The organism is Pseudarthrobacter xylosi, assembly GCF_055412765.1.
The window spans coordinates 112,650-170,320 of sequence record NZ_JBVAYT010000001.1 but is presented as its reverse complement, the minus strand read 5'-3'; the positions used below and the strand labels follow the sequence as shown (position 1 = coordinate 170,320).

At 61.3% G+C, this 57,671-nt stretch carries 49 protein-coding genes and 2 pseudogenes (2 of these 51 cut by a window edge); 28 read left to right on the top strand and 23 right to left on the bottom strand.

Annotated features, from left to right (window positions below):
- Positions 1–198 carry the 3' end of a phosphoenolpyruvate synthase gene (ppsA, locus tag ACZY1F_RS00805; RefSeq protein ID WP_463939772.1) on the top strand. Its footprint begins 2,196 nt before the window's first position, so the window shows 198 of its 2,394 coding nt (coding positions 2,197–2,394); its start codon lies beyond the left edge, outside the window; it ends in the stop codon at positions 196–198.
- Between the two features lie 120 nt (positions 199–318).
- Here the strand turns inward: ppsA and ACZY1F_RS00800 are convergent, their stop codons facing one another.
- From ACZY1F_RS00800 to ACZY1F_RS00790, 3 genes are all read right to left on the bottom strand, one after another.
- Positions 319–1,293, bottom strand: a complete 975-nt coding sequence (locus ACZY1F_RS00800) for a hypothetical protein (protein ID WP_463939771.1) — start codon at positions 1,291–1,293, stop codon at positions 319–321.
- A 165-nt stretch (positions 1,294–1,458) separates the two neighbouring features.
- Positions 1,459–1,860, bottom strand: a complete 402-nt coding sequence (locus ACZY1F_RS00795; protein ID WP_463939770.1) for a VOC family protein — start codon at positions 1,858–1,860, stop codon at positions 1,459–1,461.
- Between the two features lie 22 nt (positions 1,861–1,882).
- Positions 1,883–2,308 carry a helix-turn-helix transcriptional regulator gene (locus ACZY1F_RS00790; RefSeq protein WP_463939769.1) on the bottom strand — a complete coding sequence of 142 codons (426 nt, stop codon included), beginning with the start codon at positions 2,306–2,308 and terminating at the stop codon, positions 1,883–1,885.
- 182 nt (positions 2,309–2,490) lie between these two features.
- Here ACZY1F_RS00790 and ACZY1F_RS00785 point away from each other — a divergent pair, with 182 nt between their 5' ends.
- The 6 genes from ACZY1F_RS00785 (at position 2,491) to ACZY1F_RS00760 (ending at position 8,151) form a co-directional block, all read left to right on the top strand.
- Positions 2,491–2,694, top strand: a complete 204-nt coding sequence (locus ACZY1F_RS00785; RefSeq protein WP_463939767.1) for a helix-turn-helix transcriptional regulator — start codon at positions 2,491–2,493, stop codon at positions 2,692–2,694.
- Positions 2,687–3,877, top strand: coding sequence for a type II toxin-antitoxin system HipA family toxin (locus tag ACZY1F_RS00780; protein WP_463939766.1), 1,191 nt, complete (start codon positions 2,687–2,689; stop codon positions 3,875–3,877). The genes ACZY1F_RS00785 and ACZY1F_RS00780 overlap by 8 nt, the downstream gene beginning before the upstream one ends.
- A gap of 119 nt (positions 3,878–3,996) precedes the next feature.
- On the top strand, positions 3,997–4,443 hold the full coding sequence (locus ACZY1F_RS00775) for a helix-turn-helix domain-containing protein (RefSeq protein WP_463939765.1): 447 nt from the start codon (positions 3,997–3,999) through the stop codon (positions 4,441–4,443).
- Positions 4,440–4,880 (top strand): HepT-like ribonuclease domain-containing protein, encoded by a 441-nt coding sequence (locus ACZY1F_RS00770; RefSeq protein ID WP_463939764.1) that lies wholly within the window; start codon positions 4,440–4,442, stop codon positions 4,878–4,880. The genes ACZY1F_RS00775 and ACZY1F_RS00770 overlap by 4 nt, the downstream gene beginning before the upstream one ends.
- Positions 4,881–5,040: 160 nt before the next feature.
- Complete coding sequence (locus ACZY1F_RS00765; RefSeq protein WP_463939763.1) at positions 5,041–7,578, top strand: AMP-binding protein; 2,538 nt, start codon at positions 5,041–5,043, stop codon at positions 7,576–7,578.
- A 9-nt stretch (positions 7,579–7,587) separates the two neighbouring features.
- Entirely contained in the window at positions 7,588–8,151 is a 564-nt protein-coding gene (locus tag ACZY1F_RS00760) for a chloramphenicol phosphotransferase CPT family protein (protein ID WP_463939762.1), read from the top strand.
- 29 nt (positions 8,152–8,180) lie between these two features.
- Here the strand turns inward: ACZY1F_RS00760 and ACZY1F_RS00755 are convergent.
- Positions 8,181–8,385, bottom strand: a pseudogene (locus tag ACZY1F_RS00755) (recombinase family protein); the annotation flags it as partial.
- Between ACZY1F_RS00755 and ACZY1F_RS00750 the strand changes: the two are divergent.
- The 3 genes and pseudogenes from ACZY1F_RS00750 to ACZY1F_RS00740 all read left to right on the top strand — a co-directional run.
- Positions 8,385–8,485 (top strand): annotated as a pseudogene (locus ACZY1F_RS00750) (recombinase family protein); the annotation flags it as partial. The pseudogenes ACZY1F_RS00755 and ACZY1F_RS00750 sit on opposite strands and share 1 nt — an antisense overlap.
- A 163-nt stretch (positions 8,486–8,648) precedes the next feature.
- A complete protein-coding gene (locus ACZY1F_RS00745; RefSeq protein ID WP_463939761.1) occupies positions 8,649–9,467 on the top strand; it encodes a DUF1206 domain-containing protein in 819 nt (272 codons plus the stop codon).
- Positions 9,468–9,520: 53 nt separating this feature from the next.
- Positions 9,521–9,787 (top strand): mycothiol transferase, encoded by a 267-nt coding sequence (locus ACZY1F_RS00740; protein ID WP_463939760.1) that lies wholly within the window; start codon positions 9,521–9,523, stop codon positions 9,785–9,787.
- Positions 9,788–10,106: 319 nt separating this feature from the next.
- Here ACZY1F_RS00740 and ACZY1F_RS00735 read toward each other — a convergent pair whose 3' ends face one another.
- Complete coding sequence (locus ACZY1F_RS00735; protein ID WP_463939758.1) at positions 10,107–11,336, bottom strand: choice-of-anchor P family protein; 1,230 nt, start codon at positions 11,334–11,336, stop codon at positions 10,107–10,109.
- A 530-nt stretch (positions 11,337–11,866) separates the two neighbouring features.
- Between ACZY1F_RS00735 and ACZY1F_RS00730 the strand changes: the two genes are divergently transcribed.
- Entirely contained in the window at positions 11,867–12,268 is a 402-nt protein-coding gene (locus ACZY1F_RS00730; protein WP_463939757.1) for a YunG family protein, read from the top strand.
- Positions 12,269–12,535: 267 nt separating this feature from the next.
- Here ACZY1F_RS00730 and ACZY1F_RS00725 read toward each other — a convergent pair whose 3' ends face one another.
- The 3 genes from ACZY1F_RS00725 to ACZY1F_RS00715 all read right to left on the bottom strand — a co-directional run bounded on the left by ACZY1F_RS00725 (position 12,536) and on the right by ACZY1F_RS00715 (position 14,080).
- Positions 12,536–12,832 (bottom strand): hypothetical protein, encoded by a 297-nt coding sequence (locus tag ACZY1F_RS00725; protein WP_463939756.1) that lies wholly within the window; start codon positions 12,830–12,832, stop codon positions 12,536–12,538.
- A gap of 176 nt (positions 12,833–13,008) precedes the next feature.
- Complete coding sequence (locus ACZY1F_RS00720; protein ID WP_463939755.1) at positions 13,009–13,446, bottom strand: DUF1003 domain-containing protein; 438 nt, start codon at positions 13,444–13,446, stop codon at positions 13,009–13,011.
- 148 nt (positions 13,447–13,594) lie between these two features.
- The gene (locus ACZY1F_RS00715; RefSeq protein ID WP_463939754.1) at positions 13,595–14,080 is read right to left on the bottom strand and encodes a DUF2127 domain-containing protein; all 486 of its coding nucleotides are present in this window, start codon (positions 14,078–14,080) and stop codon (positions 13,595–13,597) included.
- 226 nt (positions 14,081–14,306) lie between these two features.
- Here ACZY1F_RS00715 and paaA point away from each other — a divergent pair, with 226 nt between their 5' ends.
- From paaA to galU, 7 genes are read left to right on the top strand one after another with little or no spacing between them, the layout of a single operon-like run.
- A complete protein-coding gene (gene paaA / locus ACZY1F_RS00710; protein WP_463939753.1) occupies positions 14,307–15,314 on the top strand; it encodes a 1,2-phenylacetyl-CoA epoxidase subunit PaaA in 1,008 nt (335 codons plus the stop codon).
- On the top strand, positions 15,311–15,694 hold the full coding sequence (gene paaB / locus ACZY1F_RS00705) for a 1,2-phenylacetyl-CoA epoxidase subunit PaaB (RefSeq protein ID WP_463939752.1): 384 nt from the start codon (positions 15,311–15,313) through the stop codon (positions 15,692–15,694). The genes paaA and paaB overlap by 4 nt, the downstream gene beginning before the upstream one ends.
- Complete coding sequence (gene paaC, locus ACZY1F_RS00700; RefSeq protein ID WP_463939751.1) at positions 15,691–16,533, top strand: 1,2-phenylacetyl-CoA epoxidase subunit PaaC; 843 nt, start codon at positions 15,691–15,693, stop codon at positions 16,531–16,533. Before paaB ends, paaC begins: the two co-directional genes overlap by 4 nt.
- Positions 16,530–17,066 carry a 1,2-phenylacetyl-CoA epoxidase subunit PaaD gene (gene paaD / locus ACZY1F_RS00695; protein WP_463939750.1) on the top strand — a complete coding sequence of 179 codons (537 nt, stop codon included), beginning with the start codon at positions 16,530–16,532 and terminating at the stop codon, positions 17,064–17,066. Before paaC ends, paaD begins: the two co-directional genes overlap by 4 nt.
- A 9-nt stretch (positions 17,067–17,075) precedes the next feature.
- Entirely contained in the window at positions 17,076–18,317 is a 1,242-nt protein-coding gene (paaE, locus tag ACZY1F_RS00690) for a 1,2-phenylacetyl-CoA epoxidase subunit PaaE (RefSeq protein ID WP_463939749.1), read from the top strand.
- Between the two features lie 7 nt (positions 18,318–18,324).
- Entirely contained in the window at positions 18,325–19,113 is a 789-nt protein-coding gene (locus ACZY1F_RS00685; protein ID WP_463939748.1) for an enoyl-CoA hydratase/isomerase family protein, read from the top strand.
- A gap of 51 nt (positions 19,114–19,164) precedes the next feature.
- Positions 19,165–20,055, top strand: a complete 891-nt coding sequence (gene galU / locus ACZY1F_RS00680) for a UTP--glucose-1-phosphate uridylyltransferase GalU (protein WP_463939746.1) — start codon at positions 19,165–19,167, stop codon at positions 20,053–20,055.
- A gap of 22 nt (positions 20,056–20,077) precedes the next feature.
- Here galU and ACZY1F_RS00675 read toward each other — a convergent pair whose 3' ends face one another.
- From ACZY1F_RS00675 to ACZY1F_RS00655, 5 genes are all read right to left on the bottom strand, one after another.
- On the bottom strand, positions 20,078–20,524 hold the full coding sequence (locus tag ACZY1F_RS00675) for a VanZ family protein (RefSeq protein ID WP_463939745.1): 447 nt from the start codon (positions 20,522–20,524) through the stop codon (positions 20,078–20,080).
- A gap of 338 nt (positions 20,525–20,862) precedes the next feature.
- On the bottom strand, positions 20,863–21,486 hold the full coding sequence (locus tag ACZY1F_RS00670; RefSeq protein WP_463939744.1) for an LPXTG cell wall anchor domain-containing protein: 624 nt from the start codon (positions 21,484–21,486) through the stop codon (positions 20,863–20,865).
- 177 nt (positions 21,487–21,663) lie between these two features.
- A complete protein-coding gene (locus ACZY1F_RS00665; protein ID WP_463939743.1) occupies positions 21,664–23,532 on the bottom strand; it encodes a DUF4012 domain-containing protein in 1,869 nt (622 codons plus the stop codon).
- Between the two features lie 3 nt (positions 23,533–23,535).
- Complete coding sequence (locus ACZY1F_RS00660) at positions 23,536–24,849, bottom strand: UDP-glucose dehydrogenase family protein (protein ID WP_463939741.1); 1,314 nt, start codon at positions 24,847–24,849, stop codon at positions 23,536–23,538.
- Positions 24,850–24,894: 45 nt separating this feature from the next.
- The gene (locus ACZY1F_RS00655; protein ID WP_463939740.1) at positions 24,895–26,331 is read right to left on the bottom strand and encodes a sugar transferase; all 1,437 of its coding nucleotides are present in this window, start codon (positions 26,329–26,331) and stop codon (positions 24,895–24,897) included.
- A gap of 355 nt (positions 26,332–26,686) precedes the next feature.
- Here ACZY1F_RS00655 and ACZY1F_RS00650 point away from each other — a divergent pair, with 355 nt between their 5' ends.
- Positions 26,687–27,736, top strand: coding sequence for a glycosyltransferase (locus tag ACZY1F_RS00650; protein ID WP_463939739.1), 1,050 nt, complete (start codon positions 26,687–26,689; stop codon positions 27,734–27,736).
- Between the two features lie 108 nt (positions 27,737–27,844).
- Here the strand turns inward: ACZY1F_RS00650 and ACZY1F_RS00645 are convergent, their stop codons facing one another.
- From ACZY1F_RS00645 to ACZY1F_RS00610, 8 genes are all read right to left on the bottom strand, one after another.
- On the bottom strand, positions 27,845–28,840 hold the full coding sequence (locus tag ACZY1F_RS00645; protein WP_463939738.1) for an O-antigen ligase family protein: 996 nt from the start codon (positions 28,838–28,840) through the stop codon (positions 27,845–27,847).
- A 398-nt stretch (positions 28,841–29,238) separates the two neighbouring features.
- A complete protein-coding gene (locus tag ACZY1F_RS00640) occupies positions 29,239–30,711 on the bottom strand; it encodes a lipopolysaccharide biosynthesis protein (RefSeq protein ID WP_463939737.1) in 1,473 nt (490 codons plus the stop codon).
- A gap of 58 nt (positions 30,712–30,769) precedes the next feature.
- Positions 30,770–31,909, bottom strand: coding sequence for a hypothetical protein (locus ACZY1F_RS00635; RefSeq protein WP_463939736.1), 1,140 nt, complete (start codon positions 31,907–31,909; stop codon positions 30,770–30,772).
- Positions 31,894–32,778: a glycosyltransferase family 2 protein gene (locus tag ACZY1F_RS00630; protein ID WP_463939735.1), complete on the bottom strand. Its 885-nt coding sequence runs from the start codon at positions 32,776–32,778 to the stop codon at positions 31,894–31,896. Before ACZY1F_RS00630 ends, ACZY1F_RS00635 begins: the two co-directional genes overlap by 16 nt.
- Positions 32,775–33,836 carry a polysaccharide pyruvyl transferase family protein gene (locus ACZY1F_RS00625; RefSeq protein WP_463939734.1) on the bottom strand — a complete coding sequence of 354 codons (1,062 nt, stop codon included), beginning with the start codon at positions 33,834–33,836 and terminating at the stop codon, positions 32,775–32,777. The genes ACZY1F_RS00630 and ACZY1F_RS00625 overlap by 4 nt, the downstream gene beginning before the upstream one ends.
- Entirely contained in the window at positions 33,833–34,861 is a 1,029-nt protein-coding gene (locus ACZY1F_RS00620; protein WP_463939733.1) for a glycosyltransferase family 4 protein, read from the bottom strand. Before ACZY1F_RS00620 ends, ACZY1F_RS00625 begins: the two co-directional genes overlap by 4 nt.
- A 246-nt stretch (positions 34,862–35,107) precedes the next feature.
- Positions 35,108–36,598 carry a tyrosine-protein kinase domain-containing protein gene (locus ACZY1F_RS00615; RefSeq protein WP_463939732.1) on the bottom strand — a complete coding sequence of 497 codons (1,491 nt, stop codon included), beginning with the start codon at positions 36,596–36,598 and terminating at the stop codon, positions 35,108–35,110.
- 1,183 nt (positions 36,599–37,781) lie between these two features.
- The gene (locus ACZY1F_RS00610; protein ID WP_463939731.1) at positions 37,782–38,219 is read right to left on the bottom strand and encodes a hypothetical protein; all 438 of its coding nucleotides are present in this window, start codon (positions 38,217–38,219) and stop codon (positions 37,782–37,784) included.
- 2,855 nt (positions 38,220–41,074) lie between these two features.
- Between ACZY1F_RS00610 and ACZY1F_RS00605 the strand changes: the two genes are divergently transcribed.
- A complete protein-coding gene (locus ACZY1F_RS00605; protein WP_463939730.1) occupies positions 41,075–42,298 on the top strand; it encodes an acyltransferase family protein in 1,224 nt (407 codons plus the stop codon).
- A gap of 210 nt (positions 42,299–42,508) precedes the next feature.
- Here the strand turns inward: ACZY1F_RS00605 and ACZY1F_RS00600 are convergent, their stop codons facing one another.
- Positions 42,509–42,973 (bottom strand): Lrp/AsnC family transcriptional regulator, encoded by a 465-nt coding sequence (locus ACZY1F_RS00600; protein ID WP_463939729.1) that lies wholly within the window; start codon positions 42,971–42,973, stop codon positions 42,509–42,511.
- A 159-nt stretch (positions 42,974–43,132) separates the two neighbouring features.
- On the opposite strand from ACZY1F_RS00600, the gene ACZY1F_RS00595 reads away from it, so the two are divergent.
- From ACZY1F_RS00595 to ACZY1F_RS00585, 3 genes are read left to right on the top strand one after another with little or no spacing between them, the layout of a single operon-like run.
- Complete coding sequence (locus ACZY1F_RS00595; protein ID WP_463939728.1) at positions 43,133–44,350, top strand: thiamine pyrophosphate-dependent dehydrogenase E1 component subunit alpha; 1,218 nt, start codon at positions 43,133–43,135, stop codon at positions 44,348–44,350.
- Positions 44,347–45,459: an alpha-ketoacid dehydrogenase subunit beta gene (locus ACZY1F_RS00590; protein ID WP_463939727.1), complete on the top strand. Its 1,113-nt coding sequence runs from the start codon at positions 44,347–44,349 to the stop codon at positions 45,457–45,459. The genes ACZY1F_RS00595 and ACZY1F_RS00590 overlap by 4 nt, the downstream gene beginning before the upstream one ends.
- 2 nt (positions 45,460–45,461) lie before the next feature.
- Positions 45,462–46,934 (top strand): dihydrolipoamide acetyltransferase family protein, encoded by a 1,473-nt coding sequence (locus ACZY1F_RS00585; protein ID WP_463939726.1) that lies wholly within the window; start codon positions 45,462–45,464, stop codon positions 46,932–46,934.
- Positions 46,935–47,336: 402 nt separating this feature from the next.
- Here ACZY1F_RS00585 and ACZY1F_RS00580 read toward each other — a convergent pair whose 3' ends face one another.
- Complete coding sequence (locus ACZY1F_RS00580; RefSeq protein WP_463939725.1) at positions 47,337–48,266, bottom strand: hypothetical protein; 930 nt, start codon at positions 48,264–48,266, stop codon at positions 47,337–47,339.
- A 204-nt stretch (positions 48,267–48,470) separates the two neighbouring features.
- Between ACZY1F_RS00580 and ACZY1F_RS00575 the strand changes: the two genes are divergently transcribed.
- From ACZY1F_RS00575 to ACZY1F_RS00555, 5 genes are all read left to right on the top strand, one after another.
- Positions 48,471–49,322, top strand: coding sequence for an SGNH/GDSL hydrolase family protein (locus ACZY1F_RS00575; protein WP_463939724.1), 852 nt, complete (start codon positions 48,471–48,473; stop codon positions 49,320–49,322).
- Positions 49,323–49,477: 155 nt separating this feature from the next.
- On the top strand, positions 49,478–50,293 hold the full coding sequence (locus ACZY1F_RS00570) for an MBL fold metallo-hydrolase (protein WP_463939723.1): 816 nt from the start codon (positions 49,478–49,480) through the stop codon (positions 50,291–50,293).
- A 114-nt stretch (positions 50,294–50,407) separates the two neighbouring features.
- Entirely contained in the window at positions 50,408–50,872 is a 465-nt protein-coding gene (locus ACZY1F_RS00565; RefSeq protein ID WP_463939722.1) for a type II toxin-antitoxin system Phd/YefM family antitoxin, read from the top strand.
- Positions 50,869–51,207 carry a hypothetical protein gene (locus ACZY1F_RS00560; protein WP_463939721.1) on the top strand — a complete coding sequence of 113 codons (339 nt, stop codon included), beginning with the start codon at positions 50,869–50,871 and terminating at the stop codon, positions 51,205–51,207. Before ACZY1F_RS00565 ends, ACZY1F_RS00560 begins: the two co-directional genes overlap by 4 nt.
- 366 nt (positions 51,208–51,573) lie before the next feature.
- Positions 51,574–57,671, top strand: the 5' portion of a protein-coding gene (locus ACZY1F_RS00555; RefSeq protein WP_463939720.1) for a carboxypeptidase regulatory-like domain-containing protein. It continues 385 nt past the right edge of the window; only the first 6,098 of its 6,483 coding nucleotides appear in the window; its start codon is at positions 51,574–51,576; the stop codon falls past the right edge of the window.

Genomic DNA, 57,671 nt, shown 5'->3' with positions numbered 1-57,671 from the left:
CTCCTGAGCATGGCCATCAAGGCCTGCAAGGAGCGCGGCAAATATGTGGGCATCTGCGGCCAGGGTCCCAGCGACCACGCGGACTTCGCCGAATGGCTGGTCGGGGAAGGCATCGATTCCGTCTCCCTGAACCCCGACACCGTGGTGGACACCTGGCTCCGGCTCGCCGGCGCCACGGCCGTCCCCGCCGCGAGCTGAACGGACGACGTCGGCACCCGGGTTGGGTGCCGACGTCGTCCTGGCGCTACGCAGATTTCTTTACGCTGCGCAGATTCCTTGTCGAGGGCTAAATATCGGTAGGGCCAGGGAATCTGCGGGTCACAGCCGGGTTTGCGCGTCGAAAACCGCAGAACGCGCACGACGGCGGGGCACGCCGGCCGCTGCCAGCTTGCGTTCCAGCTTTCCGGGCTCCATCAGCTCGGCCCAATCCCACCTCACCACGTCTAACCCGGTGGACCGGATTCGGTTCTCGCGCTTCTTTTCCTCCATCACCGCCTGCGACGCGGTCCGGCCCTTGAGGTACTCGGGTTTGAGGTACTTCTCCTCGCCATCGAATTCGCCCACAACCTTGGCCTGCTTCCAATAGAAGTCGGTGTAGCCCACCAAGCCGTCCCTGTCGTGGATGGCTTGCTGCAGGACCGGGGCGTCGAAACCGGCCACGTGCATAAGGGCGCGGCTGTAGGACTCCCCTGCGGAAGCGGACAACGGGTCCGCGAAAGCAACAGCGTTCACTATCCTCCGCCCGGCGGCCGCCGAGTAGTTCGTGCCGAGGGCCGCCAATAACTCGTTCTTGGTCAGGGCGCTCAGTCGCAGGGAGCGGTCCGGTTTCAGCACGTGGTCCAGCGGCGCTACCGCCTCCGTGAACGGCGCAAACGCTGCCAGGTCCAGGACCGTGCGGATGCGGCCGGTGACGAGCAGGCCCTCCCGTTGGACCACCATCAGACCCGCCGGCGTAGCAAAGTGGCGGCGGACTCCGGCACGTGACCGGCCGCCGTCGTTCTTCATGGTGAGCGCCTGGACCGGGTGGTGCAGGCCGATGGTGGGAATTCCCCACACGCTGGCGGCGGAGTGCCGGGCGAAGACCGTGGGTTTCTCGAACGTTTCCGCAGCTGCCTGGACGCGGAGGCGATATTGTTCCCACGCCTTCAGCCCCTTCCACACCTGGCCGTCCGTGTAGACGCCGTGCCGGACGCGGACCAGGGAACCGGCCTTTACGTGCTTGGCGAGGTCATTCGGGGTCAGCCCGTGAAAGGCGCGGTCGCGGGCCAAAAGAAGCGATGGAAAGTCGGTCATGTAGCGAAGATGCCAGCTGCGCGCCCTCGGTGGGAGGGGTAAGTGCCGCTATGTGGAGAAGTCCTGGCGACGCGCTTGTTCGTTTCCGACGCGCACCTTCCCGGGCGCACCCGGAATATGGACTGCGGAACGGAATGTCCGCCTCGAAAACGAACTTGCGCGTCGTTAGCCCTGGTTGATGCGGATCATGTTGCCGGACGGGTCACGGAAGGCGCAGTCGCGCGGGCCCCAGGGCTGGACGATGGGCTCCTGGAGGACCTCCGCGCCGGAGGCCCGGGCGGCTTCGAAGGCGGCGTCGAGATCGTCCGTGTTGAACACGAGCATGGGCATAACGCCCTTGGTGAGCAGCTCCTGGATGGCGTCCCCGTCGGCCTGGGAGCGGCCGGCGTGCGGGGGCGACAGGACAATCTCAAGGTCGGGCTGGGCGGCACTGCCCAGGGTGACCCAGCGCTGTCCGTCCGAGCCGACGTCGTTCCTTACTTCCAGGCCGAGGGCGTCGCGGTAGAACGCGAGGGACTCATCGAGATCGTTGACGGTGACGTGTGCGTACTTCAATGAAATGTTCATGTCTCCCACGCTAGGGGAGCGGCTAGGAAGAAGCTTCTTCAATCCTGCTCGGTTTGCGCGCGGGCCGGGTGTGCTGCCGGGCGATGCAGGTGGGCATGGCTTTCACGGCGTGGTGTTCGCGGGCCCGGTAGGCGCTTGGCGTTATGCCCACGATCTCGGTGAACCGCGAGCTGAACGAACCCAGGGACGTGGAGCCCACCTCCATGCAGGCGTCGGTCACGCTGGCGCCGGCGCGGAGCAGCGCCATGGCGCGTTCGATCCGCCGCGTCATGAGGTAGTTGTAAGGCGTCTCACCGTAGGCGGCCTTGAACTGGCGGGAGAAGTGCGCCGCGGACATGAGCGCGCCGGTGGCCATGGTGGGGACGTCCAGCGGCCGGGCGTACTCGCGGTCGATCAGGTCGCGGGCACGGCGCAAATGTGCCAAGTTAGCCAGCTCCTGCGGTGTCATGTCGCCATTCTAGTAGCCGCGGGACAATGGATCATCGGAAATATTCTTCTGATTCGAGCTTTCGTCCGCCATCATCAGTGGCCACAGCGCATTTTCAGAAATATGTTGCAGATTTTTAGTCCGTAGGGAAAGGTGGGTAGTGAAACCGGCGGAATCAGCAATATATTTCAGAAGGAGCAACAGTGGAGGACGTCGCAGCCATCGGGGCCAGCATTCGGCGCGCCCGAAAGGAAGCTGGTATCACCCAGGGCACGCTGGCCGACCTGATCGGTACGTCCTCCCGGACCGTTCACGCCATCGAAACCGGGACCGGCAATCCATCCCTGGTCACGGTAGCCGCCGCGGCCAACGCTGTGGGGCTGCGCCTCAAGGCTACCGATGAGTGAGGACCTGGGGCGACTGAAATTCGTCCGCAGCGCGGATGTGTACAAAGCAGGTGTCCTGGCGGCACATTTGAACCGGACCAGCCGCGGCAGCGTCGTCTTGTCCTACACGCCGAGCTATCTCAGCTCAGCCGGCCGCCCCGTCGCGACCACCTTGCCTGTTGTCGCGGAGCCGCTGGAAACGCCCAGTGGCGCGCTGCCGTCCTTCTTCTCCGGCCTCTTGCCCGAGGGCCACCGCCTCACCGTACTGAAGGACGCCGTGAAGACCAGCCTGGGCGATGAGCTCAGCCTTCTGTTGGCCGTGGGGGCCGACGTTCCCGGTGACGTGCAGATCGTCCCCGCCGGAGACGTGCCTGCGGAGCCACTGCCGCTGGCGGACACGTCGCGCCCGGAGAACCTGGATTTTGCTGCCCTCGCCGACGCGGTGGACCGGCACGGGCTACCGGGAGTCCAGGCTAAGGCCAGCGCGTCGATGCTGACCACCCCGGTTGCCCTGGCCAACCGCCGGTACCTGCTCAAACTGGATCCGCCCCGGCACCCTCATCTGGTGCTGAATGAAGCAGCACACCTCACCGGGGCTAAGGCCCTGAAAATCCCGGTGGCCAGGCACAGTGTGGTCGTGAACCGGAACGGCCTGCCCGGACTCCTCGTGGAGCGGTTCGACCGTACGCAGGACCACGGGCTGCTGCGCCTGGCCCTGGAGGATGCCGCACAGGTCCTGAACCTTCCCCCGGCATCAAAATATGCCGTGAGCTCCGAGGAAGTGGTCGAGGCGCTGGCTGGGCTGTGCAAAGCCAAAGCTGTTGCCGTCAGGAACCTCTACCTGCAGTTTGTGTTCGCGTGGCTGACCGGAAACGGTGACCTGCATGCCAAGAACGCGTCGGTCCTGGAGGGCCGGCACGGCGCCTGGGTAGTGGCACCGGTCTACGACATCCCCTGCACGCTGCTCTACGGCGATGACACCATGGCGCTGACCATCTCCGGCCGCGTGAAGAACCTCAAAGCCCGGCATTGGCAGGAGTTTGCGGCCAGCATCGGGCTGCCCGCACGTGCGGCCACCGCTGCCAACAAGATCGCGCTGGCAGCAGCCACGGCAAGCGATCTGGAAAACCTTCCCTTTACCGGGCCACCTCTGAACGGGGCGCTGCGGGAACTCCGCTTCCGCCGCGCCGAGCTCAGGGGCTGATCTGGAATGTCCACGGAGAATTTTGACGCCCGCCCTCCGCCGCCAGGGCACATCCCGATCGTCGGCTCCCGGGCCGATTTCCCCGCCCCGATTGTATATCGCCCCGATATACTTGAGCTATGACCAGTGGGATAGCGGAGAAGAGGCTTCGTGCCGGGCTGAGCCAGAAGCGGCTCGCGGAGCTTGCGAACGTCAGCCAGCCGAATCTCTCCGCTTATGAATCTGGGAAGCGCATCCCCCGGCCCGAAACCCTTGACCGGATTATGCATGTGTTGAGGCGCCGGCCATCAGAGATCCTCGCTGAACACCGCGGCGAGACACTTGCGATCGCCCACAGATACAAAGCACACAACGTCCGTGTTTTCGGATCGTTGGCACGAGGCGAGGACACACCGGCATCCGACGTCGATCTCCTGGTTGACCTCGAACCCGGTGCAACGCTCTTCGACCTGTCCGGCTTCCGCCTGGACATGATTGACCTGCTCGGGGTGGAAGTGGATATCGTCCCATCGGGTTCAGGGGGCCCAATAATGGAGCGCATCCTCAGCGAAGCAGTTCCCCTGTGAGCGGGCACCCCGAAGAGAATCCCGCGGGCGGCCAGTTCGCGCCACGAGAGCAAAACGATCTGACTCTCTCCCTCGCGACGGCCCCGAAGGAGCGGGTCCTCCAGCTGATCGGCGACATGGAGGAACGGCTGGGCTGGGCACAGCAGATCGTAGACGAGGGTGAGCCTGCCTTCAGCGATCCTGACAATTGGCGGTCACGCGAGGCCATGAAATCCATCCTCATTGACCTGAACACTGCCGCGGACCGGATCCCGGATATCGTGCGGGTGCAGTACCCGGCGATACCCTGGCGTCAGATGCGCGGACTCCGGAATGTGCTCTCTCATGACTACGGGGCCATTCGTAACGACACGGTGTGGCAAACGGCAGCGCGGAGTCTGCCGGAGCTCAGGACCCAGCTTGCCAGCATGCGTGCCGACGTCGAACGCTGGTCCTAGAGGGCCCGCTACCTCAGCCACATCCGGACGGACGCAAGGCATTACACCACCCGCTGGAGAAATAAGGCATATATTGGTTTCTTAATTTGCAAATGGCCGCTGTACTCTTCGAAGGATAGCCTCCCCTAAATTCGTCGAAGACACCTACGGACCGCACGCCATGAGCACCCAACTTGACCTTCAGCGCCTGTCGTTTGCCGCCAACCTCGCGAGCAACGGCGACAGGACTGCCGTTGCCACCAGCACTGGCGTCCTGACGTATCGGGAATTGGCTGAGCGTGTTGAGGATCTGGGCCGGCGCCTCGGTACCGAACGTCGGCTGGTGGCCCTGACGGCCGGTAACGATATTGACTCGTTGGTGGGGTATTTGGCGGCTATGGCCGCCGGTCATCCGCTGATCCTCCTGCCCGCGGACAAGCCTGCCGCCCTGGAATCCCTCGTCGCGGCCTATGATCCGGACGTGATCCTTAGTTCCGCGAACGGCCGGACAGTGATGGAAGAACGACGGCCCGGCACCGGACACACTCTGCACCCCGACCTGGCGCTTCTGTTGAGCACTTCAGGTTCCACCGGTTCACCCAAGCTCGTGCGGCTGTCCTACGAAAACCTCGAAGCGAACGCAGAGTCCATCGCGGAGTACCTCGGCATCACCGAAAATGACCGGGCAATGACCACGCTGCCCATGTCCTACTGCTATGGACTGTCAGTGATCAACAGCCACCTGCTGCGTGGGGCCAGCGTGGTCCTAACGGATCTGTCCGTGGTGGACCCCTGCTTCTGGGATCTGTTCCGCCGCGAGGGGGCAACGTCCTTCGCAGCCGTTCCCTACACCTTCGAGTTGCTCGAACGGGTGGGGTTCGCCGCGATGAATCTGCCCACCCTCAGATATGTGACACAGGCTGGCGGCAGGCTCGGCCCTGACCTGGTCCGGCGTTACTCCGAACTGGGCACACGGAGCAGCTGGGATCTCTTTGTGATGTACGGGCAGACGGAGGCCACCGCACGGATGGCCTACCTCCCTCCCCGGCTGGCAGGGACGTCGCCAGGCGCCATCGGAATCCCTATCCCCGGCGGCGCCTTCCGGATAGACCCGCTCCCCGGACTGGAGCACGGGGAACTGGTCTATTCCGGGCCCAACGTGATGCTGGGTTATGCCCAGACGCCGGAGGACCTCGGCCTCGGGCGGACGGTGGATGAACTCCGCACCGGAGACCTGGCACGCCAGAACCCGGATGGCCAGTACGAGGTAGTGGGAAGGCGCAGCCGGTTCGTCAAGATCGTCGGTCTCCGGGTCGACCTTGGGCAAGTTGAACGGCTCCTTGCAGATCTTGGTATTCAGGCGGCCAGTGCCGGCACGGACCAAAGGCTCGCGGTCGCCGTCGAGGGTGAACACGACCCAGCGCTGCTGGGCAAGCTCCTCGCCCAGGGGATAGGCCTGCCGCGCGCTGCCCTGGAAGTCCGCGCGGTGCCGGAGCTCCCGCGTCTGGCGTCCGGCAAGCTGGACTACCCGGCCGTCCTGGCCCTCGCCAAACAGCCCAAACAGGGCGATCCCATAATTCAGGACGCGGCTTCCAGCGCGAAGCCCGGAGCTAACCCACCGGACAGTGTGGTCCGGATTTTTGAAGACACGCTGGAGCTGACAGACATTTCCGACGACGACACGTTCGTTTCGCTCGGAGGGGACTCGCTTTCGTATGTGGCAGCGTCCGTGCGACTTGAGCAGGCATTGGGACATTTGCCCCCGGACTGGCACATCACCCCGGTGGGAGTGCTTGGGGCCCGCCTTGAACAGCCGCGGCTGCGCAAGCGCCGCCTGTTCGCCCGGCTTGAAACCAGCATCGTGCTGCGAGCGGTCTCCATTTTCCTGATTGTGAGCACCCATATCGGATTCCTGCACTGGCAGGGTGCCGCCCACGTGCTTCTGGCCGTGGCTGGTTTCAACTTTGCCCGGTTCCAACTGTCCGGGGAACGTCTGCCGCGGCTGCGGAAACAAGCAGCCAGCCTGGCCAGGGTGATCATCCCCAGCATGGCCTTCATCGGGTTCGCCTACCTGATCACCGACAGATACAGCTTGGCGAATATCGTTCTCCTCAACGCCATTATCGGACCCGAAGAGGTGACCGCACGGTCGCATTTCTGGTTCATTGAGGTGCTGGTCTACCTGCTGGTCAGCATGACGGCACTGCTCGCCCTGCCCTGGGTCAGCCGGGCCGAAAAGCGCTTCCCGTTCCTTTTTCCGCTGGCGTTGCTCGGCGCCGGGCTGCTCACCCGGTATGAGCTTTTTGAGCCGGGAATTCCGCACACGACGCCGGCGCTCTGGCTCTTCGCGCTGGGATGGGCAGTTGCCCGGGCCACTCACATCCTTCAGCGGTACACCCTGAGCCTCGTGGCCGCTTTGACCATCCCGGGGTTCTTCGAGAATCCCTACCGCGAACTGACGGTCGTTGCCGGGATCCTCCTGCTCCTGTGGCTCCCCAGCCTCCCCGTCCCGGCCGGGCTGCGGCGCCTCAGTGTCCTGCTGGCGAGCGCGTCCCTGCATATTTACCTGGTGCATTGGCTGGTATACCCGCTGGTGGTTGAGCTCAGCCCCGCGCTCGCCGTCGTGGCCTCACTGGCCGCAGGCTCGGCGTACTGGGCACTGTGCAGCCAGGCGCCAACGGTCATTGCCCGCGCCAAGAGGCGACGCCCTCTGGGCTAGGCTCGTGGAATGTCTACTGACCAGAACCCCCTGGTGCTTGTGCTGAACGGGGGTTCGAGTTCCGGTAAGTCCTCGATTAGTCGAGCTCTTCAGGGAATCCTTCCGGGCATCTGGTTGACCTTCGGCGTCGACACGTTCATCGAAGCTCTTCCCGGTCGAGGTAACAGCCCGCGGGCGGGAATAACGTACGAGCGGGACGGCACTATTACCTTCAGCGCTGAGCACCGGGCCCTAGAACGCACTTGGTACGCCGGGCTCAGCAGTATGGCCAGGGCGGGGGCCCACCTGATCCTTGATGAGGTTCTGCTTTCCGGGGGTGCTGGACAGAAGCGTCTGCAGTCTACGTTTAGCGACGTGAGCTTCATGTGGGTGGGAATCCACTGCGACCCGGATGTCGCCGCATCCCGCGAAGCACAACGCGCTGACCGCGTGGAAGGAATGGCGCGACAGCAAGCTTTGATCGTGCACAGCGGAGTCGTTTACGACTTAGAGGTCAACACCACAGACCGCTCAACCGAAGAATGCGCACACGACATCGCGAGCCGACTCCCGCTCAAGATGTCCGACCGCTGAGGGATCAGTAGGGAAATCACGCAAAGCGGTCATGCGGCGTCGCCTGAGCGTCTGATGGCACGGTAGACGGTTGAGCGCGCTACCGCGAAGAGTCCGGCAAGTTCCACGGTCGTGTGCGTCCCTGCCCGGTGAACGGAGACCAGGTGGGCTTCCTGTGTTTGGACAGCTTGGGCTGTTTCCCCGCAGGCGACCCTTCGCCTTGGCGACCGCCATGCCTTCCCGGGTCCGTGCCCTGCCGGGCCGGGGACACCCTGGTCGTGACCAAACTCGACCGCCCGGCCCGGTCGCTGCACGACGCGACGCGAAGGACATTGTCGACGAACTCACCCGCCGCGGGTGGGGGACCGTCTAACGGAACGAATTGGAGTGTCTCCACAGGCTCCCGCGGACGTTGTCTTCGCTGTCTCCGACCAGGCCTGTCTGTGGGTGTCCTCCCGTGACAAAATAGGCTATACGCATCACCGCATCTGCGTTTGCGCTTGCGCTAAGGATCGGAAATGAAGAGAGAGCTGAAGGAGGCCGCGAACGCGGTCGAGGATGCATCGAACTCTAGGGCTCTAGTGATTGCCGCCAGGGCAGGTTTTGCCGTCAGCGGCCTGTTGCACCTGCTGATCGGGTTCGTCGCCATCCAGTTGGCACTAGGCAAGGCCGGACAGGCGGATCAGGCCGGTGCAGTCGCCCAACTCGCCGCCCAGCCGCAGGGTCTGCTGCTGCTGTGGGCCGGGTTCGCCGCCTGCGTGGCTCTGGCGCTCTGGCAAACCAGCAACGCCGTGTTCGATTACGGTCAGCTGGAGGCCGGGAAGAAGGTCGGGAAGAAGCTTTCCGCAGCCGGCAAGGCTGTGGTGTTCGCCGTCATGGCGCTGACGTTTGCTGCCTCCGCTAGCGGAAACAGCAAGAACAGCGGACAGTCCACGAGCGATTTCACGCTTTCGATCATGAAGGCGCCCGGGGGTTCGGTCCTGCTGATCGTCATCGGGGCCGGGATCGCCGTCGCCGGGCTTGTCTTCGTGGTCCTCGGAGTCAAAGGATCGTTCAAGAAGGATCTGAGGCTGCCGTCCTCGGGCACCGGCCGGGCCGTCGTGACTGGGCTGGGAGTGGTTGGCTACGTGGCCGAGGGCGTCGCACTGTTTCTGGTGGGATTGCTGTTCATTATCGCCACCGCCAACGCCCGCCCTCAGGAGTCCACTGGCCTGGATGGCGGATTGAAGGCGCTGCGCGAGCAGCCGTACGGGGTTTACATGCTGACCGCCGTCGGCGCGGGTCTGATCTGTTATGGGCTCTACTTGATGGTGAAGGCCAAATTCGCGCGGATGTAAGGTCCCCGGCCGACGCAACAATTTCCCTGCTGCCGCTTGGTGCTTCCGGCTACGTGCCGTGGTGGCGCGAGGCGAGCAACCCGGTTACCCTCGCCCGCATATTGGGCCACGTGACTGCCGAAACACATCGGCATGCCGGTCATGCAGACATCGTGCGTGAGTTGGCCGACGGCAGCGTCGGCCACCGGGACGGCAACGACAATATGGCAGCCGGGGACCCGGCGTGGTGGCAAGAGTACTGCGAGCACCTAGAGCCGGTTGCTCGCGGTTACGGGGGGCCGACCCAACCGCGCGCAACCGACTCTCACCAGCACCGATAGCGGCGTTACCTGGCAACCACGTAAAAGTCGGACACCGGAATGGCACCCCGGCTCTTGAGGTCGGTATAACGTTCGCGCCGACCTCCAAGGCCGGGGCTAATCTCGAGTTGGACGAAAGACAGCCCAAGCAAAGATACATGCTTTCGGGGCTCCGCCCGGTGGTGCGTGCCTTGCAGGGGCCTTGGCTTCACGGGCCGAACGATGACGATCGCCGAATCAGGAGCCCGACTTTTGTGGAGGCCGGGAGGGTGACCGCGCCGGAAAGACGGAGGGGCGCCGCCGCGGATGGCGGCGACACCCCTGGCCTTATGTCGAGCGTCTACGACCCGATGCCCGAGCTCGAATAGCCGATCTGAATCTTCGATCCTGTGGGCAGTGCGCCGAGCGCCTGATTCAAGACGATTTCGATCATGGTGACGGCTATTGTCGTGGTCGACTTGGTCACCTTATGCAGCGTGACCTGGCCCAGACCCGGCACCTGGATCACGGTGTTGGGTGCAACAGAGGCGTTGATCGCCGGCTGCCCGGCGATCCTGAGATTGACAAACGACGAAGTGTCCGTGAAGGTGACCTTGCCGCCTGCCAGGGCCCGGCTGGCACTGGTCTCTGACTTGATAGCGTCAGCCTGAATCAAGCCGCTCAGCACGTTGAGCCCCGCAAGGGTGTTGGTCACAGTGCTCTTGGGCTGGGGCGCCAGAACACCGGTAGCCGTCGTCGAGGAGACACCGGCCGTTGCAACACCAGGAATGGTGACCCCGGCCAAGTTTGCGGTTGAGGTTCCGCCGCCGCACTTGATCACGGCATACGCCGTCGGACCTGATCCGACGAGACCGGACAACAATGCGGCCCTTGTACTAAACCCTGCACCAGTTAGATAACCAGACTGCGGGGGCGCCAGCTTGACGATGCTGACACCGAGACGGATGTCCGTTCCGGCCTTGAGGCCCGAGAGCCCGGCTTTGAGGATCTGTACGCGCAGCGCCGTCGTGGATACCTCATAGACGCCGTTGACCATTCGTTTCTCCTGGCCATTGAGAGTAATTTTGCCAATCGAACCCAGGAGCGGCAGCTTGAGGTCAATAAGCGTGTTAGCAGCCGGACTGACATTCACTGGGACACCCAGGACTGTGAGACTGGCAATAGTCGTATTATTGGTGCCGGTAAATATTCCTGCGGTGTTCTTTTCGGCGGAACTCTCGGAGGTAATAGCCCCGGCCGTGATGAGTCCGCCCAATAGGTTCGCACCGGCAACGGTTGACCGTCCCTCGATACGCTTACCTGTTGTCGACAGCAGCGTCTTGACACTTGTTGTTGCGGTGCCGATGGTCCCGACTGCGGGGACATTGACTCCGGCCAGGTTATTAGTGGCGGTCTTTCCTGTGCTGGCGGTGCAGCTAACCATTGAATTCGCCGTCGGACCCGATGTGAGCGACTTGTCAGAATTGAAAATGTAGGAACCATAGGCGGTGCCCGAGAAACCGGTGTTGACCTGTGCGGGCGTGATACTCGGGACGGTAGCCCCGGCCGAGGCGAGGGGACCCGCAACCACCAGCGTCAGGGCACCGACTAACGCGACTAATATTCGTTTCATTTAATCTCCCTAAAAGTTGTAAAGATTTTCTCTCCCGTGGTGCTCAGACTGTGTAGTTGAGGTCCGAGTTCACCCAGTGCACCGCCACTCAAGCTCCAGGTTTCGAGATGAACAGCCGTAGTTGTTCTGAGTATTGATAACGTTCTTTACTTTGACGCGTTTGGCTCAAGATTTGGCAAGGAATCTGGCAGGATTCGGGCAGGGAGTTCCTGCCAGCAGCCTCGGCATTTCCGTGCCAACGCTCTACCGGCGGGTCCCCGCAACGGGCACCGCAAAGGCACCAGCCAGCTGATTGCGTCGTTTGGTACAGGCGACGTCGGTACAAACTGTTCCGCAGTGCAGCCGGGTTTGGACACAGTCTGTTCACACGCGCCTGCACTACCCCCGTAATTCTGGGGTTGTCAGTGCAGATGACTTCGAGAATGGACAAATTGCTGCGATAAAGTGGCGGATTTTGCAGCGCGTAATGTCCCCTTTAACGCCCGCCAATGTTCCCCAAACGGATCACCGAGAGAAATGGTGATGGATGCCCTCAGCGCGACGTGGGCAATTACCGCGGTTTCCTTCCTCCTGGTGGCGTGCTTCGCGGCTGGCTTAGCGAGAGCCCTCTTCCGCGGTCGCCGAGCGTCGCGAAGTGGCACCCCGACAACGCCAGACACGGCCAGTGCGGACCCACAGCTCTCACCGTTCAAGACCTGCTCGGCGGCGATCTCCTCATCGCAGATGTCAGCGGCGGCAACGAGGAGGACGAAGTCCATTACTGGAACCGGTTCCCCGGCAGTCTGGAGATCGACCTCATCCGAGACCAATTCAGAAGTCACCGCATCATCGGGGAGCCCCGCGTCGTCGTTCGACCCCCAGGAGGGCCACGAGCGTACGTCCGCGAGTAACAGCTGCTTCGCGCAAGAGTGCTGTCCGCGCTGAACCTCTGATCCGTTCGCTCACGGAACGTCCGTTGAAGGTGCGACTAACGGGCGGCCGGGGGTGACATTTCGCGCTGCGAAACGCCGTCATATATCGCTGCGATTCACACTCCTGCCCAGTTCGCCAAAAGACAACCAAATCCCGGGACACGCCGGGCTTTACGTGCCCCGGACGGAGGAAATGGGGAGCAACGTCCGACGGCGGGAGGCGCCCCCGCCGCTGCTCTCAGCTTCTCAGGCTGCGGGACGTGGCTGGAAGTGGAGTGTTTCAAGATAGTTTTCGTCGTACTTTTCTTCCCGGGGTTCATCATTCGGGAAGCCACCGGGAAGTGAGCCGTGGTTAAGGCCAGCCAGAAGGACATACTCAAGCCCCGGCTCAGTGTTCATGGTCGTTGTCTGCACGGTTCCGGTGGCCAGCCCCGGTATTTTGGCGTTGGCCATTTCATCGATTCCGGCCACGCCGGCTGCGACCAGGAGAAACGCCGCGACGGATGCCAGCCCGGAAACTATTTTTCTCCTCCATGCGCTCATACTCTGATCATGGGCTCCCCACATGGGAACCGGGCACCGTATGCCTATGTGGAGGCTGTGAAAGCCAATCGGCCCCGATGCTCATCCACTGCCAGACGCCGGCGGTGAGTCCACCGACCTCAGCGTTGTGCCCTGCGCACGGCGAAGTGAACGGAAAATGGGAGGGTGACGGCGTGTCAGGTGCCCGGGCTGCGGTCCAGGTCAAGGCCTTCCGCGGTCGCCAGCCTCCTGAGCTCGTGCAGGATTTCCAGTTGCTGGTTGTTGATGTCCATCAAGAGCTCGATCTCTTCTTTCGCTTTCACGTTGGTGTCGAAGTCGTGCTGCGCCATCGCCGCGGCGATCGCATCCTGGCGCTTGGCGGCGATAAGCAGGATGGCGCCTTGGAGCCCGGCCAGCATGGAGAGCAAGAGGTTCAAAAGAATATAGGGATACGGGTCCCAGGCGTTGTTCGCCAGCGCCCAGGTGTTGATGCCGGCCCAAATCAGCATGAAGCCGATGAAGCTTCCCACGAAGGGCCAGCTTCCCATGCCGTTGCGCATGACATCGGCGGCCCGCTGGCCTCGTGTCAGGGACGCTTTGTGGTGGTCGTGCCAGGTCTGTACTCGATCATTCATGCCTCAGAGTAGTCCCGGCGGTTCAGGAACCTACGAGGGACTGAGACAGGCACTCTCAGGAACCGGTTGCCCAACCCGGCGTCAGCGACAGCCCATGTCGGCCAGCGAAACCCAGTGGGCAGCCCGGTGCTCTTGTCCGGTCGGCCGGCTAAGTTCCCTGGTGCCGGCGCTGCCTGCCGTATTCGTGCCAGGTCAGGAATACGACCAGTGCATCGAAGATAGTCAGGGCGGCCAGGCCTGCCGTCGGCGCGACCGTGAACTCGTAAAGCTGGTAGGCGATGAAGGCCAGGAGCACGCCGATCATCCAGGGGTAGGCCCAGGGCTTGTTCATTAGCAAAGCCGCCACGAGCACCACCTTTACTGCGCCGTGAGCGAGAAGGTAGAGCGCGGCGTAGAAGACGGTGCTGCCAGTCAGGGTGCCGGCGGCTTGTAACAGGTGGACGGCAATGAAGTCCTTAGGGTCTGCGGACAGCTCCGGCTGCGCGACGCGCAGGACGAAGCTGTGGATTTGGGCCGGATCCAGCAAGAGCAGCAGCAAGCCGCCGGTTAGTTCCGCCACGCCGTCCAGTCCCTTGAGGACAACACCGGCGGCGAAGAACCGGTCCCACCAGTCGCGGGGCCTGGAGTATCCCACGGTTCCCTTGGCCGAAAAGGCAGCAGGTAGTGAGAGAGCGTGGCCGAAAAGGCTCCAGGTAGTGAGAGAGCGTGGCCGAAAAAGCTGCAGGAAGTGAGAGAGCGTCGGGGGGCGGGCCGCCGCCCGGAAGCCCCGTGTCCTTGACGCCCTCGCGCCCCTCCGCATATCCTGAACGAACGGTCGGTAAATAAATCGGACCAATCCAGGCAGGTGCATAGGAGCAACCATGGAAGCCAACGCCCCGCGTATCGCGGACCGCCAAGCCGCGGACAGCCAGGCCAAGGACAGCCGAGAGGCGGAAGGCCAGGCCAACTTTGACCGCGTGATCGCCGACGACTCCCGCATTGAACCAAAAGACTGGATGCCGGACGCCTACCGCAAGACCCTGCTGCGCCAGATTTCCCAGCACGCGCACTCGGAGATCATCGGGATGCAGCCGGAAGCCAACTGGATCTCAAGGGCCCCGAGCCTGAAGCGCAAGGCCATCCTGATGGCCAAGGTCCAGGACGAGGCCGGCCACGGGCTCTACCTCTATTCCGCCGCGGAGACGCTCGGTCAAACAAGAGACAAGATGATGGCCGATCTCATCGCCGGCAAGGCCCGCTACTCGTCCATCTTCAACTACCCGGCCCGCACCTGGGCGGACATGGGTGCCATCGGCTGGCTGGTGGACGGCGCCGCCATCTGCAACCAGGTGCCGCTGTGCCGCGCCTCCTACGGCCCCTACGGCCGCGCCATGGTGCGAGTCTGCAAGGAAGAATCGTTCCACCAGCGCCAGGGCTTCGAGATCCTGCTGGAACTCGCCCACGGCACCCCGGAGCAGAAGCAGATGGCGCAGGACGCCGTAAACCGCTGGTACGCGCCGGCCCTGATGATGTTCGGCCCGCCGGACGACGATTCGCCCAACTCCCGCCAGTCCATGGCCTGGAACATCAAGCGCTTCAGCAACGACGAACTCCGCAGCCGCTTCGTGGGAATGATGGTGGAGCAGGTCCGCGTGCTGGGCCTCACCCTCCCGGACAACGAGGTCCGCTTCAACGAGGACACCAAGAAGTGGGAGCACGGCCCGCTGGACTGGGACGAGTTCAAGGAAGTCCTGGCCGGCCGCGGCCCCTGCAACGCCCAGCGCCTGGAGCGCCGGAGGGAAGCGCACGACGACGGCGCCTGGGTCCGCGAGGCAGCCGCCGCTTATGCAGCAAAACAGTCAATGAAGACAAAGGAATACGCAGCATGATCCCCACCGACTCCCCAACCTCGCAAGCTCGGCCGGGGACCCCGGTCGGCGTGGCCCCAGCAAACAGTCCGGTGATTGAGCCTGTCGAAATCCCATCAACCACCGGATGGGGCCTCTGGGAGGTCTTTGTCCGGTCGAGTCGCGGGCTGTCCCACGTCCACGCGGGCTCCCTACACGCGCCGGATGCCGCCATGGCCCTGCGCAACGCCCGCGACCTTTACACCCGCCGTAACGAGGGCGTGTCCATCTGGGTGGTCCCGGCCGACGCCATCGCCGCCAGCGATCCGGACGCCAAGGGCTCGTTCTTCGAGTCCCCGCAAGGCAAGGACTACCGGCACGCCACGTATTACACCAAGAGCGAGGGAGTGAAGCACCTGTGAGCGAATCCAACGCATCGGCCACCCGCATCACCCCCGGCAACGCCCTGCGCCCGGAGGACATCGCCCTGGAGGTCCGCACCGGCCTGGCCAAGCCCACCGAGGACGTGGCCGAGTATTCGCTGCGCCTTGGCGACGACGGCCTGATTCTCGCGCAGCGGCTGGGCCACTGGATCTCCCGCGGCCCCGAGCTGGAGGAGGACGTGGCCCTGGGCAATATCGCGCTGGACCAGCTGGGCCACGCACGAAGCTTCCTCACGTACGCGGGCGGTGCCTGGGACAAGTCCGAGGACGATCTGGCGTACTTCCGGCGCGAGCATGAATTCCGGTCGGCCGCGATCTTTGAGCAACCCAACGGCGATTTCGCGGCCACCATCGCCCGGCAGTTCGTGGTGAGCTATTACCAGTTCGAGCTCTACCGCAGGCTCACGGAATCAACGGACGCCACGCTCGCTGCCATCGCGGCCAAGGCCGTGAAAGAAGTGGACTACCACCGGGACCACAGCGCCCAGTGGGTCCTCCGCCTCGCCGGCGGCACCGAGGAATCCCGCGCCCGGATGATCCAGGGCCTGAAGCAGATGTGGCCCTACGTCGCCGAGCTCTTCCAGGACGACGAGCTGACCGCCCGCCTGGCTGAAGCGGGCGCCGCCGTAGAGCCTTCCAGCCTGAAAGCGGACTTTGACCGCCTGACGGGAGAGATCCTCAGCGAAGCGGAGCTGGAGGTGCCGGACGTAGCGGTTGCTCCGGGCGGCGGCCGGCATGGCCTGCACTCAGAGCACCTGGGCTACCTCCTCGCGGAGATGCAGGTCCTGGCGCGCGAATACCCCGGAGCAAGCTGGTGACCGCGGTGGCCATCGCTGCACAGGAGCAGGCACAGGGGCAGACAAAAGAGCAGCAGCTGGCGTGGGACATCGCCGCCACGGTCTGCGATCCGGAGATCCCCGTGCTCACCATCGCGGACCTGGGAATCCTCCGCGACGTCCAGGTCGCAGGGCAACAGGTAAGAGTCACCATCACGCCCACGTACTCGGGCTGCCCGGCCATGGACGCCATCCGCGACGACCTGAAAGTAGCCTTCGCCAAAGAGGGCTACCCACATACAGAGGTGGACCTGGTGCTCGCCCCGGCCTGGACCACGGACTGGATGACCGAGGCCGGGAAGGCGAAGCTGCAGGAGTACGGCATCGCGCCGCCGTCGGGCATGGCAGCAGCCGGCGGCCACCACGGCCCCATCAGGCTCAAAATGGCCGTCAAATGCCCGCAGTGCTCCAGCCTGAACACCAAGGAGCTCACCCGCTTCGGTTCCACGTCCTGCAAGGCGCTGTACGTCTGCAAAGACTGCTTGGAACCGTTCGACTACTTCAAAGTCCTGTAAGGAAGCCCCATGCCTGTTGTGCGCCAGACCGCCGCCGAATCGGCGCTAGCCAGCGGCCGCCGTCGTCCGTCCTTCCACACCCTGACCGTGGCGGAGGTGCGCCGGCTGACCGAGGATGCCATCGAGGTGACGTTCGGAGTACCTGAAGAGCTGGCCGGCCAGTTCGACTACCTGCCCGGCCAGTACGTGGCCCTGCGCACCACGCTGCAGGATGAGAACGGCGAGCCGCATGAGGTGCGCCGCAGCTACTCCATCTGCGCGGAGCCGCGCAGCTTTCCGGACGGCAGCAGCGAGATCCGGGTGGCCGTGAAGCAGGACCTGGGCGGGCTGTTTTCCACGTGGGCCAACGCGGAGCTGAAGGCGGGGGACACCCTGGACGTTATGAGCCCCATGGGCGCGTTTGTGTCCAAGCACGGCCGGGACGGCCAGGCCGTGGAGCAGAACGTCATGAACTCCATGAACCACCCGGAGGAACTGGCGGGGGAGGCCGCCTCCCAGGGGGCGGGCACCTTTGTGGCCATCGCGGCGGGGAGCGGCATCACCCCGGTGATCGCGATCGCCCGCACGCTGCTGGCGGCCAACCCGGAGACGCGCTTTGACCTGATCTACGCCAACAAGGCCGCCATGGACGTGATGTTCCTGGAGGAGCTGGCGGACCTGAAGGACAGGTACCCGCAGCGGCTGGCCATCCACCACGTGCTGTCCCGCGAGCAGCGGATCGCGCCGCTGCTCAGCGGCAGGATCGACGCCGAGAAGCTCCAGCAGCTCCTCGGCACCGCCATCCACGCGGACGATGTGGACGAGTGGTTCCTGTGCGGGCCGTTTGAGCTGGTGCAGCTGTGCCGGGACACGCTGGCCGAGCGCGGGGTGAAGCCGGAGCACGTGCGGTTTGAGCTGTTCACCTCGGGCAAGCCGGACCGCCCGGAGGGCCATGCCGGCCGCCCCGTGGTGGTGGACGAATCCCAGGAGACGTACAAGATCACGTTCAAGCTGGACGGCCTGCAGGGCGAGGTGGCCAGCCCCACGCACGCCCGCGAGTCGATCCTGAACGCGGCGCTGCGGGTCCGGGCGGATGTGCCGTTCGCGTGCGCCGGGGGAGTGTGCGGCACGTGCCGCGCCAAACTGGTCACCGGCACCGTGACCATGGACGAAAACTACGCGCTGGAGCAGGATGAACTGGACAAGGGGTACGTCCTGACCTGCCAAAGCCACCCCACCAGCAAAGACGTAACAGTCGACTTCGACGTCTAAGGAACCCATGATCTCCCTCTCCATCGCCAACAACATTGCCGAAGTGGTCCTGGATGCGCCGTACAAGCTGAACTCGCTCGACGAGCAGGCGCTGGCTGATTTAACACAGGCGTACGACGACGCTGCTGCCGCCGCCTCGCGCGGTGAGGTGCGGGCGCTGCTGCTCAGGGGAGAGGGCCGCGCCTTCTGCGCGGGCCGGGACATTTCGGGCGTAACGCCGGAGACGGACGACGCCGAGGCGTACCTGGGCGGGCTGGTGCAGCCGCTGCTCAAGAAGATGAGTGAATTCCCGGCTCCCACGTTCGCCGCCGCGCATGGCGCGTGCCTGGGCGTGGGGCTGGGCCTGCTGCTGGCCACGGACGTGGTGTACGTGGCGGAGAACGCGAAGTTCGGCTCGCCGTTCGCCAAGCTGGGGGCGACGCTGGATTCGGGCGGGCACTGGTACTTTACCGAGCGGCTGGGCATGCACCGGACGCTGGACCTGATCTACACGGCCGAGCTGATGTCCGGGACGGAGGCCGTGGCGCAGGGGATGTTCAGCCGGGCGATGCCGGCGGATGAACTGTTGGCCAACACCCGGGAAATTGTGACGAAGGTGGCCACCGGGGCTACGGGTGCCTTCACGGCAAGCAAGGAGCTGGTGGCGCACATCCGCGACCAGCGGCTGGGCCTGTGGGACGCCATGGCCGAGGAGAACGCCGAGCAGGCCCGGCTCTGTAAAACCGATGATTATGCCGAAGGTTTCCGGGCGTTCCAGGAGAAACGTGAGCCCAAGTTCACCGGCACCGGTGGTTGAGCCTGTCGAAATCAATTGCACTTTTTCGCAATCAATTTGTAAGGTTCACCTATGACTATGGGGAAATCTATTACTAAAGCCGTCATTCCTGCTGCCGGCTTGGGGACGCGCTTCCTGCCCGCCACTAAGGCGATGCCGAAGGAAATGTTGCCGGTTGTTGACCGCCCGGCTATCCAGTACGTCGTGGAGGAAGCCGTCAAGGCTGGCCTCGACGACATCTTGATGATCACGGGGCGCAGCAAGCGTGCCCTCGAGGACCACTTCGACCGTGAACCCGGATTGGAGCGCGCGCTGGAGCTGAAGGGCGATCAGGGTCGCCTTGCCTTGGTGCATGAGGCGTCCGACTTGGGCCCCATCCACTACGTTCGCCAGGGCGAAGCCAAGGGCTTGGGCCATGCTGTGCTCTGTGCGCGTCAGCATGTGGGTGATGAGCCTTTCGCCGTACTGCTGGGCGACGACCTCATCGATGAGGCCGAGACCCTGCTCACCACCATGATCGAGGTGCAGCAGAAGACCGGTGGTTCGGTCATCGCGCTGATCGAGGTGGACCCCTCGCAGATCAGTGCGTACGGCTGCGCGGACATCACGGCCATTGAAGGCGAAGACTACGTACGCGTCAACAAACTGGTCGAGAAGCCGGCCATAGCCGAAGCGCCGTCCAACCTGGCCGTCATCGGCCGGTACGTGCTGCACCCGTCCGTCTTCGGCGTCCTGGAGAACACGGAACCTGGCCGCGGTGGAGAGATCCAGCTGACCGATGCCCTCCAGACTCTGGCAGCCGGTGAAGGCGATGGTTCCGGCGTCTACGGCGTGGTCTTCAAGGGCCGCCGCTTCGATACCGGCGACAAGCTGAGCTACCTCAAGGCAGTCATCACTCTGGCTTCCGAGCGCGTGGAGTTCGGCGAGGACCTGAAGACCTGGCTGAAGGCCTTTGTCGGCTAACTCCTGAAGCTTCTGTGACGCCCTACGGGCCTGCCGCTGACCAGCGACGGGCCTGTAGGCGTTTAAGGGCCGCAGTGACCAGGAGAGCGCCAATTACGGCCCCTCCAGTGTTTGTGACAAGATCCAGCGCACTCGCGAATCGATTGTTAAGAAAAAGCAGTTGGCCCAGCTCGATGCAGGCCGAGACAATCAGTCCAAACGCTCCGATCTGCCACCAGTTTCTTTTGGGATAGCCAAGCGCCGCCACGACACCAAGCGGAATGAACAGGAATACGTTGGCGGATGCCTCTACGAATTTGTAATTGACCCAGGCTGGAATTCCGTGCGCGTGGAGGAATTTCAGGAAGTCGGCGAGCTGGCCCTGCACCGGAGCATCAACCGGGCTGGGCCAAAAGGCAATCAGCCCCAGAGGGATCATCATTGCCAGCAGGACGGACCGCCAGAGTCCACGGCTCTTTAGGTATTTCAAGCAGTCCTCAGGCGGTTCTCAAAAGGGCAAGAGTGGCCGTTGCAAATGCCAACACGGCGAACAGCCCGAGTAGGACGTGGGGGAGTGCCCGGACGAAAGGAAAGGGGAGGGATAAGTCGAACTCCCATGGTGTTTGGCGCCAATGTCTCCCCATAGATCATAAATACCACAATGCCGGTGGCCGAGCCGGTCGCTGCGGTGGTTAAAACTGTCTCTTCGGTGGTTGAGCCTGGTTCTTCGGTGGTTGAGCCTGTCGAAACCTTAAACGCAGAGGGTGGGTGGTTCTCCGGTTTTCCCGGAGTACCACCCACCCTCTTTGGTGCTTGTAGGTGCTGCCGTTACGCTGCTGCCTCGGACTTGGCGCGGCGGCGAACTACAACTACAGATGCTGCACCAGCGGCAAGCGCGCCAGCGCCAACCAGGGTCCAGAGGATGAGGCCGGAGTCGGCACCGGTGTTGGCCAGGCCAGATCCGGTGTTTGCTAGCGGAGCGCCGCCACTGGTGTTGGCCAAGCCGGTGCCGCCAGCGGCGGGGCCTGCCACTGTGACGCTGCTGGTGACGGTCCTTCCTGAAGTTCCAACCGCGGTAAGGGTGTAGGTGCCAGCCTCTGAGAGGCTCAAGGGAAAGGAGACGTTTCCGTTTGCGTCAGCCGTTGCGGTGAACGTGGACGGTGCCAGCGGCAACGTGATCTTGGTCGGAACGGCCATGCTGGCCCCGCCCGAGAAGCTTCCGCCGATAGCCTGCGGAGCACCTGTCAGGGTGACCGTGATGGTCACGACTTCGAACGGCCCGAAGCCGCTCAGGGTGAACGTGAAGGTTTCGCCGGGTGCAACGGTGCCGTCAGAAACCGTGCCGCTGGGTGTTGGTGCCGGGTATGAAGCCGGTGCTACTGCCATGGCCGGCCCTGCGCCAACGAGAGCAATTGATCCTACGAGTGCGAGTGCTGCGAGTGTTTTTTTCATTGTTGTCCCCCCGGAGACTTTTAAGTTTTTGATTTATCCGATTGAGGAGGTTTCCTCGCCGCACGAGACCTGTGCAGAAAATCCGGATGTATATCCCAAAAAGAAGGTACCATTCCGCACGCGCTGTGAGCAACGTCAATCCAGACGGTTTACATAGTGTTAACGCGCCGTCTATAACTACTGCCCGCATTCCAAAGATTCTGTGGCCAGGATCACATCCTTGACGTTCTGAACGGTCGGCGTGACAACTACGTTAGGTTCGGTGTGCTGCACAATCTTGCCAAACGTGAATTCAACCGTGGTGCTTTGCCCTGGTGCCAACCTGACGGTCACGGATCCCACCGGTCTGTTGGCGTGCCTGTGTGCGGCAAAGCTTACTTTCTTGCCATTAACTATCGCAGCCTCCACATTTGCCTGGACCGGACCGTAGCCCACGATGTTTGTTTGCACAGACCCCGGCGGCACACCAAAGGAGCCGCCGCCCGTGACATAGTCCGGCAGGGACGTCGCGGCATCCGCAGGGGCAGTGTTGGTGCTTGTAATGCGGACCGTGGACTGTTCGTAGCCGTCCTTCGCGCATTCCTTCACCAGTTGGACAGTCCGCTTTACGTAGTAGTCCATCTTCGCGCCGGTGCCGTCATTGAAGTAGACGCCGAACTGAGCTGGAGACACACTGGGGCCATTGATCGACCCGCCGAGGCGGTACTCGCTGATGATGTTCTGTTCCTGGGTGGCTCCAGACCAGACGAGCACTCGCCCCTCTTCGGCTCCGCGAGTAAAGCCTTCAACTAAGCCCCTCGCGTTGCCTTTGCCGTTAGCCAGTGCGGCAAATATTTCCTGGGCTACGCCAGCGAAATATGCGTCCTGCCTCGTCGGCTGCTGGATCTTTGAGTACACGTCTGACAACAACGTCTGAACGACGTTGTGGCTGGACAGCTGTGTAGGAAGATTTCCTCGTGCCAGCGCTACGAGTTCAGGGTTTGTCAGCGTGACAGGACCAGTAGCATCCAGAATGTAACTGAGTGCCACCGGATCGATGGAAATGACTCCGCTTACCCTCTGTCCTGTTTTTCGCTCCCACATAGCCTGAGCTGTGGAAGCTGCCGTCGGGAAATCAGGGGTCAAATTAACGTCTTGCATGAACTTCCCCATGCGACCCGAGTAAATCCCAAGTTGCTCGGGGTCTGTGGGCACTAAAGGTGACATGATGCCGACTTCGGCTGCGCTGCTTTGGGCCCCCAAAGTCATCTTGCCGTTTTCTACAGTAAGTACTGCCAATGCTCCGGGAATTCCACCGGAGGCTCTAGCCTCTGCGTTGTTTTGTATCACGAGGAGGTAATCACGGCGAGATTCAGACCCGAGCATCGCCGGCAGGACCTGAGACGCAGAGGCGGCGGCATCGAGAGTTCCAGTTACCTCGTTGAGTTCGCCCTTGGCTCGATTTAGTGGCTCTGCTACTTGGGTTAGGAGCTTGCTTGAATCGATCTGGTCCAGGCGGTCCGCGGACGAACGAACCGCGTATGCGGCACTCGAGACACTCGGCGACGCAATTTTGAGTGGTTCCAGATTTGTCCCTGAACTGCTTGGCAGCAGGCTGTCCCAGTTAAGCGAACTAAAGACTTTCACAAGGGGTGTCAAGCCGAGAGTTGCCACATCGTCGGCGGAGCGGGCCACTTCGGATACGGCACTGAAGTTTGGCCCCGCTAGGGGCAATGTTGCGGCCAGATTCCAGAGCGGATCATTGGCAGCTTCTCGAGCCGCGGTTGTATGGAGACGAATCTGCTCGGCTGTCGCGGAGGCCTTGTCCGGGTTATTCTCCGTTATCTGACCCTTCAGAGTTGAGATCAATTCTGTCGAGGTGTTGAGCTCTGCATTTATTATTGACGCCCTAGTACCGAGCCACAGGGTGACGGTCGAGAGAAGAACAACAAGCGTCGACACCACCGATACGGTCAGAATAAGACGGCGCTTACGAGACGGCCTCGTTTGGTCCTTGCTCCTGCCGGAAACGACACGTAGAGGCTTGACGCGGTTCGGATCTGCCATTGCCTAAGGACGCCCCATGCCGCGATAGATCCATCCTGCAGAGCGCCACTTGACTGGGTCCAGAACGTTCCGTCCGTCAAGAATTCGAGGCGACGCGACCAAGCCGGAGAGCCCAAACGGATCGAGCTCGCGATACTCCCTCCATTCCGTCAGCAGAAGGACCGCGTCTGCGCCCTTGACTGCGACATCAGTGTCGGCTTCGTAGTGAAGTTCCGGGAACCGCTGTGCTGCATTCTGGAGTGCTTCGGGGTCGGTCACTGTAACGACCGCCCCTTGTAACTGGAGTTGGGCAGCGATACTCAGCGCGGGCGAATCCCGGACGTCATCACTTTCGGGTTTGAATGCAGCGCCTAGAACAGTAATTCGCTGTCCAAGCAATAGTCCACCACAGAGTTCGCGAGTCAGTTCCACTACTCTGGTTCGGCGACGCATGTTGATGGCATCCACCTCCCGCAGGAACGTCAATGCCTGGTCGGCACCGAGTTCACCAGCTCGCGCCATGAATGCGCGAATGTCTTTGGGTAGGCACCCACCTCCGAAGCCAATTCCAGCATTCAGAAATTTACGGCCGATACGATCGTCCATACCGATAGCATCGGCCAGGCTAGACACGTCCGCGCCTGCGGCTTCGCATACCTCTGCCATGGCATTGATGAAAGAGATCTTTGTGGCGAGAAACGAGTTGGCTGCAGTTTTCACGAGTTCGGCAGTCGGGTGGTCCGTGACAAGCCGCGGCGTGCCTTCCGAAAGTGGCGTGGAATAAACTTCATCCAACACGGCAACCGTGGGGTGATCTTCCGAGCCATCTTCAACTCCGTAGACGAACCTATCTGGATGCAGTGTGTCCGACACGGCGTGACCCTCCCGCAGAAACTCGGGATTCCAGACCAGATGCGCCTCAGGTTGATGGTCTTTGACAAGGCTCGATAGCCGTTGGGCTGTCCCGACTGGAACAGTGGACTTTCCAACGACGACATCGCCCGGCGACAAGAATGGGAGAAGGCCCGATACGGCCGCGTCCACGTAGGTCAGATCAGCTCCATTTTCTCCCTTTTTTTGTGGCGTACCCACACAGACGAAATGGACTGCGCTGCCTTCAGCCACGGACATGTCCGTACTGAAGGTTAGTCGTCCTGTGTCCTGGACCTCCCTAAGGAGGTCTTCCAATCCCGGTTCGTAAAACGGTGCCTTGGCAGCCGATAGCGCATCGATTTTTCGTTGATCCACATCAATGCCCACTACTTCATGGCCCAACTTGGCCATGCATGCTGCATGCACGGCTCCGAGATAACCGCAACCAATGACAGAAATTCGCATTGTCAATTCCTTCCCCCAGAGGGCGTTTATGCAAAGGTCGTAATTCTAGTAGGCACCGGTGCTGCGAAATACCGCGCGCACCGTTCGAAGCAAGATAACCAGATCCCCCGTGAGGGACCAGTTCTCCACGTAGTAAAGGTCGAGCCTGACGGAATCCTGCCACGAAAGATTGGAGCGACCGCTGACCTGCCATAATCCCGTGAGCCCGGGCCTAACCATGAGCCGTCTGCGGACATCATGCTCGTAAGCTTCAACTTCTAGAGGCAGCGGTGGTCGTGGTCCTACCAAGCTCATGGATCCGCCAAAAATGTTAAAAAGCTGAGGAAGTTCATCCAAGCTGTATCTGCGGAGTACGCTTCCCACCCGCGTAACTCGCGGATCGTTCCTAATTTTGAACAGGACTCCGCTGCCTTCGTTCATATGAGTGATGTGCTCGAGCTGCTTTTCAGCATCTACAACCATCGACCGAAACTTCAACATCCTGAAGTGCGATCCTTCGATGCCGACACGCTCCTGTTTGAAGAGGACGGGCCCCTTGCTGTCAATCCGAACCATCATGGCAACTACGGCCATAATGGGTGACGCGATGATGATTAGGAGTCCCGAAACAGCCACATCGAAGAGCCTCTTGGCCACGCGTTGACCTCCCTCAAGAGTCGGGGTCGTCACATGAATCAAAGGGAGCCCAGCCACTTGTTGCGTGTGTATTCGCGGACCGGCAATATCAGTGAGAGCTGGAGCCATGATCAATCCAATATTGCGCGAAGCAAGTTCCCACCCCAGGTGGCGAAGGGTCTGCGGGTGCAGTTGAACGCCAGCAGATACTGCAACAGCGTCCGCGCTGCAAAAGGTGATCGCGTCCAGTATTAGCTTCGGATCAGAGCTGGATCCCAAGACGGGAAGGCCAGATGCCGATGGGCGACTCTGCTGGTCCGTAGCACCGGGGGAGTAAGCAGCGACTGGCAAATAACCGGCATGCTTGGAACGCGCAAAAGACTCAGCCAGATGCGCGACAGCTCCTGGGCCGCCCAAAAGTAGCAGCCGCTGCATGCTCTTACCGCGTTGACGGTTCACGTTGAGGTGCTGACGCACGAGCCAGCGAGCAAGGAGTAGACCGCCGAGCCCTGCCGGTAGGGCAACCCCGACGTATCCACGGGCTGTATCAATCCGGAAAACGTAGGAAAAAATTGCGACGGCGCCAAAGAGCCAGAGCGAGGCCGCCGCGACACGCTTGTACTCGTCAGCGCCGCTGCCCAGCACCCGGTAGTTGCGGCTGGTCCATGCGCCGAGCATCAACCACCACGTAACGATCAGAACGGCGGAAAGCCATCCGTAGGTGGCTTCCTGCCCGGTGACGTTCAGGCCAGTGTCTATGCCGAACCGCACGACATACGCGCCAAGTACGGCCCAGGTTATGACAACTGCATCCACGACTCCGAGAAGGCGGGATAGTCGACCCCGCCAATCCACTTCTTGATTCAAAGCGCCCCCCATTAATTCGGCCGGGTCCGTCCACTGATGTACGGAACCCAGGTCTGGGCACCCTCGCCGCATCAGTTTCAGTTCTCTCGAGAATTGCGTCTGACGAAGCGGACGACAGCAAGTCATACAAGGCCTTGATAATCCTTGCAGGGCCTGTTGATAATAGTCCCCGATCCTTGCTAAGTGTGCAAATGTGTCAGTCTGAACCCGCAGTAAGAAACAAGAATTGAGCCGATATCGAGAGCTTGTCAAGGCTGCCGCAATAGTGTAACGAATGTCACATGTCCACGCCGGACTATGCTGCACCCTTGCCCTATATTTAAGGCATGGGCTGGGGACAATTTAAGAGTAAGAATTGACGGCACGAATGCGTCCGGTGGTGCATGTGACCGAAAGCTTTGGCGGGGGTGTGGCGGCCGCGATACGTGACTACTGCCGAAATTATCCTTCGGCCGAGCATCATCTTGTCTATGCGCCGAGAGATGACGCTCCGGTTGAAGAGTCGGATATCGCGGACTTCGCTTCGGTCACGAGACTCAGGTCGGGTCACGTCCGTCGTGTCAGTGACTTGCGCCGCTATTTCAGGCAGCACCCAACAGCAATCGTCCACGCTCATTCAAGTTTTGCCGGAGCCTACGTTCGCGCGGCGATTGTAAAAAGCGTTAGCCGGCCGATCATATACACGCCACACTGTTACGGCTTTGAGAGAAGAGATAGCAGCGCATCTCATCGCTTCGTATATTGGGCCATGGAATGGCTACTTTCCTTCAATACCACCGCGTTCGCAGCGTGTTCAAAAAGGGAGGAAGAACTATCTAATTGGCCACTGTCTTCAGCACGTAGCATTCACATTCCCAACGTAGCCTCAAAGGATCTTGACGGGCCTGGTGAACTGCAATTTCAAGATGTAGTAACGAGGGTGGTTGGTGCTGGCCGTCTGGGTCCTCAAAAGGATCCTACGTTTTTCCGGGACTGCATCATCGATCTTCGGAAAGCGGGATTTGATATAGACGCAGTCTGGATAGGGGGAGGCGACCCAGAGACAGAACGTATGCTCACGAAGGCCAATATTGAATTGACTGGCTGGCTGCCACGCAGCGGGGTCCTGGACCAACTCAAGGCAGCGGATGTCTACATTCATTCGGCGCAGTGGGAAGGATTTCCCATCGCCGTACTTGAGGCATCACACATCGGGGTGCCCATCGTCGCAAGAAATATCGCAGCCTTCAATGGTGTAGACATGCCACTGCTTATTGACTCGCCGGCCGACTTGGTGGAGGGGTGGCAGAGCCTCATCTCCTCCAGCTTTCGTAGGGACATGGTGAAACTAACGGCCGAAGCCTTGGCCGATTGCAACGACGAGGCCCAAGCGAGCGCCCTAGGGGATCTGTACCGAAGTCGGTAAGTACTCAGGACGCAGGCGCAGAACCCAGCGAGCAATATCCTCCAGCCCTTAGGCCGGGCCTTTGGGGTTGTCTCTCGTTTTGGGATCTTGGTTTGATCTCGGGCCATTTCATCGCGACAACCGGGTCCGTGTGTTTGACAATCTGCGGTGCACATTGTTTTGCCTCAGCCCGTTTTGGCGTTGGATACGCTGCTCTCCTCTTGCCTTCCTTAGGCGCCCTTCTTCGAGCAGCCCGTATGAAGAGGCTGCGGCAAAGAGGAGGGGGAGCCAGTATTGCTGCTGGTCGTAAAATGCCGATCCGAGAGCATAAACAATAATTGCAGCGACGATCGCCGCTTCAGCGGACTTTTCGCCAGTTGCCATCGCACGGACAATCCTGCCGAGTAAAAGCAAAGAAATTGCCATCATCGCAGTGACCAAAGCCAAGCCGCCCTGGTACCAAGCATGCAGGATGTAGTTGTGCACGACGGTTATGCCGTTGAAAGTTCCTTGGTTCGTGGGGTCCATTCCGACGCCAACAATGGGATCCTGCTGGATGTAGTCCCAGGCGAAGGCATATGTCTGCTGACGGATTCCTAGTGAAGCCACTCCGTCGCTTTCCCCCGTTACAACGTCGATTCGGTGACTAACTGGAGCGAGCAGGGTCGATGGGTCGAAGCCGATGGTCAGTGCGAGCACTACGACGCCCACGATGCATGCCGATCCGATATAGATGGTTCGGAGTCCTGCTCGACTGGCCGCGATCATCACGATAATCGCGGCGGCCAGTGAGAGCAGAGAGCTGAGGCTACCGGTCGAGATCAAGGCCGCAAGATTAATGACTCCGCAAAAAGTGAGTAATGCACGGGTCCTTGCGCTAACAGAGCGATAGATCGCAATACCCAGAACGATCGAGATCACGCACATAAGGCCCTGTACGTTCGGATGCCCGGCGAGGCCGTTCGCTCGTCCGCTGTTCGCACTGGCGCCAAGAACAGACATGCCTGCAAGTTGAGCCAGAGCTGCAATCGCGGATATGGCCTGGACGAGCAGGAAGGCAACCGCTGCTCGAGCGGCAAACATTTTAGACTGAAGAAAGTAATACCTCAGCACGAATGGTGTCACGCCCACAAGGACAGCTAGTGCCGCAGCCGTCCGCAGACTAGCAGACATATTGCTTGAAGTGCCCGATATAGCCCCCGCGACAAGAATGCATGCCGCGGCACATATCCACACTGCCGCCCCAGGGAGGGAACGCGCCCGTCCGAAAACAAGTGAGACAGCCAAGAGAATAAGAATCGTCTCCGGTAGCCACGACATTCCTGATTCCGCAACGAAACGGTAAATCGGGACAATCGCAGCAACAAGGATCCAAGCCGTTGATCCCAGCGTAGTGTCACCGCGGCCTGCAACAGCTACACCGGGACGAGCCTTAGGATTCCGCTCTCTAAGCAAACTCCTTGCCTGCAGATGTGTTGATGAGTGACGGGGCCTCAATGTCATTGCATTCCTACTGTAATGGTTCAGCGAATTTTATTAGCGACCAGGCGCACTGATCGTACTACATCCTTAATGAAAGGGAATGCGAAGTACGCTAGAGTCCCGTAAATAGAAATGCCTACGAATCCAGAAGCAATTGCAAGCCATTCGGATTGCACTAGTGTCGACACAAGAAGGCCGATGCCGACAATCGGGATAACGCACAGAAAAATTGATGCCACGCCATTCTTGGCGAGCGAGGCCATCTCTGTTTCTGTGACTTTGCCGCACCACCAAAGGGAAATTATCCAATTAATGAAATATCCCAGGGAGTGACCAATAGCGACTCCGAGAGCGCCCCAGGGCAGGCCCGCGAGCATTATTGCGATTATCAATGGCTGAGACACTAGGTAAAATCGGAATTGCGCGCCGGTTTTGTTCTTGGCTAGAAAAATCCAAAACGTAATTTGGTTCAATCCTCTGAATACGCCGCCGACGGCCAACGCCTGCAGGATGGGAGCCATCCCGATCCACGCGCTTCCGAAAACTATCTCGACTAATGGGAAAGCAAATCCGCAGGCAACCCCATATATGATGCCGAGGCCCACGCCACCCACCAATTGGCCCTGGATCAGGAATCGTTGGAATCTGTCTCGGTCATCCACGATTCTGGTCAGAACAGGAACGGCAACTCGGGTCAGCGGCGCAGCCAGCTGGCTGAGCGGTAGCATGAGGAGCTGGTAGGCCCGCCCATATATACCCAAAACTGACGGTCCCCACACATATCCCAGTGACAGGTTGTCGACATTCTTGGTCACATAGGCGACAGCTTGGGAACCAAAGACTCCCACACCGAAACCGAGAACTTCCCTGATGGAAGCCCGGCGTGAAGGCCATCCGGGCCACCACCCGGCGAGACTGCACGCCATGATGGCGGCCACGAGGCTGGTAACGATCTGCTGAGCAACCAAGACCCAGTAGTCGGCTCCGAAGATGACCGCATAGGTGAGTGCGCCGACGAGGCCGGCAATCACCGGAGTGGTATCAACAATCGCCAATCTCTTGAACATCAACCTCTGATTGATACGTGCCCGGAATTGAGTGGAAAAGCCAGACAAAACAAACGTCAGAGACAGAGCGACAACAATTTCATGAAGTTTAGGTTGGGAAAATACCGCGGCCACGGGCGAGGCCAGGAGATATCCGCCTCCGGCCAAAAATATTCCGAACAGCGTATTGATCCAAAATAGGTTCGACATTTGGCCTTGAGAGAGGCTAATTGACCGTGCCGAGGCCATTGACAGGCCGAAGTCGCGGAAGAGTTCACCCAACGCCACTACGCTCATGACGATTGCCACGAGACCGAAGTCCTCGGGGGACAGTATGCGTGCCAGAACAACCGTGGAAGCGAGCAAGACCACCAGGCGCACTAACTGCCCGGTGATTGTCGCGGATGCCCCTCTTACCGCTTGTCGGCCAAGTTTTTGGCCACTGGCGGAGATCTCATCAGTTGTCATGCCAATAGTCCTATTCCGTTGACAGGCTTGGTTTCTTCTCTGGGTGGGGCCCGATGGCCTATCTATTGCTGGTTTGCTCTACGAGCGCGGCAGTCGTTCGGTGCAGTTGGTGGCGGGCCGCATCGACGGCCGACGAGAGGTTCGCTTGGAGCTGACTTAGCTTGGTTTGGTCAAGTGAGGGCAGGGTGTTTCCCGGTGCGCCTTCAAATTCCCCAACCCAGTCAAGGTCCACGACTCGAAAGTGTCTTAGGATTTTTCCCTTTGAAGAAGGGACCCAGCCGAGCGGGATGGCACCTTCGGTGGCGGCGACTATGAGGCCGTGCAGCCGATCGCCGATAACGATGGCGGTCTTGGCATAGAGAATACGGGCCGCGTCTTCCTGGACGGAGTGATCCTCATGATCCCACGTCACAACGTCGGCGGACAACGCCTCAGCGATTTCCAGCGCCCGTTGGTTGTCACGCCTAACCTGCACAACCACTGTGGGGCGCAAGTTGTACTGCGTCGCTAGCCCTCGAACCCAGTCAATCCATTCGTCTGAGGGCACTGGCCGGTCTCCGCGAAGGACGACCGCGAGCCTGTCCCGATCGGACGGCACGGCCCATTCCGCTACCGGTGTGCCGAGGGCAAACGCCCAGTCTGGTGCTGTGCCACGTTTCGCGACGTGGAGTTCAGACGCATGGTCGCGCCACCGTACAAAGACACTCGAGAATGCAACGGCCTTGTAAGAAAGGACAAGTGCGGGATGCGTGTTCGGGACGCCGGCCCCAACCCAGAGACCTCCACCGCCCCGAAGCCGACAAACACCCGTGAGCAAGGCGAGAGAAGTCAGACGTGCTGCACCCTTTCGAGAAACTGGTACCTCGCCGGCGTTCATGGCAACAAATGTCCGTCTGACCAAGGCGCTCCGCATTGCATTCCAGTACCACGAAGCAAATGATCTCTTCTGGGAGTCCCCTTCTGCAAGTCCCAAGCCCGTGATGAATCCCGGCGATGCGGGCCCAGTCCAGACACTAAGCGAGCCGACCTGGCGTAATGCGTTGAGGTAGCCCCTTCGCAGGAGGGAATCCCCGATATTGTCGTCCTGCCCCGTCGCCCAGACATGAACAGCAACTGCCTGTGATTCACCCCCGACGTGCTTCTTATACTCAGTGGCTGTCAATTCCACGTTGGTGTCCATTCCTAGTTTCGCTTCCACGGACGTCCCTTCAATTTCTTCAGCGCAAACATCGGATTTTTCCCAATCCACGTAAGGATCGACTTCGCCGCATGGAAACGTCGACCCGACGACCAATGCGAGCGGGCCACCCGCACGAGAGCCGCCATTTCGCGCTCTTTCGGCGTCATGACAGCAATGGCGAGTCCAAGATGGCTTGCATAATGCTGACGGATGCTTTCTTTGGCTTCGATGGCGTCAATCGCGGACACCACTGACTTTCCACCTGCCAGACTGTAGCGGCATGTTGGTTCATTGCGCACCGATATGGCGCCCACCATCGACAGGCGAATAAGCATTTCGTAGTCTTCGGCGAAACGGGGCTTCAGGGCTTCGGGTTTGATATTTTGAGAGCTCTCATATGCAGAGCGGCGGACGACGGCTGCGCACGGGGGCCAGGGGCCATGGCCCACAACCAAGAGGGATTCTGTGTTCACGGGACTGAACCGGATCGGAAAGGGGCGTTCCTCCCCAGTGGTTGTGAGCCCGACGACTGTGCCTGCTGCCACAGCTAGCGTTGGATCTTTTTCCATCAATTCAAGGGAATGTTTCACTCCCGCCGGAATGAGTTCGTCATCCGCGTCGAGGAATACGATGTATTCAGCTGAGGCCGCGCGGGCTCCGGCACTCCTCGCCCGAGCTGCGCCGGCATTCGCTTGGCGAATGCATACCGCCCCCGCGTGTTCCGCCACGTCTGCCGTTCCGTCATCCGAACCATCATCAACGACAATGATTTCTTTGGCGCCGCTGTCCCGTGCCGAGATTATTGCCGTGCGGATTGTTTCCTTCGCTCGGAAAGCCGGGATTACGACCGCCAGTCTCAGATTTTCGGGGGAGTCAGGCGTACTCATGGCGTTGCCTCCTGAAGGCGTGAAGATGCGCGGATATCGCTAATGAGCTTGCCCCGCGCTGCTAGTGCTTGTGCTCGAGACTCCGCCAGGCGCTGGTCGTATTCCCGACGGCGCTCCGGGTTGTTCAACAAGTCGGTGACCAGAGCCTCTACGTGTTCGACGTCAAACGAGTTGACGTTGAACACGTAATCCGGGAGTCCAAGATCGTCGAACGCACCAAAACCCTTGCGTTCATATGCAAGATGAACGACCCAATGCCCAGCGTTAATGGCCATCAGCGCGGCGTGCAACCGGACAGCGACCACTACTCTTCTGGGACCGTCTGTGCCCATTAGCTCGGTGCGAGGAAGCGTAGTGAGCGGTTCAAGCGAAGCCATTGCCGCTGTGTCGTCATTGCCAGCTCCGCGGCTTTGGACGTAGCCATCGAATGCTGGCAGCGCGGCCGCCAGCTTACGAACGGGATCGCTAATCGACCCCCGGACAGCGCGCACACTTAGAACGGGGGCCGGAGCCACATCCACGTGTTCGCGGGGCTGCCGGTGGCCGCTCATGATCGCGAGGTCGTGAATTCTGACGGAGTTATCGAGCCCGAGCTCGCTTACGCTTCTGTCATCCCGAAGGTATATTTTCCCGATTTTCCTCAGCAGCACTCTCAGGACCGGGAGGCTTCCAAAACGAAGTGGGCCGATGCTTTGCGGAAGGTAAATTGACGGCACCCGGGATTTACTTGCGCGCAGCAACTGGTAGCCATGAGTTGCCAGCATTTTCACGGCTTCCACGGGATGACCCGCTCGAATGTATCCACCACCGACCCCAACGACGAGGCCATAGGACGAAATAGATCCTAAGGCAGCTCTAAATTCTCGTGAAAACCCTCGTATGCTCGGCGCCGCATCGATGATGCGGACTCCGGGAATGTTGAACGTCGAGGGATGCAGTGCTGCCACAGTTATCTCGGGGTTGGGCAGTGCTTCGAGGAGCAGCCCGACGGTTTCCTCCACGAGCAGGCCATCTCCGGCGTTTGTTGCGCTGTATGCGTGGAGGACCAAGACTTTCATTTTTTGGCCAATCGTTCGTAGGATTCCAGGTGGCGGTCGAGGCTCTTGGACCAAGTGAATTGAGAAGCCCAGGCTTGACCTACGGGTTTTACGGATTCTTGCCAAGCCGTGTCGGAGAGGGCTTGCTCGAGACTGTGGGCTATCCCGGACGCGTCCAGCGATTCGATCTCCCACGCGGGTCCGGCCACCTCGGCAAGGGAGCCTCTTCGCGAGGTTGCGACCGGCGTTCCTGCTGCCATGGCTTCGAGGACCGGAAAGCCGAACCCTTCATAGAGACTCGGAAATACAAATATGGCGCATTTTTGCATTAGCGCGATTCGGTCCTCGTTGCTGACGAACCCGACGTAAGTAACGTTCTGTGCGGCGTTTATGGCCTGCATGGCTTCGTCGAAATTCCAGGCTGGCCGTCCAGCGATAACCAATTGAAGCCCAAGAGATTGCATTTCCGGCGTTTGAAAAGCCTGGACAAGTTCTAAAATGTTCTTCCGGGGCTCTATATTTCCCAAGTAGAGGGCAAAATTTGCCGGTATTTGTGCCGCGGTCTCGGCCGAAAGCGAGGCTCGGGCGGCGAAAGTCGCGCTGTCGATCCCGTGATGAATTACCTTGATCGAGTCTCTAGGAACGGCGAAAACCTCTGAAATGTCATCCGCAGAGGATTCGGAAACAGTGATCACTTCGTCGGAGCACTGTATGGCCTTCTTGACGCGAAAGCGCCATTGCGCCTCTTGTCGAGGATTTCTTGCGACAGACGTCCAACGGCTAGCCACGCCGTGTACCGTCACCACGGATGGGACCCGCGACCGAATCAACGGGCCAGTATCAGCAGAGTAGTGCAGTACTGAAGATGCGCGTGGAACAAGGCCCCATAAGGTTTCGACAAACATAGTTGCGAGTGGGTGCGGTCCGCTAGGGATCGTTCCGGTTTCGATGCCGCGCTCTGAGAGCCCGGCCTGAAGCTCGCGAGCATACGTCGTGTTGCCGCCGACGTGGCGGTTGATAATCCTATCGGGAAAAAGGACCTTCATTGTGACCCCCTGGGTTCTATTGATTCCGACTGTTCCCTTGTTGCCAGAACAGATTGCCTTGACAGCCGGCAAGCTCGATCCGGTTGGTGCCGTGATTGGATGCGACACGAGGACGGGTTTTTCGAACTCCTGGGCCGAAGCTAGTCGCATTACGCTGACCTCGGATGCCAGTTTTCACTTATGGGCAAGAGAGATACGTCGCTAGTGGTCGCGGACAGACCGACGAACAACAGGTCGCGAAATTGACTACTGGTGGTCTGCAGGAACGCGTGGAAGCGTTCGTGAGGGGCGCCGCGAAGGCTGCTGTTCCGGAGCTAAGGTCGGTAGCTCCGGAGCAGCCCGGGGGGATTGACGTGGAGACACGCTTTCAACTTTGGATTCAGGGCGGTCGGCCTGGGTGTAGTAGCTGTATGCGTAAGCATCGGGACCCTTGACGGGAAGGCGGTTGAGAACGATGCCCAGCACATTGGCGCCGACCAAATCAAGAGCATTCAGGGACTTTTCCAAGTCGCGACGATGAACTTTCTCTGTGCCAACCACTACGACTACCCCTCCCACGTGCTGCGAGAGCACCGCGGCATCAGTTACCGGAAGAAGTGGGGGAGCATCAATAATTACCGTGTCAAAGGCCTCCTCGAGGCTCCTCAACAGCTCGCTCATGCCTTGGGAGCCAAGCAGTTCACTAGGGTTCGGCGGGATCTGGCCGGAAGTGAGCACGCAAAGGTTCCCGTCACCCCACACCTGCAGGAGGTCATTTACATCGGCGTCGCCGACCAATGCAGTCGTCAGACCGGCGTTTCTGTCCAGACCTAGGTATTCGTTGATCATCGGTCGCCGCAGATCCGCGTCGACCAGGCAGACCGACTGCCCTGCCTGGGCTAGCGCGATGGCAAGGTTAGTCGCAGTCGTACTCTTGCCTTCTCCAGGAAGCGAAGAGGATACAAGAACTGACTTAGCCCGCCCCGAAACAAACGCAAACTGAAGGTTTGTTCTGAGCTGGCGGAATGACTCCGCCCGCGGGCTCTGGTGTCGGGCTTGCGTTAGAAGAGGCCTTTTTGTTGCGTCCTGATCGAAGGTGATTCCACCCAAAAGTGGAGCGTCCGTGATCTCTCTGAGGTCAGCTTCGCCGCGAATTCGATCGTCAAGTTTCGTTTTTAGGAGCGCTACTCCTAGTCCAACTAGTGCCCCACCGAGCAGCCCAAGCAACAGATTGAGGCGTGTGTTGGGCGCTGATGGCGACGCCGGCGCCACCGCGGGTGTAATGATTGAGAGACCAACGGGGGACATTCCGCCAGTCTTTGGCTTCTCAAGCGTTTCAACGGCTTTCACCAAGCTGTTCGCGATGGCTTCGGCAATGGCCGCGGCCTGAACTGGTGAGGTGTCTCCTACGGAGATAGTGATGAGAACCGTATTGATTTCTGTGCTTGCCTCGACTTTTTTGGCAAGTTCGTCGGACGTGATGTCTAGACCCAGGGCATCAATTGCTGGTTGGAGGACGACAGGCGTCCGGATAGTTTTCACATATGACTGAACTCGCGCCTGGCTAAAAGTATTGCCCTGCTGCATCTCTTGGACGGAACCGGAATTTTGGATGGCAACAAAGAGTTGAGTGTCGGCTTTGTAGGTGGGCTTCACTAGTACGGAAGCTGCACCGCCAATAAGCAAACCGGCCAACGTCGCGGCTACAACTACGATCCAGTGGCGCCGTAATACGCGCAGATAGTCGTGAAGATCCAAGCCGGTTCCCCCTGTATAGATGCCTGGAGTCTGCCGACGGCATGCACCAGAACGGCAATATTCTTATGGTCATCCACATCATAGCGTCTGGCTGGGACGGTCTAATGATGTGCGGCCGTACATTACCGAGGCTCGTAAAGTGGACTCATGCGGTCGCTATCCAGACGGAGTTATTCACCGATGCTCGGTACGTCCTCAGTTGATTTGCCGCGAAGCTCTGTCGCCTATCAAGGTCCTCGATTACAAGGAATGTGTGTGTTTGGCGCTCCGGCGTTGGCCGCATCTGCTTGACAATGACACAAGGTCAATGATGGCGATCGCTCGGACTAGCAGGATGACGTGGAAGTTATCCCGCCGGGGCGATTTGTTGCACCTTGCGGATGGCACGTAGCTGTTCGGGCAATTCCCGCCATGAATGCTGGCTCACTTCCAAAGTGATGTAGGCAGAGGATCTTTGATCGGATCGACCACTGCCTGAAGTTCGTCGACACGCCTTCCCGCTGAGCCCAGGGGTGACCGTGTGGGTGGATATTGATGCGGCCGCATTTTTTGAGCTTCGTGCCGAGCTCCAGAAGCAGTTCTTATGCCCAAGTCTTCTGGTCATATCGCCCGCTTCGTCAGACGGCCTGCGACGGATCCACGGAAATCGTTGCCTTCGATTGGGTAAGACCTAGGCTTTGCGGTGCAGACGGATGGGAGCTGCTGGTCCCATCGGTCCGAGGGAGCTCAAGGGCAGAGAACGCGTGAACTGGATGCGGAAATTCAGCGGTTTGCCGAGGACGTTCGCGAAGGCAGGCTGAGTTCTTGCAAGCACGGAAAAGGACTTTTGCGCTCATGAATAATAGGGTGTTTGACGTCGTCGGAACCGCCGCGATTGTCAACTACCCCGAGATGGCGGTTCTCTGCGGCTGTCGAGTCATCGACAAGCCGTGGGCGGTAGATGGTGACTTGGCAGTGTAGAAAATCACGAAGCTGACTCTGACGTTCGATCATCTGGTACGTGATCGAGGAGCAGCCGACGCGTTCAAAGGTTCATGGCGGGCGGCAGAGTGCGACCGGAGTCACGACTTATCGGGCTCAGAATTGCCAGCCGGACCCTTCTTCGGCCTCAGATGCCTCCTAAGCGCGCCACATGGGAGCTGGAGTCCAACAGGCTTACCCTACAGACCCGCAGTTGACGGAATCACTGGGCTTGCACGTAACCCGGGCTGCAGTAGCTAGTACCGATGCTCCCTTCTGTTACAAATGCTGGCACGTCAGTTGGGGCTTCAATGCCCATCATTTCGCAGAGGATGTCGTCCGCAGCATCGGAGGGACCTCGGAGGGCCGCAGATTTGGGGAGGTTTGTAACGAGCCAGGAGTTTGAAACCTCCCAAAGAGTCGTGCTCGAACGGTTCGATAACAGAAAATTGGTGCCAGCGTCAATTATCTCCGTGTTCAGCATGGTGATCTTACCAACAGGTTTGTTGCTTGTGGTGTCAGCCGCATTCTCAATACCTTTTCCTGCTCTTCCGGCGATCAAGGTTCCATGAGAGAGACGGAGATGACCAACGCCACTCGCCCAGGTCTGAATGCAGTCTGGGTGCCCATCTGTCCAACCGACAGCGTCGTGATTGCTCACCGGGCCAATTCTAAAATTTTGTATTGAAATAGTCGTGCTGGCTGACCCTCGAATCCGAATTCCATCATTTAGAAAGCCATCGGCAAGGAATCCCTCTACGTGTACAGCGCCGGTCTGTGATCGCAGCGACAACGCGGTTCTCGAATATTCGCCGAGATATACGGTTGCTCCCGATCTGTGATTTGAATCTGACGATATTGGAGAATCTAGATAATATCCGGCTCGTCGGGCGGAAACATTAAAGGATTTGGGAGTCAAACTTGAATATCTAATCAGTTCCCCGTCGCACCGCAATAGACCTGAGGGCGGATACCCCGCGGTAGTGAGCACATTGATGACGATGTCGTCCCTGCCTACCGCGGACACAAGGCTGGTTGTGGGGCCGCGTTCCCCGATGAAATGCGCACCGATCATCACCACATTTCTTCCCCCTAATACCGTAACCATGGCGTCAGCATAGGGACCGCCTGACGAAAAGCGGATCGGTTCCGGTGCCTGTAATAGCAAGTCTTCGCCGTCAGCAAGTTCGATATACCTCGTCTCTGGCTGAGCGGACACCCTGACTATTCGTGGACTATCCAGCAGCGGCGGTGCCCAGGGGAGCAGTAAGGAACCGATGGATCGGCGGGTTGGCCTCCGGATGCCGGTCACGATTCACGAACCCAGATGAAGGGAGCGCTGTGTGCAACCGACATTCCGGTTATCGTTGAGCCCACAGGGTAGGCGGATGCTTTCAGCATTGCCTCCGCCATTGGCATCGTTGTTCCAAACGCGTCGCCCAAGACGGTCGCGTGTAGCAAAGTAGCTGTTGTCGGACCAGCTAAATACGCATAGTAAACTCCGCCGGTTTGAAGCATCGTGTTTGCAACCAGGATGCTTTTTGTGCCGCTAGAATTCAACTTTCCGCGAACTGCTCCTGAGCTGACTATGCGAGTGCCTGAAGAATCAAGAATTCCTACTTCTACCGGGTCGTCAGAGTTTGAGGGCGAAACTACTCTGAATCCGATTGTTTTTATGATCATGGTCCTGGATGGACATATTCTGACGGCATAGCATGTGTTGGGCACAAGTCCCACAGCACTGGAGCCTATCGGTCGGGCGGGTCCGATCAGTCCACCCTGACCGTTGTCTCGGTCGACGTTGAGCACGGTGTCTTCCGTGAGGACGGAATCGGGTACTCCCATCGTGGCAATGGTCCATACGTTGCCCCCGATATGACGAATTCGAACACGGCCACGCTTGGGTACCGTTCGGTCACCGACCAGGATTCCATTCGAACTGGAGGACGCATGGGGCGTTCCGAGCCAAAATCCGCCCGTACGATCCCCATCAAAATACGACACCAACGACTCCGATGATTTGGCAACCATTACCTGCGCGATGTCGAGAGTTTGACCTGCCGCGGAGGCCGAGGAATACACGATCAGTTGCAGTCCGTCACAGCCGACAGGAACGGAAACACCTGTGACGTTCCTGACGCCGGCTCCGGAAGTGGGCGTTTGTGGCGCTTTTGTGACAAGACTGTCTGCAGCCATGAAAGCAATCTCGAACCGTGCATTTACCCATGAAGAGCTATGGGAAATCCAGATGCGAGCGGATATCTGGTCGCCCGGTCGAAGCCCTATATCCCCGAGTTTCACCACGCGGCTGGACATACCAAAACCGCCACTGGAACTTGCGCTCGTGGCCGTGGACCGAATCCTGCTGTCGCCATCTGGCCCTCCGCCAGTTGCTCCCGAGGTCGCCCCGCCGCGGCCGTACCAAATCCCCAGCGCACCGGCTTGGGAGTCGGGATAAGGCCATAGGTTCTCTATCGGTGGCTTCAACCGAACTCGTCCGGTTCCTGCCGACACCACGTCAACCTCAGAACCGGCCTGTAGGCCTGCGCTGGCCGCGTAAGGGACCGTCACAGTGTGGTCGGCAGCATCGGTGAAGGTCAGTACTTTTCCCACATCCAAAGCGGTGAGCGTCGTATCGGAAGACAGCGAAACTCCAACCGGTCCGGCCAGAGCGTCTGCCGGCTGCTCCGTTACTACTGTGCTAACAGGTGCCGTGTCTGATGGCAGATGACCGGCGGCGTCGGCGGGGCTGACAACCAACGCTGTCAGTGCCGACGCCCCAGTAGCAGCTGTCGCCAAAGTTCCAAGTCGAAGGATTCGCCGGCGCAAAATACCCTTCTCGGACGTGCCGGAGTCCCCTCGCATTGCTGTCACGTCTGTCCCCTTTCAATGAATACGCAGTAGGGCACAGTCGCAGCTTTCCGTGGAACTACGCCCGTCCCAACCTGGATTCGCGATAGTGGATACCGCGTTCGTGCTGAAGTTACGACGCCGCACATACCTCGAGAGGTGCGAAGGGCTAAGTCGGAGAAGTTCGGATCTGACTGCCATCATGGCCTAGAGACTAATCTGCGAAATTTATATCTGCCCCAGTAGGCACTACGCGCATTTCACTGTCGGACTTCAGCTGACTACTGGTGGGTACGCATGTTGGGCCGTTCTCCTCGGGTGCAAGACGAGTAGTAGAGAGGTCTGTTGGGTATCTGCCTAGGTGAAGCCACCCCGCAAGTGCGGAATTGGTCGCAACGGTGACCTGTTCCATGGCCGCCCGTGTCGCGCCGCTGCAGGCTGGTGGCAGACGCCGTTGAAAGCCGGAGTCGGTGCCGGCTGCCGTTCTTGGGAACTGCCCGATCTCCGATCAGAATTCCGTTGGAGCTCGGTGAGGCGTGAGCCGTGCCGAGCCAGTATCAGCCAGGCTCCCCAAAGGCCCGCATAACGCCTTTGATCCCGCCCGTACCCAGCTGGCGCCCAGCCTGCACTCAGCGGTGTTATAGAAACGTTATGTATGCTGGATGAGTGAATTTTTGGTCAAGTAGCGGAATCCTGAACACGAGCGAACGCCCGTCTGCGCCCGTACCCGGGCTGGTGTCCGGGCGGCAGCATGCACTCGATGGCCTGCGCACTGTCGCAGTAGCCGGCGTTTTCCTTTTCCACACAGTCACCGGGTTCGCCCCCGGTGGATCCATTGGCGTGGACGTATTCTTCACGCTCAGCGGCTTTGTCATCACTCTGCTGATCATGAAGGAGTACCGCTCCACGGGCCGGCTCCGCCTTGGAGTTTTTTACGCCAAACGGCTCGCCCGGCTCTGGCCCGCGTTGCTGGTTCTGTGCGCTGTCGTGGTCATGGGTGGTCTGATCTTTCCGGCGTCGGGGTGGGGCGGTCAGGAAGCCGATGCCATTCCGGCGGCCGGCTACGTGATGAACCTGTCCAACTTCGGAGCCTTCGGTTCCTCCACCGGCGGTGGTGCGCTCAGCCCAGCGTGGACTCTCGCCGTTGAGGAGCAGTTCTACCTGGTCTGGCCAGTGCTTCTTCTGGTCATGCTGCGGTTCTGGAAGGTCCGCACGGTCGCCTGGATCACGGCCGTCCTGGCGGCCGGGTTCCTGGTTTCGCGGTTCTTCCTGGTCTCCGGTGGCGCATCGCTCGCCCGGATTTACAACGGGCCGGACACGCGGGCTGACGAGTTGCTGCTGGGGTGCGCCGTGGCCCTGGTGCTGACGTCCGTCAGCACGGGCTCGCGGCTCCACGTTTCCCTCCAGACCGGTGTGCGCCGGTTCGGTCCGCTGGCGGGACTCGCCCTGCTGGTCGCCGTTTTCTCTCTCAAGGAGCCCAGCGAGCCCGGAGCCTGGTTTGCCGTCTTCTGGACCGTGGGCCCGACTGTCCTGGCAATGCTGGCAGCGCTGGTCATCGGATGGGTTGTTCTTCAGCCGGATGGTGTCGTTTCAAGGATCCTGAGCCACCGCTGGCTTTCCCGCCCGGGCCGGGACCTGTCCTATGGCATGTACCTCTGGCACTTGCCGGTCTTTATTCTGCTGATTCCCCTGGTTCCATCACTGGCCGTGCGTGTGCCGCTGACGGCAGCCCTGACCGTGCTGATGGCCTACGCGTCGTTCCGGTTTGTGGAAACACCGATCCGCCGCTGGGCCTCCAGAAAGTTGGAGCCCGCCGTCGTCCGTCCGGTTCCGGAGCCCGTCCAGGAGCCCGCCCGGGAGCTGGCGACGGCCGGGGCATCCGGGAAGTAACGTCAGGCGGCGTCACCTGAGTGCTCAGCGCACCGCACCGTCGCGATCAGCTGGCCGCCGTCGTCGGCCTTCTGATATACGGTCACGTGGTTGGTTGTCTCCGCGCAGAGAGCGCAAAAAGTCGTGTGCTGTTTAGTCCCCATAGGCAAATAGTACGCAGCAGAAGGTTTCAGACGGGTAAACATTGCCTGTCGACGCAGGTCGGACGCCCTACCGCGTATCAACATCCTCAAACACCAGGAAAGTCTGCGTGTCCAGGACGCCCGGCATCGACTGCAGCTGGTCGAAAATCACCCGGCGCAGGTCGGTGTTGTCGATGGCGCGCACCAGCAGGATCACATCAAAATCGCCGCCCACCAGGGCGATGTGATGGACCTCCGGGATGGAGCTGAGCTGTTCGCGCAGTTCACGCCAGGAGTGCTGGCTCACTTTGAGTGTCACGTAGGCGGAGGACTTCAACCCTGCCTTGATGGGGTCAACCAGAGCCGTGAATTTGGTCAGTACTCCCTCGCCGGTGAGCCTGGCGATGCGGGTATAGGCGTGGGCGCGGGAGATGTGGACGTTCTCGGCCACCTGCGTCACGGACATCCTCCCGTCCCGGGTGAGTTCGGCGATGATCCTTCGATCCACATCGTCCAGGGGTATCTCCCCGGAATCGCCCTCAAGTCGTGCCAATTCGTCCACCGCTCCAGCCCGTTGTCCAGATCACATTTCAATTCGTCTCCCAGACTAGGTCCATTCGGCGGAACCTTCCACGATTTACCGTAGGACTGGATACGAAAGTTCCATGGGGACGATACTGGGAGTGACTAGTGGCTACAGAAGGACGGACCAATGACGATCTCCGCGGACCACACTGCGCCGGACCAGGCCCAGCGTTTGCCGGCCGAAGATGCTGCATCCGAAGCGGTGCGCAAGTTCGGCATCACGGTGGAGGACTACATGCTGCCCGCCCGTCACCAGATCCAGATGGTGGACCCGGACGGACGGCTCAAGGCAGAAGGTGAGCAGGGCACCGAACCCGGCCACGAGTACCCGTTGCCCTCCGACGAGGAACTGATGGCTGCCTACGAGCAGCTCGTCGTCGGCCGCCGCGTCAACGACCAAAACTCGGCACTCGTCCGCCAAGGGCGCATGGCCGTGTACCCGTCCAGCCATGGCCAGGAAGCCTGCCAGGTGGCAGCCGCACTCTGCCTCTCCGACGGCGACTGGTTGTTCCCCACCTACCGTGACGCCGTGGCGGTCATGGCCCGGGGCGTTGATCCCGTGGAAACCATGACCATCTTCCGGGGTGACTGGCACAGCGGCTACGATCCGGCCAGGCACAAGGTGGGCATCCAGTGCACGCCGCTGACCACCCAGCTGCTGCACGGCGTGGGTGTTGCGCACGCGGCCAAGCTCCGCGGGGAAGACACCGTGGTCCTGGCGATGTGCGGGGACGGCGCCACCAGCGAAGGCGACTTCCACGAGGCCCTGAACTTCGCCGCCGTCTTCCACCTGCCCGTGGTCTTTTTCGTCCAGAACAACAAGTACGCAATCTCGGTTCCGCTGGCGCACCAGTCCGTGGCGCCGTCGCTCGCCCACAAGGCCGTGGGCTACGGCATGGCCGGCGAACGCGTGGACGGCAACGATGTGGTGGCCCTCCTCGCCGTGTTGGACCGGGCAGTGAAGCTCGCACGGGAAGGCTCCGGGCCGCTTCTTGTGGAGGCACACACGTACCGGATGCAGGCACACACCAACGCCGATGATGCCACCCGCTACCGCCAGGACAGCGAGGTGGCCGAGTGGCTGGCCAAGGATCCCATCAGCCGGATGAAGACCTACCTCACCGGGCGCGGACTGCTGGACGACGACGGCGCCGCGCGGATCGCGGAAAAGGCGGAAGCAGTTGCCTCCCAGCTGCGTCTTGGGCTGGGTGAGGATGTCCCGGTGGACCCCCAGGACCTGTTCCGTTTTGTGTTTTCGGGGCCTACACCACAGCTCAAGGAGCAGTCAGCCATGCTGGCCGATGAACTAGCCCGTGAAGCGTCGTCTGAGGAGACTGCCAAGTGAGTCCGACCATCACCACCTCGTCCGAGGCGAACGGCAACGTCAGCGCCGCAACTGCCCGGGCTGCGGCTTCCGCTGCTTCTGTGGCTGAAGCTTCCGGGCCGCAGGCCGTCACCATGGCCAAGGCCCTCAATACAGCCTTGGCGGATGCCATGCACGCCGATCCGTCCGTCCTGGTTTTCGGCGAGGACGTGGGCCTGCTGGGCGGGGTTTTCCGCATCACGGACGGCCTCACCAGGACCTTCGGGGAGCAGCGCTGCTTCGATACCCCGCTGGCCGAGTCCGGGATTGTGGGCATGGCCGTGGGGATGGCCATGAACGGCATGCGGCCGGTGGTGGAGATGCAGTTCGATGCGTTCGCGTATCCGGCGTTCCAGCAGATCGTCAGCCACGTGGCCAAAATGCACAACCGCACCAGGGGCACCGTGAAGCTGCCCATGGTGATCCGGGTTCCCTATGCCGGCGGGATCGGGGGAGTGGAGCACCACTGCGACTCCTCCGAGTCCTACTACGCCCACACCGCGGGCCTGAAGGTCTTTACGCCGGCCACCGTGGCCGACTCGTACCGGATGCTACGGGAGGCCATCGATTCGGATGACCCCGTTATGTTTATGGAGCCCAAGAAGCTCTACTGGTCCAAGGACCTGGTGGACCTGGAAGATCTTCGGGCCCAGCACTCCTCTAACGTCGAGGCGGGGACGTCGTCGGAAGGCCGCGCAGCCGTGGCCCGTTCCGGGACCGACGCGACGCTTATCGCCTACGGACCGTCCGTGCCCACGGCGCTGGCGGCCGCAGCTGCTGCCGCGGAGGAGGGCCGCTCGCTGGAAGTCATTGACGTCCGCTCCATCGTTCCCTTTGACGATGAGACCGTGTGCGCGTCCGTCCGGAAGACCGGCCGGGCCGTGGTGATCGCAGAAGCGCACGGGTTCGCGTCCGTCTCCTCCGAGATCGTGGCGCGGGTCCAGGAACGCTGCTTCCACTACCTCGCCGCTCCCATCCGCCGCGTGACGGGATTTGACGTCCCGTACCCTGCGCCGAAGCTCGAGCACTACTATCTGCCCGGCGTGGACCGCATCCTCGACGCCGTAGACGACCTCCAGTGGGAGAACTGACCATGAGTGAAACGAAAGTATTCCTGCTGCCCGACCTCGGCGAAGGCCTGACCGAAGCCGAGCTGGTCAACTGGCTGGTGTCCGTGGGCGACGAGATCCGGGTGGACCAGCCCATCGCCGAAGTGGAGACGGCCAAGTCCATGGTGGAAGTTCCGTCGCCGTACGCCGGCACTGTGACGGTGCTCCACGGCGAGCCGGGCCAGACGCTGGACGTGGGCAAGCCGCTGATTTCGGTGGCACCGGTGGGCTCTGTGGTTTCGACAGGCTCAACCAACGACACTCCGGTGGTTGAGCCTGCGCCGGTGGTTGAGCCTGTCGAAACCTCGCCTGCCGAAACCTACCGCGAAGAGGAAAAGGCCGGGTCCGGGAATGTGCTGATCGGGTACGGGACGCCCGGCGGCAACAGCCAGGCGCGGCGAACCAGGGCACCCCGCAGTTCGGTGGTTGAGCCTGTCGAAACCCCGGTCGTGCCTGACGCCCAGAAGGCCGCCGATGACCTGCTGCTGCTCCGCACCAGGGTTCCCGGGAAACTGGGAGCCGTCATTTCACCGCTCGTCCGGCGTATGGCCCGGGAGCACGGCGTGGATCTCGGCAGCATGCAAGGCTCCGGTGACAGCGGCTTGATCATGCGCAAGGACGTTGAAGCGATAATCAGCACCCCGGTGGTTGAGCCTGGGGCCACGACCGCAGGGTTCCCTGACCGAGCTAGCGAGGTTAGGGAACGGTTGGGGAGCGAAACCCAGGGGGCTGTCGATAGCCGCACAGGTCTGGGAATTTCCTCCCGGACGCCCGTCAAAGGTGTCCGCAAAGCCGTGGCCGCCAACATGTCGCGTAGCCGTTTGGAGATCCCCGAGGCCACCGTCTGGGTGGACGTGGACGCCACGGCGCTGGTGGAACTCCGGGCAGGCCTCAAGAAGTCCGATCCGCACAATACCCCGGGGCTCCTCGCGTTCATCGCGCGTTTTGTCACCGCTGGGTTAAAACGATTCCCGGACCTGAACACCCGCATCGAAACTGCTGCCGACGGTTCCCACGAGATCGTTGGCTTCGCCGGCATCAATCTGGGCTTCGCGGCCCAGACGGACCGCGGACTGATGGTCCCCTCGATACGCAACGCGGACAAACTCAGTGCCCGCGAACTGGACGCGGAGATCCGCCGCCTCACCGCCGTCGTCCGCGAGGGCAAAGCGACGCCGGAGCAACTGGGCAGCGGCACCTTCACGCTGAACAACTACGGCGTCTTCGGGGTGGACGGCTCCGCAGCCATCATCAACCACCCCGAGGTGGCCATCCTCGGGGTGGGACGCATCATGGACAAGCCGTGGGTGGTGGACGGGGAACTCGCCGTCCGGAAGGTCACCGAACTGACGCTCACCTTCGATCACCGCGTCTGCGACGGCGGCACCGCTGCAGGGTTCCTCAGGTTTGTAGCGGACGCGATCGAGAATCCGGCGTCAGTACTGGCCGATATCTGACCACGGCGCACGACACGGACCCATCGCCGCGGTTGAGCGAGTTGAGCCCGTAGTTGTGGATAAGAAATCGAGTACCGGCTACTCGTGCACGCCGCCGACACATTCGGTGTACTTATTGTGTCGGCGGGATTAAGGACTGGTGCCCAAGGTCGCCGCCGGCGCCATCATCTGAAACGACTAAGAGCCCCGCCGGTCTCAGCGTGGACGGAAGCGCAGGATCCCATGCGAGTCAGAGTGACTTCCGCGGACGACTTGGAACTTATGAATTGCCCGCATCAGTTTGTGGGTCGTTGTGACGAGTGCTCCGCTTCGGCGGGGCACGGTGAGTCCATCGAACCGCCAAACCGCGAACAGGCGGAAACTTAGGCGGTCGATCTGGACGGCGTCTGCCCCGCCATCCAACTACGGCGCGTCGACCATGCTCATGCCGTCCGTGAGCTCCAGCCACAGGTCCGACTCGGTGCTCAGGCTACCGGGGCAGGCCAAGGCCAGTTCCATCAGACCGTTGCTGCTGGTGGTGGCACGGACGGCCATCCGGTACGTGACGTCGATGTCCTTGTCGTTCTTGAAGCGGAGCTCGGCTTCCTGGAGTTCGATGTCCTGGTCGCCGCCGCGCAGGTTGACGTAGGTTGAGGCGGCGTCGTCGACGACGTCCACGGGTTTGCCCACGGACTTCTCGACGGCGGCGATCTCCGAAGCCATCACCAGCGCTGTGGTGGCCTCATCGCCGGTTTTTCCGGTTGGTTGCAGCTTGGCCTGGTACGTGGTGAACGTGCACTGCAGGCCGGCGTTCGTGTAACTGAACATGCCGTCCTTGACCTCTTTCTTGGTCCAGCCCGCCGGTTCCTTGATGAGCCATGCGGGCGGGCTGCTGAAATCGGACTGGTCGAACAGGTAGACGGCACCGCCGTCACCGCTACCGGTACTGGCTAGCGGTTCGGCCGACTCTTCGGAGGCTGCGGATTCGCTCACGATGGGTGCGGGAGCGGCATCCGCTTCCTTGTTGCCGCTGGCGAGGCCGTTGAACGCCATCACTCCTGCAACGGCGATGACCGCCACCACGCCCACGCCGCCGGCCACCCAGCCCCAGACGGGCATTCCCGGCTTCGACGGCGGCTGGGTGAAAGCGGGCGCCTGGACATACTGCTGGCCGGGTGCGCCGTACGGCGGCTGGCCCTGCTGTTCAAAGGGCTGCGACTGCGGCGGCGGCCAGCTCTGGCCAGGGGCCTGGCCGGGCGCCGGAGGAACCGGCGGGTACTGCTGGCCGTCTTCAGGCTGCTGCGGCTGGTTGTCGGGCTGTTGCGGCCATCCGGGCTGCTGATTGTTGTTCACTTGTTCCCCCAATATTTTGATGCGAAAGTGCAACCACCATCATGTCGTATCCACGGCGCACGCTGCGATGGGGAGCGGTGCCCATCTGCGCCGGGCTGCCCCGGCTGCCCGAAACACCGGACCGTCGCAATTGGCCGCCCGCCGCCGTCGGCCATTTCGGGTCAGTATGATGTGCCGGGTGACGAGAATCGGTGGGAGCCCAGCATGACCAAGCGGGATTGGATCAAATACGGTGCGCTTTTTCTGCTGGCCGTAGCTGCGTTCGGGGTAGCAGGCATCGCCCTGACGAATCCGCGTGGTCCAGGCGAACCCGCAGCCCCTGTGGCGGCCCGCCCGTTGGCGGCCCGCCCTGTGGCGGCCCGCCCGTTGGCGGCCCGCCCGTTGGCGGCCGCCAGGCCAACAGCTACTGCGTCGCTGGCTCCCACACCCACCTCTACGGCGCCAGCCCAACAGCTGAAAATCCAGCTTCCCACCCAGCCTGTGCTCCTTATTCTTGGCGATTCGTACACTGCCGGGGACGGCGCAGACCGGCCAGACCAGGGATGGGCATACCTCGTTGCCGGTTCGCTCGGATACCCCACCAACATCGACGGCCTGGGCGGTAGCGGGTTCGCGTGGGGCGGTGGCGAGCAGGACAACCTTGCCCAGGAATACGAAATCCGGTTGCGGAAAATCGCCGCGAACCCTGCCTTCGTCCCCAACGTCCTGATCCTTCAGGGCGGACAGAACGACGCACGGATCACCAACCCTGACGAAATCAAAACCGCCACGGCGCAGACCATCGAAGCGGCCCGCAAACTCTGGCCAGGCGTGCAGGTGGTAGTGCTTGGCCCCTCCGCCCCGCAGCCGCTCGCGGAGGAACTGCGCGGCGTCAACAGCGCTGTCCGTGACGGGGCCGCCGTCGCAAACGCCCCGTTCATTGACGCCTACGCCGCCGGCTGGTTCACAGGCGCCAACAGTCCGGGGTTCGATTTTGACGGCGTCCACTTGAACACCGCCGGCCACGCCCACCTTGCCGAGAAGTTCCTGGAGTCCTGGGCCACGCTGATCAAATGAGCCGCCCCGCGCCGGGCTGATCCCGGTGCCTGCGTAATCGCGGTCCTGCCGCATTTCCGCGGGGCCGGTTTCCCGCGTCCCGGAAACTCCAAGGGCCCGCGGGTAGAATCGGGGCCAAGAAGAACGCAGTCGCTTTCCGGAGGTACGGAGAAACAATGTCAGAATGGCTCGACGTCGGCGCGGACAACTACGTGCTGGTCACCGAAGGATCCTTGTTGAACACCGGCCTGATTGTGGGCTCGGAGCGGGCCATGGTGATCGATACCGGCTGTGGGCCACGGCAGGGGCGCGAGATCCTGGACGCCGTGCGGGAGAAGACCTCTTTGCCCCTCGTAGTGGTCAACACGCACGCGCACTACGACCACTTCTTCGGCAACGCCGTGTTCGCCTCCGACGGCGCCACCGAGTTCTGGGCCCACGAAAACTGCGCCCAGGAGATTGACGACCACGGGGACCTGCAGCGCCGGTTCGTGGGAACACTGGAGCCGGAGATGTCCACGGGCGAGGGCGAGAACGTGGAACTGGTGGTGCCCAACGCCATCGTCAAGGACCAGCCCGTGTTGGTGGACCTGGGCGGCATAAACGTCACGCTCTTCTACCTGGGCCGCGGCCACACCGACGGCGACCTCCTGGTGGGCACACCAACCACCCTCTTCGTGGGCGACCTCGTGGAGCAGGGGGCGCACCCCTCCTTCGAGGACTCCTACCCGGAGGAATGGGCCGACAGCCTGCGCCACATCTCCGCCCTGCGCCACCGCTACGAGTTCCTGATCCCCGGCCACGGCCAGCCCTGCAGCGACCAATTCGTCAAGACCATGGCCAACACCATGACCACCGCCGTCCGCCAGGCCCAGCAGTCCATCCGCGAAACCCCCACGGACGCCACCAAGGCCATCCCCGTGCTGCCTTACGGCCCGGAGCAGTCACGCTGGTTCATCAAGCGCCTGCAGGAGACCCGCCCGCTGCACTAGGTGTTGGAACGCGGAACGGTCCCGACGGTGAGTCAAGCATTTGACTCGCCAGGCAGTGGGCCGTGTTAGCCCGAGGCGCTTGCTTATTCAGAACACGTTCTGAATAATGAACGTATGTCCACGCCCACCATTTCACGTACCGCCCAGTCCTCCGAGCTGTCCCGTAATTCGGCGAACGTCTTTAAGGCGGCCGAGGAGGGGCCCGTTAGGATTACCCGCCGCGATGGGGAAGCCCTCGTCCTTCTGACATCCACCGAGTTCGACCGGGAACACGAGGGGGCAGAGCTGGCGGCTCACCTCGTGACCGCTTCTTTGGGAGACCCGCAGGTCCCGTTTGTGGAGCGGCTTCGCGGCCCTTTCCCCTGGGCTGCATTCCTCAGCGAGGCAGACCAGACCGCTTTCGCGCGCGAAATTGTCGCCATCACCCGCGCATGTGCCTCCGTCGGCAGGTTCGACAAGGCATTGATTGCGCTTCGGGCCTGGCGATCCACCGCGGAGGCTATTAGCGCCGGTTACACCCCCGATGACCAGTTGGACTGGATCGAGCCCACGGCTGTTACCGACCCGCGCACTGCGTGAGCGCCAAGAGATCCGGCGTTCCACGGCCCCTCAAGAAGGCCGAGTTCGGAATTCAGTTCGGCACCAGCCAGGCCGAAAAGGGTTGGAAGGATCTTCTTGCCACTACGCGGAATTCCGTCGTCGACGCTTGGGACTTCCTGACCAAGACCCCGCTGGAAGAGTCGGCGAAGAACCATCAGCTCAAAGGTGAGCTCTCTACTCTCACGCATAAGGGCGGCACGCTCGGACGCTGGCAGCACGAACTTCCCGGTGGTGCACGGCTGTGGTTCTACGTCGACGGGCAAACCGTCTGCATAGTTGATGTGCACACGCACCACCCCAACGCCACCAAGTAGCAACCGGGACAAAACGCTGCCGCTGCACTACGGGGCTGCCACGCTTCACTCCTCGTCAAGCACGTCCATCTGGAAGCCGCAGGACCTGTGCCGTCACGTGCACGCCGAATCATTCCTCCGGTGGCCCGTCCGAAAATCCTGGGGCGCTGAATAACCCCCCGATTCAGGAACAAAGTTTTGCCATAATTTGACATTCTTATGACATTGATGGCCCTGGTAGCTACACTGAGCTAAATTTCAAGCTTCGGGTCCAGAACTCCGTTCACTTCTGACTTGACTTGTACATATGGGGGAAATGTGCCGTTCTTTGCCAGAAGTCTGCGAGTTTGGGCTGTACTTTTATTTGCTGCCGTTAGCGCTGCCGGGATGCTCCTGTTAGGGGGCCTCCAGGCATCTGCTGCAGAAACTACATTTGCCAGCATTAGCGGCAAAATCACCGCACCCGCCGGCATTGATCTCAGCAATACGAGGGTCGAGGCGTATGAAACCAATTCGCCCAACTTCTACGTGGAGTCTGTTTGGGTCGGTTCTGATGGCAGTTACAAGTTCACTGATCTTCCGGTGGACAGCTACAAACTGAAATTCTCGGCAAACGGCACCGGCGCCCTGGACCAGTGGTACACCAATGCCGCGTCCTTCGACACCGCCACAGCTGTCACCCTCACCGCAGGGCAGGACCTCGCTGGCATCAACGCCACGCTCGTCAAGGGCGCCACGATCAGCGGTAAAATCACCGCTCCCGCCGGCGTCACCCTGGACAACACGAGTGTTGAGGCCTACGCCGCCGGCTCCGACAACAGTGTCGCGTCTGCCTACCCCGGTTCCGATGGCACCTACCAGATCATCGGCCTCCCGGCCGGCAGCTATAAACTGCAGTTCTCCGGATACGGCACCGGCGCCCTGGAACAGTGGCATGCCAATGCCGCCTCCTTCGACACGGCCACAGCTGTCACCGTCACTACCGGGCAGAACCTCGCCGGCATCAACGCCACGCTCGTCAAGGGCGCCACGATCAGCGGTAAGGTTACTGCCCCCGCCGGTATCGACGTCGGCGGCACCAGGGCCGAGCTTTACAAGACAGACTCCGCCAACTCCTACGTGGAGTCCGCCTCCGTCAGTTCCGATGGCAGCTACAAGTTCATCGGCCTTCCGGCCGGCAGCTACAAACTGAAGTTCGCCGGAAACAGCACCGGTGCCCTGGACCAGTGGCACAGCAATGCCGCTTCCTTCAACAACGCCACGGCCGTCGCCGTCACCACCGGACAGGACCTCGCCGGCATCAACGCCACGCTCGTCAAGGGCGCCACGATCAGCGGCAAGATCACCGCTCCCGCCGGCGTCAGCATCGGTAACACGAGGGTCTATGTCTACAAGGCCGACAACGCGTCTTCTTATGTCGGAAGCACTTACCTCGGTTCCGATGGCAGCTACAAGATCATCGGGCTCCCGGCCGGCAGCTACAAACTGAATTTCTCCGGCTACAACTCTGGGGCGCTGGACCAGTGGCACAGCAACGCAGCCGCCTTCGATACCGCCACGGCCGTCACCGTCACCACCGGGCAGGACCTCGCCGGCATCAACGCCACGCTCGTCAAGGGCGCCACCGTCAGCGGCAAGATCACCGCACCTGCCAGTGTCACCCTCGCCAACACGTACGTTTATGCCTACACAGCCGACAACGCTGTGTCCTCCGTGAAGTCCGCCTATGTCGGCTCCGATGGCAGCTACAAGATCATTGGGCTCCCGGCCGGCAGTTACAAACTGAAGGTCGCCGGATACGAGACCGGTGCCCTGGACCAGTGGCACAGCAACGCAGCCGCCTTCGATACCGCCACCGCCGTCACCCTCACCACAGGGCAGGACCTCGCCGGCATCAACGCCACCCTCGTCAAGGGCGCCACCGTCAGCGGCAAGCTCACCGCACCCGTCGGCGTCACCCTCGCCAACACCTACGTCTATGCCTTCGACGCCAACTTCTCCAACTCCCCGGTGAAGTCCACATCCGTCAGCTCCGATGGCAGCTACAAGATCATCGGGCTTCCGGCCGGAAGCTACAAACTGAAGTTCGCCGGCTACGACACCGGGGGACTGGACCAGTGGCACAGCAACGCCGTCTCCTTCGACACCGCCACCGCCGTCACCCTGACTACGGGGCAGGACCTCGCGGGCATCAACGCCACCCTCGTCAAGGGCGCCACCATCGGCGGCAAGATCACAGCACCCGCCGGCACCGACCTGACCGACACCCGGGTGGAGCTGTACAGAACCAACGCGTCCTATTTTCCCGCGACGTCCGTATCCGGTGGCCCCGATGGCAGCTACAAATTCACCGGCCTGGCTGCCGGCAGCTACAAACTGAAGTTCACAAGCTACAGCACGGGAACGCTGGATCAGTGGCACGTGCGGGCCGATTCCTTCGACACGGCCACCATCATCACGCTCACCATTGGCCAGGACCTCACTGGCATTAACGCCACCCTCGTCAAGGGCGCCACCATCAGCGGGAAGATCACGGCACCGGCGGGCATCGATGTCAGTGGCACTTATGCCGACCTTTACAAGGCAGACTCTGCCAACTCCTACGTGGAACGTGTTGGGGTCGATTCAGATGGCGGCTACAGGTTCTCCGGCCTCCCTGCCGGCAGCTACAAGGTGAATTACACCGGCTACACCACCGGGGCCCTGGACCAGTGGTACAAAAATGCCGTCTCGTTCGACACCGCCACGGCCGTCACCCTGACTGCCGGGCAGGACCTCACGGGGATCAACGCCACCCTGGTCAAGGGCGCCACGATCAGCGGCAAGATCACCGTCCCCGTCGGTGTCAGCATCAGTAACACGAGGGTTTACGCCTTCAAAGCCGACAACCAGTACTCCGCGGTGGGTTCCACCTTCCTCGGCGCCGATGGGGGCTACAAGATCACCGGGCTCCCGGCCGGCAGCTACAAACTGAACTTCGCCGGCCCCAGTTCCGGGACCCTGGAGCAGTGGCACAGCAACGCCGTTTCCTTCAACACCGCCACCGTCATCACGCTCACCACCAGCCAGGACCTCACCGGTATCAATGCCACCCTCGTCAAGGGCGCCACGATCAGCGGCAAGGTCACCGCCCCGGTCGGCGTCGATCTCGGCAGGACCAGGGTTGAGGCGTACAACGTCAACGACCGCGGATCCTCCAGGGGGAACGTATCCGTAGGTTCAGATGGCAGCTACAAGATCACCGGGCTCCCGGCCGGCAGCTACAAACTCAAGTTCACCGGCCCTGGTTCCGGAGCCCTGGACCAGTGGCACAGCAACGCCGCCTCCTTCGACACGGCCACAGCCGTCACCCTCACCACCGGGCAGGACCGCACCGGTATCAACGCCACCCTCGTGAAGGGCGCCACGATCAGCGGCAAGATCACCGCCCCCGCAGGAGTCACACTCACCAACACGAACGCCTACGCCTACAAAGCCGACAGCGCCAATTTTCCCGCCGGAAGCATTTCCGTCGCATCCGATGGCACCTACAAGATCACCGGGCTTCCCGCCGGCAGCTACAAACTCCAGTTCACCGGAATCAGTTCCGGGGCCCTGGACCAGTGGCACAGCAACGCGGCGTCCTTCGACGCCGCCACCGCTGTCACCCTCACCGCAGGGCAGGACCTCGCGGGCATCAACGCCACCCTGGTCAAGGGCGCCACGATCAGCGGCAAGATCACTGCCCCTGCCGGAGTCAACCTTTCCACCATTCAGGCGTTCGCCTACAAGTCCGACAACGAATTTTCCTCCCTCGGAAGCTCTTTCCTCAGTTCCAATGGCAGCTACAAGATCACAGGGCTCCCGGCCGGCAGCTACAAACTGAAGTTCGCCGGAATCAGTTCCGGGGCCCTGGACCAGTGGCACAGCAACGCCGCCTCGTTCGCCACGGCCACGGCCGTCACCGTCGCCGCCGGGCAGGATCTCGCCGGCATCAACGCCACCCTGGTCAAGGGCGCTTCCATCAGCGGCAAGATCACCGCACCGGCCGGAGTTACCCTCACAAACGCGCGCGTCGCCGTCTACAAATCCGACAATGCTTCTTCCTACTTCGGAAACGCATCCGTCGGTTCCGATGGCAGCTACAAAATCACCGGGCTCCCGGCCGGCAGCTACAAACTGAACTTCACCGGATACAACTCCGGGGCCCTGGAGCAGTGGCACGCGAACGCTGTCTCGTTCGCCACGGCCACGACGGTCACCCTCACCGCCGGGCAGGATCTTGGCGGCATCAACGCCGCCCTCGTCAAGGGCGCCACCATCAGCGGTAAGGTCACTGCCCCCGCCGGGGTCACCCTGGCCAACACGTACGTAGACGTTTACAAAGCTGACGACGCCGCCGGCTACTCCATGGGGTCCGCATCCCTAGGTTCCGATGGCAGCTACAAGATCATCGGGCTGCCGGCCGGCAGCTACAAACTGAAGTTCTCCAGCTACAATTCCGGAGCGCCGGACCAGTGGCACAGCAATGCCGCGTCCGCGGCCACGGCCACGGCAGTGACCCTGACCACCGGGCAGGATCTTGTGGGCATCAACGCCACGCTGATCAAGGGCGCGACGATCAGCGGCAAGATCACAGCACCTGCCGGCGTCGCCCTCTCCGGAACGTACGCCCATGCCTACAAAGCCGACAATGCTGGCGCGCCGGAGGAGACCGTTTCGGTGAGTTCCGATGGCAGCTACAAGATCATCGGGCTCCCGGCCGGCAGCTACAAACTGAAGTTCACGGGATTCGGGACCGGGGCCCTGGAGCAGTGGCACAGCAACGCCGCCTCGTTCGACACCGCCACCGCCCTCACCCTCACCGCCGGGCAGGACCTCGGAGGCGTCAACGCCACGCTCGTCAAGGGCGCCACCGTCAGCGGCAAAATCACCGCACCGGCCGGCGTCGCCGTCTCCGGCACCTTCGTCTACGCCTACAAAGCCGGCGAGGCAATGGCCTTTGCCTCTGCCTCCGTCAGTTCGGACGGCAGCTACAAAATCATCGGGCTCCCGACAGGCAACTACAAAGTCAGGCTTCAGGGCATCAACAGCGGGGTAACCGACCAGTGGTATGGCGGAACGACCGTTGAGACAGCATCGACGTTGGCGTTGACCGCAGGGCTGGAAAGGACAGGGGTCAACTTCACAGCCCAACTCGGCGGTTCAATCGCCGGCAAGATATCCGGAGCCGCGCAAGGCTATTCACCGGTCACAGTCCTTGACGCGACAGGAAAATCGGTCAAGGAAGGCTATTCCGACCGCGCAGGCAACTTCAGCGTCGTCGGCCTCGCTGCCGGTTCCTACAAGGTCGCGTTCAACCGCTCCAGCGGATATTCGACGGAAGAAGCCCAGTTCTACCAGAACAAACCCGAATCGGCGGGTGTAGGACAAGCCGCAACCGTCACCGTTCAGACCGCGAAGTCCGTCCCGGACATCAACGCCACGCTCACCGCCGGCGGAACCATCGGCGGATCCGTAGTGGATAAGTCGGGAAAGCCAGTCACTAACGCCGCCGTCCACGCCTACACACTGAACGGTTCGCTCGTGACCCGCAGCTCGTACACCGACGCAACCGGAAAGTACGCTATTCCGGGCCTGACTACCGGCAAGTACGTGATCAAGGTCAGCAGTCAAAGGACGGACCTTGGAAATCTCTATTCCGGCAACGTGACAAGCGAAGCTGCCGCCACCCCGATCGTTGCGACGACAGGGGTGACTTCGACCCTCAATCTCTCATACGCGCTTCCGGCTTTGTCACCGGCGCCTGTGCCGACTATCACCGGTTCCGCGAAAGTCGGATCCACGCTGACCGCCAACCCGGGCACCTGGGGACCAGCACCTGTCACGCTTGCTTACCAATGGAAAGCCAATGGTGTTGACATCGCCGGGGCGATTGCGGCCACCTACAAACCCGTCACAGCAAACGTCGGTAAGACGATCACGGTCGCGGTGACCGGTACTAAGTCTGGCTACACCACCGCGGTCAAGACTTCTGTTCCGACTGTTGCGGTTGCTGCTGCTCTTCCGGCTTTGTCACCGGCGCCTGTGCCGACCGTGACAGGTGTCCCGAAGGTCGGGTCGGTGCTGACCGCCGGCCCGGGCATGTGGGGTCCGGCGCCGGTGACCTTGGCGTATCAGTGGAAAGCCAACGGTGTGGCGATTGTCGGTGCAACGGCGGTGACCTACACTCCGGTTGCCGGGGATGGTGGCAAGACCATCACCGTCTCGGTGACCGGGAGTAAGGCCGGGTACACGACGGCGGTGAAGACCTCGGTGCCGACTGCTGCGGTTGCTGCGCTGCCGGCGTTGTCGCCGGCGCCTGTGCCGACCATTTCCGGTACCGCGAAGGTGGGGTCCGTGCTGACCGCGGTCCCTGGCGTGTGGGGGCCGGCGCCGGTGACACTGGCGTACACGTGGAAGGCCAATGGTGGTGCCATCGTCGGGGCGACCGCGGCCACCTACAA

What these genes read in the sequence shown, in the direction of transcription:
- ACZY1F_RS00760 (WP_463939762.1), top strand. Translation starts at nt 7,588, where the DNA reads ATGTCTACTGACCAGAACCCCCTGGTGCTTGTGCTGAACGGGGGTTCG.
- ACZY1F_RS00665 (WP_463939743.1), bottom strand. Translation starts at nt 23,532, where the DNA reads ATGGCAGATCCGAACCGCGTCAAGCCTCTACGTGTCGTTTCCGGCAGG.
- ACZY1F_RS00790 (WP_463939769.1), bottom strand. Translation starts at nt 2,308, where the DNA reads ATGACACCGCAGGAGCTGGCTAACTTGGCACATTTGCGCCGTGCCCGC.
- ACZY1F_RS00775 (WP_463939765.1), top strand. Translation starts at nt 3,997, where the DNA reads ATGACCAGTGGGATAGCGGAGAAGAGGCTTCGTGCCGGGCTGAGCCAG.
- ACZY1F_RS00565 (WP_463939722.1), top strand. Translation starts at nt 50,408, where the DNA reads ATGTCCACGCCCACCATTTCACGTACCGCCCAGTCCTCCGAGCTGTCC.
- ACZY1F_RS00725 (WP_463939756.1), bottom strand. Translation starts at nt 12,832, where the DNA reads ATGAGCGCATGGAGGAGAAAAATAGTTTCCGGGCTGGCATCCGTCGCG.
- paaB (WP_463939752.1), top strand. Translation starts at nt 15,311, where the DNA reads ATGATCCCCACCGACTCCCCAACCTCGCAAGCTCGGCCGGGGACCCCG.
- ACZY1F_RS00595 (WP_463939728.1), top strand. Translation starts at nt 43,133, where the DNA reads ATGACGATCTCCGCGGACCACACTGCGCCGGACCAGGCCCAGCGTTTG.
- ACZY1F_RS00745 (WP_463939761.1), top strand. Translation starts at nt 8,649, where the DNA reads ATGAAGAGAGAGCTGAAGGAGGCCGCGAACGCGGTCGAGGATGCATCG.
- ACZY1F_RS00780 (WP_463939766.1), top strand. Translation starts at nt 2,687, where the DNA reads ATGAGTGAGGACCTGGGGCGACTGAAATTCGTCCGCAGCGCGGATGTG.
- ACZY1F_RS00800 (WP_463939771.1), bottom strand. Translation starts at nt 1,293, where the DNA reads ATGACCGACTTTCCATCGCTTCTTTTGGCCCGCGACCGCGCCTTTCAC.
- ACZY1F_RS00765 (WP_463939763.1), top strand. Translation starts at nt 5,041, where the DNA reads ATGAGCACCCAACTTGACCTTCAGCGCCTGTCGTTTGCCGCCAACCTC.
- ACZY1F_RS00620 (WP_463939733.1), bottom strand. Translation starts at nt 34,861, where the DNA reads ATGAAGGTCCTTTTTCCCGATAGGATTATCAACCGCCACGTCGGCGGC.
- ACZY1F_RS00660 (WP_463939741.1), bottom strand. Translation starts at nt 24,849, where the DNA reads ATGCGAATTTCTGTCATTGGTTGCGGTTATCTCGGAGCCGTGCATGCA.
- ACZY1F_RS00720 (WP_463939755.1), bottom strand. Translation starts at nt 13,446, where the DNA reads ATGAATGATCGAGTACAGACCTGGCACGACCACCACAAAGCGTCCCTG.
- ACZY1F_RS00730 (WP_463939757.1), top strand. Translation starts at nt 11,867, where the DNA reads ATGTTCCCCAAACGGATCACCGAGAGAAATGGTGATGGATGCCCTCAG.
- paaE (WP_463939749.1), top strand. Translation starts at nt 17,076, where the DNA reads ATGCCTGTTGTGCGCCAGACCGCCGCCGAATCGGCGCTAGCCAGCGGC.
- ACZY1F_RS00685 (WP_463939748.1), top strand. Translation starts at nt 18,325, where the DNA reads ATGATCTCCCTCTCCATCGCCAACAACATTGCCGAAGTGGTCCTGGAT.
- ACZY1F_RS00670 (WP_463939744.1), bottom strand. Translation starts at nt 21,486, where the DNA reads ATGAAAAAAACACTCGCAGCACTCGCACTCGTAGGATCAATTGCTCTC.
- ACZY1F_RS00640 (WP_463939737.1), bottom strand. Translation starts at nt 30,711, where the DNA reads ATGACAACTGATGAGATCTCCGCCAGTGGCCAAAAACTTGGCCGACAA.
- ACZY1F_RS00795 (WP_463939770.1), bottom strand. Translation starts at nt 1,860, where the DNA reads ATGAACATTTCATTGAAGTACGCACACGTCACCGTCAACGATCTCGAT.
- ACZY1F_RS00575 (WP_463939724.1), top strand. Translation starts at nt 48,471, where the DNA reads ATGACCAAGCGGGATTGGATCAAATACGGTGCGCTTTTTCTGCTGGCC.
- ACZY1F_RS00625 (WP_463939734.1), bottom strand. Translation starts at nt 33,836, where the DNA reads ATGAAAGTCTTGGTCCTCCACGCATACAGCGCAACAAACGCCGGAGAT.
- ACZY1F_RS00630 (WP_463939735.1), bottom strand. Translation starts at nt 32,778, where the DNA reads ATGAGTACGCCTGACTCCCCCGAAAATCTGAGACTGGCGGTCGTAATC.
- galU (WP_463939746.1), top strand. Translation starts at nt 19,165, where the DNA reads ATGACTATGGGGAAATCTATTACTAAAGCCGTCATTCCTGCTGCCGGC.
- ACZY1F_RS00585 (WP_463939726.1), top strand. Translation starts at nt 45,462, where the DNA reads ATGAGTGAAACGAAAGTATTCCTGCTGCCCGACCTCGGCGAAGGCCTG.
- paaA (WP_463939753.1), top strand. Translation starts at nt 14,307, where the DNA reads ATGGAAGCCAACGCCCCGCGTATCGCGGACCGCCAAGCCGCGGACAGC.
- ACZY1F_RS00570 (WP_463939723.1), top strand. Translation starts at nt 49,478, where the DNA reads ATGTCAGAATGGCTCGACGTCGGCGCGGACAACTACGTGCTGGTCACC.